Source organism: Planotetraspora kaengkrachanensis (assembly GCF_016862895.1).
Lineage (GTDB): Bacteria > Actinomycetota > Actinomycetes > Streptosporangiales > Streptosporangiaceae > Planotetraspora > Planotetraspora kaengkrachanensis.
Window position 1 is genome coordinate 226,684 of sequence record NZ_BONV01000003.1, and the last position, 56,708, is coordinate 283,391.

General features: G+C 70.9%; 53 protein-coding genes and 1 pseudogene (2 of these 54 only partly in view). 34 read left to right on the plus strand and 20 right to left on the minus strand.

The features are described 5' to 3' along the window. Positions 1–359, plus strand: the 3' portion of a protein-coding gene (locus Pka01_RS05675; protein WP_203881523.1) for an aromatic ring-hydroxylating oxygenase subunit alpha. 772 nt of this gene lie to the left of the window's left edge; the window shows 359 of its 1,131 coding nt (coding positions 773–1,131); its start codon lies off the left edge, out of view; it ends in the stop codon at positions 357–359. Between the two features lie 54 nt (positions 360–413). Here the strand turns inward: Pka01_RS05675 and Pka01_RS05680 are convergent, their stop codons facing one another. Next, positions 414–1,202: an IclR family transcriptional regulator gene (locus Pka01_RS05680; protein WP_203881524.1), complete on the minus strand. Its 789-nt coding sequence runs from the start codon at positions 1,200–1,202 to the stop codon at positions 414–416. 98 nt (positions 1,203–1,300) lie between these two features. On the opposite strand from Pka01_RS05680, the gene betA reads away from it, so the two are divergent. The 9 genes from betA (at position 1,301) to Pka01_RS05725 (ending at position 14,904) form a co-directional block, all read left to right on the plus strand. Continuing rightward, positions 1,301–2,935: a choline dehydrogenase gene (gene betA / locus Pka01_RS05685; RefSeq protein WP_203881525.1), complete on the plus strand. Its 1,635-nt coding sequence runs from the start codon at positions 1,301–1,303 to the stop codon at positions 2,933–2,935. After that, positions 2,932–4,407 (plus strand): aldehyde dehydrogenase family protein, encoded by a 1,476-nt coding sequence (locus tag Pka01_RS05690; protein WP_425571030.1) that lies wholly within the window; start codon positions 2,932–2,934, stop codon positions 4,405–4,407. Before betA ends, Pka01_RS05690 begins: the two co-directional genes overlap by 4 nt. A 255-nt stretch (positions 4,408–4,662) precedes the next feature. Continuing rightward, positions 4,663–6,042, plus strand: coding sequence for a dipeptidase (locus tag Pka01_RS05695; protein ID WP_203881526.1), 1,380 nt, complete (start codon positions 4,663–4,665; stop codon positions 6,040–6,042). Between the two features lie 292 nt (positions 6,043–6,334). Next, a complete protein-coding gene (locus Pka01_RS05700; protein WP_203881527.1) occupies positions 6,335–8,749 on the plus strand; it encodes a GcvT family protein in 2,415 nt (804 codons plus the stop codon). A 12-nt stretch (positions 8,750–8,761) separates the two neighbouring features. After that, entirely contained in the window at positions 8,762–10,075 is a 1,314-nt protein-coding gene (glyA, locus tag Pka01_RS05705; protein WP_203881528.1) for a serine hydroxymethyltransferase, read from the plus strand. After that, entirely contained in the window at positions 10,072–11,289 is a 1,218-nt protein-coding gene (locus tag Pka01_RS05710) for a sarcosine oxidase subunit beta family protein (protein WP_239114759.1), read from the plus strand. Before glyA ends, Pka01_RS05710 begins: the two co-directional genes overlap by 4 nt. A gap of 27 nt (positions 11,290–11,316) precedes the next feature. Continuing rightward, the gene (locus tag Pka01_RS05715; protein ID WP_203881529.1) at positions 11,317–11,574 is read left to right on the plus strand and encodes a sarcosine oxidase subunit delta; all 258 of its coding nucleotides are present in this window, start codon (positions 11,317–11,319) and stop codon (positions 11,572–11,574) included. After that, entirely contained in the window at positions 11,571–14,339 is a 2,769-nt protein-coding gene (locus Pka01_RS05720; RefSeq protein WP_373318099.1) for a 2Fe-2S iron-sulfur cluster-binding protein, read from the plus strand. The genes Pka01_RS05715 and Pka01_RS05720 overlap by 4 nt, the downstream gene beginning before the upstream one ends. Then, on the plus strand, positions 14,332–14,904 hold the full coding sequence (locus Pka01_RS05725) for a sarcosine oxidase subunit gamma (RefSeq protein WP_203881530.1): 573 nt from the start codon (positions 14,332–14,334) through the stop codon (positions 14,902–14,904). The genes Pka01_RS05720 and Pka01_RS05725 overlap by 8 nt, the downstream gene beginning before the upstream one ends. Here Pka01_RS05725 and Pka01_RS05730 read toward each other — a convergent pair. Together Pka01_RS05730 and Pka01_RS05735 are read right to left on the minus strand one after the other, a co-directional pair. Further along, entirely contained in the window at positions 14,891–15,322 is a 432-nt protein-coding gene (locus Pka01_RS05730) for an SRPBCC family protein (protein WP_203881531.1), read from the minus strand. The genes Pka01_RS05725 and Pka01_RS05730 overlap by 14 nt on opposite strands. Beyond that, a complete protein-coding gene (locus Pka01_RS05735) occupies positions 15,312–15,665 on the minus strand; it encodes an ArsR/SmtB family transcription factor (RefSeq protein ID WP_203881532.1) in 354 nt (117 codons plus the stop codon). The genes Pka01_RS05730 and Pka01_RS05735 overlap by 11 nt, the downstream gene beginning before the upstream one ends. Positions 15,666–15,783: 118 nt before the next feature. On the opposite strand from Pka01_RS05735, the gene Pka01_RS05740 reads away from it, so the two are divergent. Next, complete coding sequence (locus Pka01_RS05740) at positions 15,784–16,494, plus strand: Mut7-C RNAse domain-containing protein (RefSeq protein ID WP_203881533.1); 711 nt, start codon at positions 15,784–15,786, stop codon at positions 16,492–16,494. A 9-nt stretch (positions 16,495–16,503) separates the two neighbouring features. Here the strand turns inward: Pka01_RS05740 and Pka01_RS05745 are convergent, their stop codons facing one another. Beyond that, positions 16,504–17,517: a cytochrome d ubiquinol oxidase subunit II gene (locus tag Pka01_RS05745; protein ID WP_203881534.1), complete on the minus strand. Its 1,014-nt coding sequence runs from the start codon at positions 17,515–17,517 to the stop codon at positions 16,504–16,506. Beyond that, positions 17,517–18,863 carry a cytochrome ubiquinol oxidase subunit I gene (locus Pka01_RS05750; protein ID WP_203881535.1) on the minus strand — a complete coding sequence of 449 codons (1,347 nt, stop codon included), beginning with the start codon at positions 18,861–18,863 and terminating at the stop codon, positions 17,517–17,519. The genes Pka01_RS05745 and Pka01_RS05750 overlap by 1 nt, the downstream gene beginning before the upstream one ends. A 159-nt stretch (positions 18,864–19,022) precedes the next feature. Between Pka01_RS05750 and Pka01_RS05755 the strand changes: the two genes are divergently transcribed. From Pka01_RS05755 to Pka01_RS05770, 5 genes are all read left to right on the plus strand, one after another. Then, on the plus strand, positions 19,023–19,541 hold the full coding sequence (locus Pka01_RS05755) for a DUF6789 family protein (RefSeq protein WP_203881536.1): 519 nt from the start codon (positions 19,023–19,025) through the stop codon (positions 19,539–19,541). 51 nt (positions 19,542–19,592) lie between these two features. Beyond that, a complete protein-coding gene (locus tag Pka01_RS05760; protein WP_203881537.1) occupies positions 19,593–19,991 on the plus strand; it encodes an SRPBCC family protein in 399 nt (132 codons plus the stop codon). Between the two features lie 103 nt (positions 19,992–20,094). Beyond that, positions 20,095–20,217 (plus strand): hypothetical protein, encoded by a 123-nt coding sequence (locus Pka01_RS41160; RefSeq protein WP_275414431.1) that lies wholly within the window; start codon positions 20,095–20,097, stop codon positions 20,215–20,217. A gap of 68 nt (positions 20,218–20,285) precedes the next feature. After that, positions 20,286–20,825 carry a ClpX C4-type zinc finger protein gene (locus Pka01_RS05765; protein WP_203881538.1) on the plus strand — a complete coding sequence of 180 codons (540 nt, stop codon included), beginning with the start codon at positions 20,286–20,288 and terminating at the stop codon, positions 20,823–20,825. Between the two features lie 143 nt (positions 20,826–20,968). Further along, a complete protein-coding gene (locus tag Pka01_RS05770; protein ID WP_203881539.1) occupies positions 20,969–21,967 on the plus strand; it encodes an alpha/beta hydrolase in 999 nt (332 codons plus the stop codon). An 86-nt stretch (positions 21,968–22,053) separates the two neighbouring features. Here Pka01_RS05770 and egtD read toward each other — a convergent pair whose 3' ends face one another. The 4 genes from egtD to Pka01_RS05790 are packed head-to-tail and all read right to left on the minus strand — an operon-like array spanning position 22,054 to position 26,157. Then, on the minus strand, positions 22,054–23,013 hold the full coding sequence (egtD, locus tag Pka01_RS05775) for an L-histidine N(alpha)-methyltransferase (protein ID WP_203881540.1): 960 nt from the start codon (positions 23,011–23,013) through the stop codon (positions 22,054–22,056). Positions 23,014–23,023: 10 nt separating this feature from the next. Then, positions 23,024–23,731 carry an ergothioneine biosynthesis protein EgtC gene (gene egtC / locus Pka01_RS05780; protein WP_203881541.1) on the minus strand — a complete coding sequence of 236 codons (708 nt, stop codon included), beginning with the start codon at positions 23,729–23,731 and terminating at the stop codon, positions 23,024–23,026. Further along, a complete protein-coding gene (gene egtB / locus Pka01_RS05785) occupies positions 23,732–25,036 on the minus strand; it encodes an ergothioneine biosynthesis protein EgtB (RefSeq protein WP_239114760.1) in 1,305 nt (434 codons plus the stop codon). Beyond that, positions 25,033–26,157, minus strand: a complete 1,125-nt coding sequence (locus Pka01_RS05790; RefSeq protein ID WP_203881542.1) for a glutamate-cysteine ligase family protein — start codon at positions 26,155–26,157, stop codon at positions 25,033–25,035. Before Pka01_RS05790 ends, egtB begins: the two co-directional genes overlap by 4 nt. 224 nt (positions 26,158–26,381) lie before the next feature. Here Pka01_RS05790 and dapD point away from each other — a divergent pair, with 224 nt between their 5' ends. From dapD to Pka01_RS05815, 5 genes are all read left to right on the plus strand, one after another. Next, entirely contained in the window at positions 26,382–27,341 is a 960-nt protein-coding gene (dapD, locus tag Pka01_RS05795) for a 2,3,4,5-tetrahydropyridine-2,6-dicarboxylate N-succinyltransferase (protein ID WP_275414432.1), read from the plus strand. An 81-nt stretch (positions 27,342–27,422) separates the two neighbouring features. Further along, the gene (locus tag Pka01_RS05800; RefSeq protein WP_203881544.1) at positions 27,423–27,602 is read left to right on the plus strand and encodes a hypothetical protein; all 180 of its coding nucleotides are present in this window, start codon (positions 27,423–27,425) and stop codon (positions 27,600–27,602) included. A 110-nt stretch (positions 27,603–27,712) separates the two neighbouring features. Continuing rightward, entirely contained in the window at positions 27,713–28,084 is a 372-nt protein-coding gene (locus Pka01_RS05805; RefSeq protein ID WP_203881545.1) for an ArsR/SmtB family transcription factor, read from the plus strand. Beyond that, on the plus strand, positions 28,077–29,093 hold the full coding sequence (locus Pka01_RS05810; RefSeq protein ID WP_239114761.1) for a cation diffusion facilitator family transporter: 1,017 nt from the start codon (positions 28,077–28,079) through the stop codon (positions 29,091–29,093). Before Pka01_RS05805 ends, Pka01_RS05810 begins: the two co-directional genes overlap by 8 nt. A gap of 152 nt (positions 29,094–29,245) precedes the next feature. Beyond that, positions 29,246–30,223: a malate dehydrogenase gene (locus Pka01_RS05815; protein WP_203881546.1), complete on the plus strand. Its 978-nt coding sequence runs from the start codon at positions 29,246–29,248 to the stop codon at positions 30,221–30,223. A 93-nt stretch (positions 30,224–30,316) separates the two neighbouring features. On the opposite strand, the pseudogene Pka01_RS41535 reads toward Pka01_RS05815, so the two are convergent. The 5 genes and pseudogenes from Pka01_RS41535 to Pka01_RS05840 all read right to left on the minus strand — a co-directional run. Next, positions 30,317–30,889: pseudogene (locus Pka01_RS41535) on the minus strand (DUF998 domain-containing protein); the annotation flags it as partial. A gap of 72 nt (positions 30,890–30,961) precedes the next feature. Next, on the minus strand, positions 30,962–32,650 hold the full coding sequence (locus Pka01_RS05825) for an alpha-amylase family protein (protein ID WP_203881547.1): 1,689 nt from the start codon (positions 32,648–32,650) through the stop codon (positions 30,962–30,964). A 134-nt stretch (positions 32,651–32,784) separates the two neighbouring features. Beyond that, positions 32,785–32,988, minus strand: a complete 204-nt coding sequence (locus Pka01_RS05830; RefSeq protein WP_203881548.1) for a cold-shock protein — start codon at positions 32,986–32,988, stop codon at positions 32,785–32,787. 204 nt (positions 32,989–33,192) lie between these two features. Further along, a complete protein-coding gene (locus tag Pka01_RS05835) occupies positions 33,193–34,101 on the minus strand; it encodes a phosphotransferase enzyme family protein (RefSeq protein ID WP_203881549.1) in 909 nt (302 codons plus the stop codon). 7 nt (positions 34,102–34,108) lie between these two features. Continuing rightward, the gene (locus tag Pka01_RS05840; protein ID WP_203881550.1) at positions 34,109–35,551 is read right to left on the minus strand and encodes a helix-turn-helix domain-containing protein; all 1,443 of its coding nucleotides are present in this window, start codon (positions 35,549–35,551) and stop codon (positions 34,109–34,111) included. Between the two features lie 240 nt (positions 35,552–35,791). Between Pka01_RS05840 and Pka01_RS05845 the strand changes: the two genes are divergently transcribed. After that, positions 35,792–36,076 carry a hypothetical protein gene (locus Pka01_RS05845; protein ID WP_203881551.1) on the plus strand — a complete coding sequence of 95 codons (285 nt, stop codon included), beginning with the start codon at positions 35,792–35,794 and terminating at the stop codon, positions 36,074–36,076. A 13-nt stretch (positions 36,077–36,089) separates the two neighbouring features. On the opposite strand, the gene Pka01_RS05850 is transcribed toward Pka01_RS05845, so the two are convergent. Further along, a complete protein-coding gene (locus Pka01_RS05850; RefSeq protein WP_203881552.1) occupies positions 36,090–36,806 on the minus strand; it encodes a DUF427 domain-containing protein in 717 nt (238 codons plus the stop codon). 134 nt (positions 36,807–36,940) lie between these two features. On the opposite strand from Pka01_RS05850, the gene cysS reads away from it, so the two are divergent. After that, entirely contained in the window at positions 36,941–38,293 is a 1,353-nt protein-coding gene (gene cysS / locus Pka01_RS05855) for a cysteine--tRNA ligase (RefSeq protein ID WP_203881553.1), read from the plus strand. 54 nt (positions 38,294–38,347) lie between these two features. Further along, a complete protein-coding gene (locus Pka01_RS05860) occupies positions 38,348–39,274 on the plus strand; it encodes a nucleoside hydrolase (protein ID WP_203881554.1) in 927 nt (308 codons plus the stop codon). Positions 39,275–39,294: 20 nt separating this feature from the next. On the opposite strand, the gene Pka01_RS05865 is transcribed toward Pka01_RS05860, so the two are convergent. Next, positions 39,295–39,912, minus strand: coding sequence for a TetR/AcrR family transcriptional regulator (locus Pka01_RS05865; RefSeq protein WP_203881555.1), 618 nt, complete (start codon positions 39,910–39,912; stop codon positions 39,295–39,297). 157 nt (positions 39,913–40,069) lie between these two features. Between Pka01_RS05865 and Pka01_RS05870 the strand changes: the two genes are divergently transcribed. The 3 genes from Pka01_RS05870 (at position 40,070) to Pka01_RS05880 (ending at position 42,895) form a co-directional block, all read left to right on the plus strand. Beyond that, positions 40,070–41,617: a hypothetical protein gene (locus tag Pka01_RS05870; protein WP_203881556.1), complete on the plus strand. Its 1,548-nt coding sequence runs from the start codon at positions 40,070–40,072 to the stop codon at positions 41,615–41,617. Between the two features lie 10 nt (positions 41,618–41,627). Further along, positions 41,628–42,194 (plus strand): hypothetical protein, encoded by a 567-nt coding sequence (locus tag Pka01_RS05875; RefSeq protein ID WP_203881557.1) that lies wholly within the window; start codon positions 41,628–41,630, stop codon positions 42,192–42,194. A gap of 131 nt (positions 42,195–42,325) precedes the next feature. Beyond that, positions 42,326–42,895 carry a hypothetical protein gene (locus tag Pka01_RS05880; RefSeq protein ID WP_203881558.1) on the plus strand — a complete coding sequence of 190 codons (570 nt, stop codon included), beginning with the start codon at positions 42,326–42,328 and terminating at the stop codon, positions 42,893–42,895. Between the two features lie 642 nt (positions 42,896–43,537). On the opposite strand, the gene Pka01_RS05885 is transcribed toward Pka01_RS05880, so the two are convergent. Beyond that, positions 43,538–44,671, minus strand: a complete 1,134-nt coding sequence (locus tag Pka01_RS05885) for a glycosyltransferase family 4 protein (RefSeq protein ID WP_203881559.1) — start codon at positions 44,669–44,671, stop codon at positions 43,538–43,540. Positions 44,672–44,821: 150 nt separating this feature from the next. On the opposite strand from Pka01_RS05885, the gene Pka01_RS05890 reads away from it, so the two are divergent. The 3 genes from Pka01_RS05890 to Pka01_RS05900 all read left to right on the plus strand — a co-directional run bounded on the left by Pka01_RS05890 (position 44,822) and on the right by Pka01_RS05900 (position 50,288). Then, positions 44,822–45,619 (plus strand): PIG-L deacetylase family protein, encoded by a 798-nt coding sequence (locus Pka01_RS05890; protein WP_239114763.1) that lies wholly within the window; start codon positions 44,822–44,824, stop codon positions 45,617–45,619. Positions 45,620–45,704: 85 nt separating this feature from the next. Further along, positions 45,705–46,778 (plus strand): lysylphosphatidylglycerol synthase transmembrane domain-containing protein, encoded by a 1,074-nt coding sequence (locus Pka01_RS05895; RefSeq protein WP_203881560.1) that lies wholly within the window; start codon positions 45,705–45,707, stop codon positions 46,776–46,778. A 177-nt stretch (positions 46,779–46,955) separates the two neighbouring features. Next, positions 46,956–50,288 (plus strand): ATP-binding protein, encoded by a 3,333-nt coding sequence (locus Pka01_RS05900; protein WP_203881561.1) that lies wholly within the window; start codon positions 46,956–46,958, stop codon positions 50,286–50,288. A gap of 378 nt (positions 50,289–50,666) precedes the next feature. Here the strand turns inward: Pka01_RS05900 and Pka01_RS05905 are convergent, their stop codons facing one another. After that, on the minus strand, positions 50,667–51,296 hold the full coding sequence (locus Pka01_RS05905; protein WP_203881562.1) for a hypothetical protein: 630 nt from the start codon (positions 51,294–51,296) through the stop codon (positions 50,667–50,669). Between the two features lie 127 nt (positions 51,297–51,423). Between Pka01_RS05905 and Pka01_RS05910 the strand changes: the two genes are divergently transcribed. Both Pka01_RS05910 and Pka01_RS05915 read left to right on the plus strand, forming a co-directional pair. After that, on the plus strand, positions 51,424–51,921 hold the full coding sequence (locus tag Pka01_RS05910; RefSeq protein ID WP_203881563.1) for a DedA family protein: 498 nt from the start codon (positions 51,424–51,426) through the stop codon (positions 51,919–51,921). 66 nt (positions 51,922–51,987) lie between these two features. Beyond that, positions 51,988–52,917 (plus strand): D-alanyl-D-alanine carboxypeptidase family protein, encoded by a 930-nt coding sequence (locus Pka01_RS05915; protein WP_203881564.1) that lies wholly within the window; start codon positions 51,988–51,990, stop codon positions 52,915–52,917. Positions 52,918–52,988: 71 nt separating this feature from the next. On the opposite strand, the gene Pka01_RS05920 is transcribed toward Pka01_RS05915, so the two are convergent. Both Pka01_RS05920 and Pka01_RS05925 read right to left on the minus strand, forming a co-directional pair. After that, entirely contained in the window at positions 52,989–53,846 is an 858-nt protein-coding gene (locus Pka01_RS05920; protein ID WP_203881565.1) for a TrmH family RNA methyltransferase, read from the minus strand. Between the two features lie 35 nt (positions 53,847–53,881). Next, positions 53,882–54,379, minus strand: coding sequence for a hypothetical protein (locus Pka01_RS05925; RefSeq protein WP_203881566.1), 498 nt, complete (start codon positions 54,377–54,379; stop codon positions 53,882–53,884). A gap of 240 nt (positions 54,380–54,619) precedes the next feature. On the opposite strand from Pka01_RS05925, the gene Pka01_RS05930 reads away from it, so the two are divergent. Both Pka01_RS05930 and Pka01_RS05935 read left to right on the plus strand, forming a co-directional pair. Further along, positions 54,620–56,416: a substrate-binding domain-containing protein gene (locus Pka01_RS05930; RefSeq protein ID WP_203881567.1), complete on the plus strand. Its 1,797-nt coding sequence runs from the start codon at positions 54,620–54,622 to the stop codon at positions 56,414–56,416. Between the two features lie 212 nt (positions 56,417–56,628). Then, positions 56,629–56,708: the beginning of an RNA polymerase sigma factor gene (locus Pka01_RS05935; RefSeq protein ID WP_203881568.1), read on the plus strand. 1,480 nt of this gene lie beyond the right edge of the window; only the first 80 of its 1,560 coding nucleotides appear in the window; the start codon lies at positions 56,629–56,631; the stop codon falls past the right edge of the window.

Genomic DNA, 56,708 nt, shown 5'->3' on the forward strand with positions numbered 1-56,708 from the left:
GAGTGAGCGAGGACCAGGACCGCCGCTACTACGGGCTCACGGTCAAGCCGCTGATGTTCCTCAACCTCGTGCCCGACCACGTGATCCTGCACCGGATGTTCCCGCTCGCGGTGGACCGCACGGTGGTCGAGTGCGACTGGCTGTTCCGCAAGGACGTGGTCGACAGCGGCCGCGACCTCGACGCCTCCATCGAGCTCTTCCACCGGGTCAACGTGCAGGACTTCGAGGCGTGTGAGCGGACCCAGCTCGGGATGGGCTCGCGCGCGTACGCCAAGGGCGGGGTGCTCGTGCCGAGCGAGCACCACATCGGCGGCTTCCACGAGTGGGTGCTCGACCGCCTGGGCACCTCGCTCGCCTAGTCCGCACGACCCGGCAGGCGGTGGCGAGTGATCTCCTCGGAATCGCCGGACGGCTCAGCCGCCGTACCCCATTCGGCGGCTGATGTCGTCCGCCCCGGCGATGAGGATCGGCGCGAGTTCGTGCATCCGCTTCTCGCTGAAGCGGTAGGCGGGGCCCGAGGCGCTGACGGCGGCGAAGACCTCGCCGTCGTGGGAGCGGATGGGCGCCGCGATGGCGTTCAGCCCGATCTCGTACTCCTCCACGGTCACCGCGTACCCGCGTTCCCTGGCCTCGGCGAGCTCCGCGTTCAGTCCCTCGGCCGAGGTGATCGTCGCGGAGGTGTACCTCTCGAGGCCGGCGGCTCCAAGCAGTTCTTCTCGCTGCCGTTCGTCCAGGTGGGCGAGCAGGACCTTGCCGCTGGACGTGGCGTGCAGCGGGGTGAGCTGGCCGACCCAGTTGTGCGCGGTGACCGCGGCCGGGCCGCGGACCTGGTCGAGGTTGACCGCGTAGTGGGAACGCGCGACGGCCAGGTTCACCGTCTCGCCGATCTCGTCGGCGAGACGGCGGCACACCGGACGGCTCTGCTGGGTGAGGTCGAGCCTGGCCGCGACGCCGCCGGCGAGCCGGACGATCCCGAAGCTCAGCCGGTACTTGCCCCGGTCCTCGGCCTGCTCCACGAGACCCCGGGCCTCCAGCGCTCCGAGCAGGCGGAACGCCGTCGACTTGTGCACGTCGATCTCCAGGGCGATCTCGCTCACACCGGCCTCGCGCCGCCGGGAGAGGATCTCCAGGATGCTGATCGCGCGATCGACGGACTGGACGCCGCCGCCCTCGGCTCGTGCACTGGAAGATTCTTCGGCCATAGCCGGACTGTAGCGCGCGAGCCGGACCGGACGGTCCGGCTGTTGCGAATTACGCACCCCATTGCACAGACCAATATCATCCTGCCCGGGAGGCAGACATGTACGACTTCGTCATAGTCGGCGGTGGATCGGCCGGAAGCGCCTTAGCGAACCGGTTGTCGGCCGACCCGTCGAACCGGGTGCTCGTGCTGGAGGCCGGCAGACCGGACTACCTCTGGGACGTCTTCATCCACATGCCCGCGGCGCTGACGTTCCCGATCGGCAGCCGCTTCTACGACTGGAAGTACGAGTCCGAGCCCGAGCCGCACATGAACGGCCGGCGGATCTACCACGCCAGGGGCAAGGTGCTGGGCGGCTCCAGCAGCATCAACGGCATGATCTTCCAGCGCGGCAACCCCCTGGACTACGAGCGCTGGGGCGCCGACCCCGGCATGGAGACGTGGGACTTCGCGCACTGCCTGCCGTACTTCAAGCGCATGGAGAACTGCCTCGCCGCCGACCCCGACGACCCGATGCGCGGGCACGACGGCCCGCTGGTGCTCGAGCGCGGCCCGGTCGCCAACCCGCTGTTCTCGGCCTTCTTCGAGGCCGTCCAGGAGGCGGGCTATCCGCTGACCGACGACGTGAACGGCTACCGGCAGGAGGGCTTCGCCCGCTTCGACCGCAACCTCCGGCGAGGACGGCGCCTGTCCGCCGCCCGCGCGTACCTCCACCCGGTGAAGAACCGGCCCAACCTGGAGATCAAGACCCGGGCGTTCGTCACGAAGATCCTCTTCGAGGGGAAGCGGGCGGTCGGCGTCGAGTACAACGGCAAGACCGTCCGGGCCGGCGAGGTGATCCTCTGCGGCGGCGCGATCAACTCGCCCCAGCTGCTCCAGCTCTCCGGCGTCGGCAACGCCGCCGAGCTCAAGGCCCTCGGCGTCGACGTCGTCCATGACCTGCCCGGCGTCGGCGAGAACCTCCAGGACCACCTCGAGGTCTACATCCAGTACGGCTGCAAGCAGCCCGTCTCACTGCAGCCGGCGATGAAGCTGCACAAGCGGCCGTGGATCGGGGCGCAGTGGCTGTTCCTGCGCAAGGGCCCGGGGGCGAGCAACCACTTCGAGGCCGGCGGGTTCACCCGGAGCAACGACGACGTCGAATATCCGAACCTGATGTTCCACTTCCTGCCCGTCGCCGTCCGTTATGACGGCAGCTCTCCCGCGGGCGGTCACGGCTACCAGGTGCACATCGGGCCCATGTACTCCGACGCCCGCGGCTCCGTGAAGATCAAGAGCACGGACCCCCGGGAGCATCCCGCGCTCCGGTTCAACTACCTGTCCACCGACCAGGACCGGCGTGAGTGGGTCGAGGCCGTACGGGTGGCCCGCGACATCCTCAACCAGCCCGCGATGAATCCGTACAACGCCGGGGAGATCTCGCCCGGGCCCTCGGTGGAGACCGACCAGGAGATCCTGGACTGGGTGGCCAGGGACGGCGAGACCGCCCTGCACCCCTCGTGCACGGCGCGGATGGGCGTCGACGACCTCTCCGTGGTCGACCCGCTGACCATGAGGGTGCACGGCCTGGAGGGCCTGCGGGTGGTGGACGCCTCGGTCATGCCGTACGTGACGAACGGCAACATCTACGCCCCGGTGATGATGCTGGCGGAGAAGTCGGCCGACCTGATCCTCGGCGACACCCCCCTGCCGGCCGAGCCGGTCGAGTTCTACCGCCACCAGAAGGTGAAGTGAGCGCGTTGAAGGACCTCTACATCGGCGGAACCTGGCGCGAGCCGGTCGCGGGCGGCAGCCGCGAGATCCTGTCGCCGGCCGACGGCGGGCTCGTGACGACGGTCGCGGAGGCGACCCGGGCCGACACCGAGCTGGCGATCGCCGCGGCGCGGGCCGCGTTCGACGACGGCCCGTGGCCGCGGACGCCGGAGCGGGAGCGTGGAGCGCTGCTGCTGCGCGTGGCCGGCCTCCTGGAGCGCGACCGCAGGGAGATCGCCACGGCCGAGTCGCTCGACACCGGCAAGCGGCTGGTGGAGAGCGAGTACGACGTCGACGACGTGGTGAAGTGCTTCCGCTACTTCGGCGGCCTCGCCGGCACCGACGCGGGGCGAGTGATCGACACCGGCCGTGACGACGCGATCAGCCAGGTGGTGTACGAGCCGGTCGGCGTGTGCGGGCTCATCACCCCGTGGAACTACCCGCTGCTGCAGACCTCGTGGAAGGTCGCCCCCGCGCTGGTCGCGGGCAACACCTTCGTCCTGAAGCCGAGCGAGCTCACGCCGTCCACCGCGATCATGCTCATGCGGCTGCTCGAGGAGGCCGGATTGCCCGCGGGCGTGGCCAACCTCGTGCTCGGCGCGGGAGCCTCGGCGGGCGCGCCGCTGGCCGAACACCCCGACGTCGACCTGGTGTCGTTCACCGGCGGCCTGGCCACGGGGCGGACCGTCATGGCCTCCGCGGCCGCGACCGTGAAGAAGGTCGCCCTCGAGCTCGGCGGCAAGAACCCCAACATCGTCTTCGCCGACGCCGACTTCGAGGCGGCCGTCGACTTCGCGCTCACCGCCGTCTTCCTCCACTCGGGACAGGTCTGCTCGGCGGGCGCGCGGCTGCTCGTCGAGGACTCGCTGCACGACGCCTTCGTCGACGAGGTCGTACGGCGGGCCTCCCGCATCCGCCTCGGCGGGCCGTTCGACCCCGAGGCGGAGACGGGACCGCTGATCTCGGCCGCCCACCTGGCCAAGGTCGAGGCGTACGTCGCGGCCGGGATCGCCGAGGGCGCGGTGCTGCGGTGCGGAGGGGAACGTCTTCCCGGAAAGGGCCACTTCTACCCGCCGACCGTGCTGGACGAGTGCCACCGGGAGATGCGGGTGGTCCGGGAGGAGTCGTTCGGGCCGGTCCTGACGGTCGAGCGGTTCAGGGACGAGGACGAGGCGGTCCGGCTGGGCAACGACACCGACTACGGCCTGGCGGGCGCGGTGTGGACCCGGGACGCGGGCAAGGCCGCCCGGGTGGCCGGGCGGCTGCGCCACGGAACGGTGTGGATCAACGACTACCACCCGTACGTGCCGCAGGCGGAGTGGGGCGGGTTCAAGCAGTCCGGCGTGGGGCGTGAGCTGGGACCGACCGGTCTCAACGAATACCGCGAGCCCAAGCACATATGGCAGAACATCTCCCCCGCCCCCCAGAACTGGTTCACCCCCCCTTCCGCGTGATCGCCCCCCTTCCGCGTGATCATGCACACATTCGGCGAAGGGCTCTCTCACCTGCGACGACACCGCTCGTGATCATGCACAGGTTCGGCGGCATGCCCGCCGACCTGTGCGAACGCCGCGCGTGATCATGCACGAGTTCCACCCGCGGGCACGCCACGGAGCCGGCATGCGGGCATTCCGCCCGAAGGCCGGCTCCGAACCGAGGTGACCAGGGTCACGCAGCATCGGGTCCGGACATGGGCCAAGGTGGTGCCCATGTCTGCTTCTCGCCTCCGCGAAACGGTCGCCGCGCTGATGCCCCAGGCCCGCGGCGACCTGGCGGAACTCGTGTCATACCGTTCGATCGCCGATCCCCGGCTGTCCCTGGGGGACGAGTGCGCCGGCGCGGCCCGATGGATCGCCGACGCCCTCACCCGGGACGGCTTCAGCGACGTGGCCGTGCTCGACACGCCGGACGGCACCCAGTCGGTGTACGGCTTCCTTCCTGGACCCGCGGGCGCGCCGACCGTCCTGCTGTACGCCCACTACGACGTGCAGCCTCCGCTCGAGGAGTCCGCTTGGCTGTCGCCGCCGTTCGAGCTGACCGAACGGGACGGGCGGTGGTACGGCCGCGGCGCCGCCGACTGCAAGGGCGGCCTGATCATGCACCTCACCGCGCTTCGCGCCCTGCGCGACCACGGCGGCGTGCCGGTGAACGTGAAGATCATCGTGGAGGGGTCGGAGGAGCAGGGCACCGGAGGGCTCGAACGCCACGCCGAGGCGCACCCGGAACTGCTCGCCGCCGACGCCGTCCTCGTCGGCGACGCGGGGAACTTCCGCGCGGGGACTCCGACGGTCACCTCACAACTGCGGGGCATGACGATGGTGGAGGTCCTGGTCGAGACCCTCAAGGGCGACCTGCACTCCGGCCAGTTCGGCGGCGTCGCCCCCGACGCGCTCGCGGCGCTGATCCGGATGCTCGACTCGTTGTGGGACGGAACCGGCGCCACGGCGATCGAGGGCGTGGGAGCCGACGGCGTCTGGGAGGGCATGGAATACCCGGAGGAACTGTTCCGCGACGACGCCGGGATCCTCGACGGAGTGGGGTTCGTGGGCACCGGCACGGTCGCCGACAGACTCTGGGCCCGCCCGTCGGTGAACGTGATGGGGATCGACTGCCCGCCCGTCGTGGGAGGCACGCCGAGCCTGCACGCCTCCGCGAGGGCCAAGCTGGCTCTTCGCATCCCCTCGGGCGTCGACGTCGCGAAGGCCACCGCGGCGCTGACGTACCACCTCGAGTCCGCCGCCCCCTGGGGCGCCAGGGTCACCGTCACGCCGCGCGGCAACGGCGGGGCGTTCCGCGCCGACACCTCCTCCACCGCGTACAAGGCCATGGCCGCGGCCATGCTCTCGGCGTACGGCGAGGCGATGCAGATCGCCGGGAACGGGGGCGGCATCCCGTTGTGCAACACCCTCGCCCGGCTGTACCCGGAGGCGGAGATCCTGCTGATCGGCCTCAACGAGCCCGAGGCGCGCATTCACGCGGTCAACGAGAGCGTCTCCCCCGACGAGCTGGAGCGGCTCGCTCTGGCCGAAGCGCACTTCCTGCAGAACTACGCCGCCTCGGCGCCGGCTCAGGCCGCGCCTCGCCTCTGACGAGCCTCATCACCACTCTCCCCGGCGTCTCGCGGCGACAACGCGTACGCCGGGGGCGTGGCGATGGCTGCATGATCACGAACTATGTCTGCGCATGTCACGCACCATGATCGCGAACGTGTGCATGATCACGAAACTCGTTTGCGCAGGTGAGACCATGCGCGCCCGAACCTGTGCATGATCACACCCAAGGGGGGTCGCGGCTATGAGTTCTTGACAGGCATATGGGGTGAATAGGACTCTGTTGCGGGACGCGCATGATGTTTCGACATGCGCAACGACGGAGGTGTGTATGGCTGGCCCGCGCGTCGTCATCATCGGAGCCGGAGTCGTCGGGGCAGCCCTCGCCGAAGAGCTCTCCGCCAAGGGATGGACCGAGATCACGGTCGTCGACCAGGGCCCCGTACCGGCGACGGGCGGCTCGTCGTCCCACGCGCCCGGCCTGGTCTTCCAGACGAACTCCTCCAAGACCATGACCGAGATGGCCCGCTACACGGTGGAGAAGCTGAGCGCGCTCGGCTGCTTCCTCCAGGTGGGCGGGCTCGAGGTCGCCACCACGCCCGAGCGTCTCACCGAACTGCACCGCCGGCACGGCTGGGCCACCGCCTGGGGCCTCGAGGCGCACCTGCTCACCCCCGAGGAGTGCGTGGAACGCCACTCGCTCCTGTCGAAGGACCGGGTGCTGGGCGGGCTGTTCGTCCCCACCGACGGCCTCGCCAAGGCGGTACACGCGGTCGAGGTTCAGCTCGAGAAGGCGCGCGAGCGCGGCGTCCGCGTCCTGGAGCGGCACGAGGTCCTCGACGTCCGCAGCGAGGACGGCCGGGTGACCGGCGTCGTGACCGACCAGGGCGAGATCCCCGCCGACATCGTGGTCTGCTGCGCCGGCATCTGGGGTCCCAAGGTGGCCCGCATGGCCGGCATGACGCTCCCTCTCACGCCGCTCGCCCACCAGCTCGCCTGGACCGGCCCGGTCAAGGGGCTGGACGCGGCGCAGGAGGCGGTGCGCCCGATCCTGCGGCACCAGGACGCCGACCTCTACTACCGCGAACGGTTCGACCGGCTGGGCGTCGGCTACTACGGCCACCGCCCTCTGCCGATCACCTCCGAGCAGATCCTGCCGTTCGACGAGGCGGAGGTCATGCCCTCGGTGCTGACATTCACCGAGGACGACTTCGCCCCCGCCTGGGCCGAGACGCGGTCGCTGATGCCGGACACCCGCGACACCCAGGTCGAGGAGGGCATCAACGGACTGTTCTCCTTCACGACCGACAACATGCCGCTGCTCGGCGAGTCGCCCGAGGTCAAGGGCTTCTGGGTGGCCGAGGCCGTGTGGGTGACGCACTCGGCCGGCGTCGGCAGGGCCATGGCCGAGTGGCTGGCCGACGGCCACTGCTCGTCGTTCGACCTGCACGAGTGCGACGTCAACCGGTTCGAGCCCCACCAGCTCGCCCCCGACTACGTCCTCGCCCGCGACTGCCAGAACTACGTCGAGGTCTACGACATCATCCATCCGCTCGAGCCGCCGGCGAACCTCCGGCCGCTGCGGACCAGCCCCTTCTACCCGCGTGAGCGCGAACTGGGCGCGTACTTCCTCGAGGCGACCGGCTGGGAGCGCCCCCAGTGGTACGAGGCCAACGCCGGCCTGGTGGAGGGCAGGGACATTCCGCACCCCGGCGACTGGGCGTCCCGCCACTGGTCGCCGATCGTCGGCGCCGAGGCGCAGGCCTCCCGCGAGTCCGTCGCGATGTACGACATGTCGGCGCTCAAGCGCATCGAGGTCAGCGGGCCGGGGGCCACGGCCTTCCTCCAGCGGCTGTCGACCGGCGACGTGGACAAGTCCGTCGGCTCGGTGACGTACTGCCTGCTCCTGGACGAGGACGGCGGCATCCGCAGCGACGTCACCATCGCGCGGCTGGGGCGCGACCACTACCAGGTGGGCGCGAACGGCAACCTCGACCTGGACTGGTTCCACCGGCACGCCGACCCCTCCGTGGTGGTCCGCGACATCACGGCGGGCACCTGCTGCATCGGCATCTGGGGTCCCCGGGTCCGTGAGGTGGTCGCCCCGCTCGCCGGGCGCGACTTCTCCGCGGACGGCTTCCGCTACTTCCGCGGCAAGAAGGCCCACGTCGGGGCGGTTCCCGTCACGGCCCTGCGGCTGTCCTACGTCGGAGAGCTCGGCTGGGAGCTCTACACGACCGCCGACATGGGCGCCAAGCTCTGGGACACCCTGTGGGAGGCCGGGCAGGAGCACGGGATCATCGCGGGCGGCCGCGGCGCGTTCAACAGCCTCCGGCTGGAGAAGGGCTACCGGTCGTTCGGCACTGACATGACCTACGAGCACGACCCCTACGAGGCGGGCCTGGCGTTCGCCGTCAAGCCGGACAAGGGCGACTTCATCGGCCGCGAGGCCCTGCTCGAACGCCGCGAGGACGTACGGCGGCGCCTGACGTGCCTGACCGTCGACGGCCCCGAGGCCGTGGTCATGGGCAAGGAGCCGGTGTACGACGGCGACCGCTGCGTCGGCTACGTCACGAGCGCGGCCTACGGCTACACCATCGGCAAGGGGATCGCCTACGCCTGGCTTCCCACCGAGCTGACCACGCCCGGCCAGGTGGTGCACATCGGATACTTCGACCGGCGGGTCGCCGCGGTCGTCGCCGAGGAGCCCCTGTTCGACCCCGCCATGGAACGCCTCCGCGGCTGACGCGGTCACCGCATGAGCACCACCTCTGGAGGACCCGCCTTGAACCCATCCGAATCGCTGGTCGACACACCGCTCGCCGAGGCCGACCCCGAGGTCGCGGCGGCGATCGGCGCCGAGTTGCACCGCCAGCAGTCCACGCTCGAGATGATCGCCTCGGAGAACTTCGCCCCGGTGTCGGTCATGCGGGCGCAGGGATCCGTCCTGACCAACAAGTACGCCGAGGGCTACCCGGGCAGGCGCTACTACGGCGGCTGCGAGAACGTCGACGTCATCGAGACGCTGGCGATCGACCGGGTGAAGGCCCTGTTCGGTGCGGAGGCCGCGAACGTGCAGCCGCACTCGGGCGCGCAGGCGAACGCGGCGGCGATGGCGGCCCTGCTCGAACCCGGCGACACGATCCTCGGTCTGGACCTGGCGCACGGCGGCCACCTCACGCACGGCATGCGGATCAACTTCTCCGGCCGGCTCTACAACGTGGTCGCCTACCACGTGCGCGAGAGCGACAACCTCGTGGACATGGACGAGGTGGAGCGGCTGGCCAGGGAGCACCGGCCGAAGCTGATCATCGCGGGCTGGTCGGCCTATCCCCGTCACCTCGACTTCGCGACCTTCCGCAGGATCGCCGACGAGGTCGGGGCGTACCTCATGGTCGACATGGCCCACTTCGCCGGCCTGGTCGCCGCGGGGCTGCATCCCTCCCCCGTGCCGCACGCCCACGTCGTGACGACGACCACGCACAAGACGCTCGGCGGGCCGAGGGGCGGTGTGATCCTGTCCACCGGGGAACTCGCCAAGAAGATCAACTCGACGGTGTTCCCCGGCCAGCAGGGCGGCCCGCTCGAACACGTCATCGCGGCCAAGGCGGTCTCGTTCAAGATCGCGGCGGGCGACTGGTTCGCCGACCGGCAGCGGCGCACCCTCGAAGGGGCGCGCGTCCTGGCCGCCCGCCTCCTCGAGCCGGACGCCGCAGCGGCGGGTGTGCGGGTCCTGTCCGGAGGCACGGACGTCCACCTGGTGCTGGTCGACCTGCGCGCGTCCGAGCTGGACGGCCGGCAGGCCGAGGACCGGCTGCACGAGGCCGGCATCACCGTCAACCGCAACGCCGTGCCGTTCGACCCCCGGCCCCCGATGGTCACCTCCGGCCTGCGGATCGGCACCCCCGCGCTGGCGACGCGCGGTTTCCAGACCGCCGACTTCCAGGAGGTCTCCGACGTCGTCGCGGCGGCCCTGACCGGTGACGGCGACGAGGCGTCGATCGCCCACCTGCGCGGACGCGTCGAGGCCCTCGCCGCCAAGCACCCGCTCTACGCCGGAGAAGAATCGTGACCAAAGACTTCCCGGATCACCCCGACTGGTTGTGGAGCAGCCCGGAGCCCAGGCGCTCGTACGACGTGGTGATCGTGGGCGGCGGCGGCCACGGGCTGGCGACGGCCTACTACCTGGCCAAGAACCACGGGATCACCGACGTGGCGGTGCTGGAGCGCGGCTGGCTGGCCGGCGGCAACATGGCACGCAACACCACGATCATCAGGTCCAACTACCTGTGGGACGAGAGCGCCGGCATCTACGAGCACGCCCTCAAGCTGTGGGAGGGGCTCGAGGACGACCTCGGGTACCCGATCCTGTTCAGCCAGCGCGGCGTGCTCAACCTCGCGCACAGCCTGCAGGACGTCAGGGAAAGCGTGCGCCGGGTCCACGCCAACCGCCTCAACGGCGTCGACGCCGAATGGCTGACGCCTGAGGAGGTCAAGGAGGTCTGCCCGATCGTCGACGTCTCGCCCGACGTGCGCTATCCGGTGCTCGGCGCCACCTACCAGCCGCGGGCCGGCATCGCCAAGCACGACTACGTGGCCTGGGGCTTCGCCCGGGCCGCCGCGGCCATGGGCGTGCACCTGATCGAGAACTGCGAGGTCACCGGGGTCGAGGTGGCCGGCGGCCGGGTCCAGGCCGTCCAGACGACCAGGGGGAGGATCGCTGCGGGCACGGTCGCGTTGGCCGCCGCCGGCCACTCCTCCGTCGTCGCCGCGACCGCCGGAGTGGAGCTGCCGGTGCAGACCCATCCGCTCCAGGCGCTCGTGTCGGAACTGCTCGAGCCCGTGCACCCGACGGTGGTCATGTCGAACGCCGTGCACGTCTACGTCAGCCAGGCCCACAAGGGCGAGCTGGTCATGGGCGCGGGCATCGACCCGTACAACTCCTACCGCCGGCGCGGCGCGTTCCACATCATCGAACAGCAGATGTCGGCGGCGCTGGAGCTCTTCCCGATCTTCGCCCGGGCCCACGTCCTGCGCACCTGGGCGGGGATCGTCGACGTCACCCCTGACGCCTCCCCCGTGGTCGGCACGACGCCGGTGGACGGCCTGCTCGTCAACTGCGGCTGGGGAACCGGCGGCTTCAAGGCGACGCCCGGCGTGGGCTGGTGCTACGCGCACACGATCGCCCACGGCGAGCCGCACCCCCTCAACGCCCCCTTCTCGCTCGAACGGTTCACCACCGGCGCGCTCGTGGACGAGCACGGCGCGGCGGCCGTGGCCCACTGAAGGCCCACTGAAGGAGACCCAGACCCCATGCTGCTGATCCCCTGTCCGTGGTGCGGACCGCGCGACGAGGCGGAGTTCCACTACGGCGGGCAGGCGCACGTCGCCTATCCCGAGAACCCCGCGGCGCTGTCCGACGAGGAGTGGGCCCGCTACCTGTTCTTCCGCGACAACCCCGAGGGCCGGTTCGCCGAGCGGTGGAACCACACGGCGGGGTGCCGCCGCTGGTTCAACGCCGTGCGGAACACCGCCACCAACGAGATCGAGGCCCGCGAGGTGATCGCGTGACGTCCCGCCGGATGGCCGGGTGGCAGGGCGAGCCGGTCCGGTTCCGCTTCGACGGCCGGGATTACGAGGGGGTCCGCGGCGACACGCTGGCCTCCGCCCTGCTGGCCAACGGTGTGCGCACGGTGGCCGCGAGTCCCGCTCTGGGCCGCCCACGTGGGATCTACGCCGCCTGGACGGAGGAGCCCAACGCCCTCGTGCGGTACGGCGTGGAGCCGATGGCGCAGGCCACGACCCTCGACCTCACCGAGGGGCTCGACGCGACGAGCCTGCGGGGCCGGGGACGGCTGAGCGAGGAACCCGACACGAGCCGCTACGACGCGGTCCACGCGCACTGCGACGTCCTCGTCGTCGGCGCGGGTCCGGCCGGTCTGGCGGCGGCCGCCGCGGCGGCGGGCACCGGCGCCCGTGTGATCATCGCGGACGACCGGCCGGTCGCGGGCGGCAGCCTGCCCGACACCGCCGAGACGGTCGGCGGCGTGCCGGGAGACGAGTGGGCGGCCACGACGCTCGCGGAGCTCGGCGGCCGCCCCGACGTCCGGGTGCTGAGCCGCACCAGCGTGTTCGGCTACTACGACGACAACTACCTCGTCGCCGTCGAGCGGCGCGGCGCGGACGCCTACTCCCGCGAGCGCGTGTGGCGCATCAGGGCCCGCCAGGTCGTGCTGGCCACGGGAGCCCACGAACGGCCGATCGCCTTCGCCGGCAACGACCGGCCGGGCGTCATGCTGGCCGGGTCGGCCCGGGCGTACGCCAACCGCCACGGCGTCCTGCCCGGCGCGCGTGCGGTCGTGTTCACCACGAACGACAGCGCCTACGCCGCCGCCCGGGATCTCGCGGCGGCCGGTGTCGAGATCGCCGCCATCGTCGACACCCGCGACACCGCCGGCCACGCGCAGGACGGCACCGAGGTCCTCACCGGCCACGTGGTCACCGCGGTCGGCGGCGACGAGGGCGTCTCGTCCGTCACCGTTTCCGGTGCCGGTCACGTGGACCGGGAGATCGAAGCCGACCTGCTGCTCGTCTCGGGCGGCTGGAACCCCCTGGTCCATCTGTTCAGCCAGGCGGGCGGCGAGCTCCGCCACGACGACGCGACCGGCTCGTTCGTGCCCGGGCCCGTACGGCAGGCGGTCGAGGTGGCGGGCGCCGCGCGCGGGGTGTTCACCCTGGCCGGGTGCCTGGAGGACGGCGCCGCGGCCGGAGCGCGGGCGGCCGAGGCCGCCGGGTTCCGCATGGGGGACGCCTTCCGGATCCCCGAGACCCCCGCAGAGGAACCCGCCGAGCCGGCCGCCCACCTGTGGCTCGTGGAGGCCGCCGACTACGCCACGCACTTCGTGGATCTCCAGCGTGACGTCACCGTCGCCGACGTCATGAAGGCGACCGGAGCGGGACTGCGTTCGGTCGAGCACGTCAAGCGCTACACCACGGCGGGCACGGCGCACGACCAGGGCAAGTTGTCCGGCGTGCTCACCAGCGCGGTCGTCGGCCACGCTCTCGGCCTGCCGCTCGCCGATCTCGGCACCACCACGTTCCGCGCGCCGTACGTGCCGGTCGGCTTCTCCACGCTCGCCGGACGGGACAGGGGCGCGCTGCACGACCCGGTGCGGACCACGTCGCTGCACGAGTGGCACGTGGCCTACGGGGCTCCGTTCGAGAACGTCGGCCAGTGGAAGCGCCCCTGGTACTACCCGCGTGCGGGCGAGGACATGGAGGCCGCCGTCCTGCGTGAGTGCCATGCCGTACGGACGTCCGTGGGCGCGATGGACGCCTCCACCCTCGGCAAGATCGACGTGCAGGGCCCGGACGCGGCGGAGTTCCTCGACCGGCTCTACACGAACATGATGAGCACCCTCAAGGTGGGCGCGATCCGCTACGGCGTCATGTGCAGGCCCGACGGGATGGTCTTCGACGACGGCACCGTCATCCGCCTGGCCGACGACCGGTTCCTGGTGACGACGACCACGGGCAACGCGGCGGCCGTGCTCGACTGGATGGAGGAGTGGCTCCAGACGGAGTGGCCGCACCTGCGGGTCTACTGCACGTCGGTCACCGAGCACTGGGCGACCGTGGCCCTCGCGGGTCCCGGTTCCCGTGACGTGCTGGCCGGCCTGGCTCCCGGCCTCGCCGTCGACGCGGCGAGCTTCCCCTTCATGACCTGGCGGGACACCGAGGTGGCCGGGCTGGCCGCGCGGGTGTGCCGGATCAGCTTCTCCGGCGAGCTCGCCTACGAGATCAACGTCAACGCGTGGGACGGACTCGCCCTGTGGGAGGCGGTCATGGGCACGGGGACGGTCACGCCGTACGGCACCGAGACGATGCACGTGCTGCGGGCGGAGAAGGGCTACCCGATCGTCGGCCAGGACACCGACGGCACGGTCACCCCGGCCGACCTCGGCATGGACTGGGTCGTGTCGAAGAAGAAGCCCGACTTCATCGGGAAGCGCTCGTTCGCCAGGGCCGACACGAGCCGGCCGGACCGCAAGCACCTGGTCGGCCTGCTCCCCGCGGACCCCGGCCGGCTCCTCCCCGAGGGCGCCCACCTCGTGGAGACGGGCACGCTGCCCGAGCCGCCGGTCCCGACCCTCGGCCACGTGACGTCGAGCTACCGCAGCGCGGTGCTGGGCAGCACCTTCGCGCTCGCACTGGTCAGCGGTGGCCGTGACCGGATGGGCGAGGAACTGTACGTCCCGCTCGGCGACGAACTGGTCCCCGTCACCGTCACGTCCCACATCCTCTACGACCCCGAGGGAGCCCGCCGCGATGGCTGAGCGACTGAGCCCGCCGGCCCGGTTCACGCCGGTGTCGTCCGACGACCTGCGCATCGCGGAGGTGCCCTTCCTCACGCAGATCAACCTGCGCGTGGACCCGAAGAGCCGGGCGGCGGCCGACATCGGGCTCGCCCTGGGCGCGCCCCTGCCGACCGATCCCGGCACCTGCACGAGCGCTCAAGCCGACGTGCTCTGGATGGGGCCCGACGAGTGGCTGGTGGTCGGAGAGCGGGGAGACGACCCCGAAGGGACGATCCGGGCGGCGGCCGGGACGGCGCACGTGGGGATCACCGACGTGTCGGCCCAGCGCACGGTCATCTCCGTTGACGGCCCCCGCTCGCGCGACCTGCTCGCGCACGGCTGCGCGCTCGACCTGCACCCCCGGGTGTTCGGCCCGGGACGCTGTGCGCAGACGATGCTCGCCCGCGCGCTGGTCGTGCTCGCCGCGACGGGCGAGGAGGGGTTCCGCGTGTTCGTGCGGTCCTCGTTCGCGGGTTACCTCGCCGACTGGCTCCTGGACGCGGCCGGCGAGTACCTGCGGAAGGGGACGGTCACATCGCGCTGAGCGTCTTGAGAAGCGACGGGATCACCGTGGAGCGCCAGCCGCTGCCCATGTTCTTGAACGCGAAGGCCTGAGCCGGGTCGTCGAGGTCGAAACCCGCGTGTTCGACGAACAACCGGGTGCCCTGTCCCTCGGCGACCAGCCTCCAGGTGACCGTGGTGTCCAGCGCTCCGCCTCTCCAGCTGATGCGCAGCAGGCGTTCCTCTTCGACGTCGAGCACCTCGCACGAGATCACCCCGTCGAACTCGACCTGCGGTATCGGCCGGGTGGTGAAGGTGAAGCGGTGCCCCACCACGGGCTTCATGTCGCCCGCCATCAGCCACCGCTCCTGCAGCGCCGAATCGGTCAGGGCACGCCACACCTTGGTCGGCGGGTGCGGCAGGAACTCGTCGACCTCGATCGACGTCAGGTCAGCGCTCATGGTCGTCTCCATCCTCTTCATCCAGCAGTTCACGCAGCCCGGCGAGCCTTTCCCGCCAGAACCGCTCGTACGGCGAGAGCCAGCGCGACACTTCCATCAGCGGCTCCGCCTCCAGCCGGTAGAGCCGCCGCCGCCCGCTGCGCTCCTCGCTGACCAGCCCGGCGTCGCGCAGCACCCGGAGATGCTCGGAGACGCTCGGGCGGCTCATCTCGAAGTGCGAGGCGAGGTCGTTCACCGACCGCGGCCCGCCGAGCAGCAGCGCCGTCAGCTCGCGCCGCACCGGACTGGCGAGTGCTGCGAAGACGTCCGCGCCTCCCGCCGTCACCCGCTCGCTACCTGTCATGGCGACAACAATAGGTAGGAGATTCCCTACAAGTCAACCGTAGGAGATCTCCTACGCGTTATCGGCTTCCATCACCGTGGCCGAGCACCCGTCGCGGACGTCCCGGCATGATGGAGGCATGGTCCGCGGCGAACTCGACCTGCGCGTCGGGGCGGAACTGTGGCTGTTCCTCCCGCCCCGCCGCCGGGCCGTCGTCTGCCGCGTGCCCTACGACGGCACGTCGTCGCTCGGGCACGTGGTCGAGTCCGCGGGCATCCCGCTTCCGGAGGTCGGCACGCTCCTCGCCGCAGGACGGCCGGTCGCGCCGTCGTACCGTCCGGGCCCGGCCGACGCCGTGCGCGTGTTGGGGGTGGCGAGGCCACAGCCGATCCCGGCGCCCCGGTTCGTCCTCGACGTCCATCTCGGCACCCTCGCCAGACGGCTGCGCCTCGTCGGCGTCGACGTCGCCTACCGCAACGACCTCGGCGACGACGCGCTGATCGCGCAGGCCAACGCCGAGTCGAGGGTGCTGCTCACCAAGGACCGCGGCCTGCTTCGCCGCCGGGCCCTGTGGCTCGGCGCCTACGTCCGCGGCGCGCGCCCGGACGACCAGCTCCGTGACACGCTCGATCGTTTCGCGCCCCCGCTCGCCCCCTGGACCCGGTGCACGGCGTGCAACGGCCTGCTGTCCCCGGTCGCCAAGGGCGAGGTCGAGCACGTCTTGCCACCGGGGACCAGGCGCCGATACGACACGTTCGCCCGCTGCCTCGGCTGCGGGCACGTCTACTGGCACGGCGCGCACGGGAACCGGCTGCAGGCGATCGTGGAGGCCGCCTCGCGCGTCGTCTGAAAGACGGCCTCAGCCGGACGTGTCGGCGTCGTACGGCATGCGGCGCTGGAGGACGAACAGCCAGACGAGGGACGGCACCACGAGCAGCGCCCCCACTCCAGCCACCACGAGAACGGTCGTGGTCACCACGGGCGCCGCGGCGGCCTCCTGGTAGGTGAGGCCCGGCGGCAACATCGCCGGATACTGGGCCACCGGCCAGCCCCACATGACGGCCGCGACGGCGAGCACGGCCGCCACCCGTACGAGCAGGTGGCGCCGCAGCGCGAGCAGGACGATCGACGCGATCCCGAGCACGGCGCTGAGCACGACCAGGGGCAGCGCCCGGTGGATGAGACCGGAGAAGAGGCGGGGAGCGTCCCAGTGGAGCACGGCGATGCCGGCGAGCGCGCCGGCGCCGGTCACGACGGCGGCGAGCAGGGCACGCCGGCGGAACCCCTCCGCCAGCTGCGGCGTCCCGGAGCGCGCGGCGTCGTCGCACAGGTAGACCGCCGCGAGGTAGGCGCAGACCAGGACGGCGAGCACGCCCCCCAGCAGCGAGGTCGGGTTCAGCCAGCTCCCCACCACGTCACCGGCCGCGAGACCCGGCGGGACCCGGGCGGACGCGATCCCCCCGGCGACCGTTCCGAGGAAGAACGGCGTCAGCACGGACGAGAGGGCGAACGCCCCGCCGAACAGGCGCTGCTGCCACAACTCCGTGCTGGCCTTGCGGAAGGCGAAGGCGGCGCCCCTCGCGATGATCCCGAGCGCGGCCAGCGTGAGCGGGATGTAGAGCGTGGACATCACCGAGGCGAAGGCCAGGGGGAAGCCGGTCCACAACACCACGAGCACGAAGATCAACCAGACGTGGTTGGCCTCCCACACCGGGCCGATCGAGTGCTCGATGAGCCGCCGCTGCGGCATGCCGGCCCGGCTGCGCCCGGCGAGCAGGTCCCAGACGCCGCCGCCGAAGTCGGCTCCGCCGAGCAGCGCGTAGACGGTGAGCCCCGCCCACATGACGGCCAACAGGATCTGCGCCGAGTCCATCAGGGCTCCGTTTCCTGCGGGGCGACGTGCCCGGTGCGGGCCACGTGGCGCAGGACGTAGACGACCGCGACCGTGAGGAACGCGTAGACGACGGCGACCACGGCGAAGCCCACCCACAGGCCGGGGGCGGGGTTGACCGCCTCGAAGGTCCGCATCTTGCCGTACACGATCCAGGGCTGCCGCCCGACCTCGGTGACGACCCACCCCGTCTCGACCGCGATGACGGCGAGCACACCCGCGACGGAGGCGAGCCGCAGGAACCACGGCGAGGCGGGCAGGTCGCGCCGCCGCCACCAGCTCAGAGCCAGCCAGGCGGACAGGAGCAGCAGCACCATCCCGATGCCCACCATCGTGTCGAACGCCAGGTGGACGGGACTGATCGGCGGCCGGTCCGCGGGCGCGACCCGGTCCAGCCCCTGGACGACGGTCCCTGGCGTGAAGCCCACCAGCATCGACAGCCCGCTGGGGATCTCGAGCGCGTACCGGATCCTGCCGTCGATCACCAGCCCGCCGAGGTGCAGCGGCGCGTTCGGGCCGGTGGGGAACAGCGCCTCGGCGGCGGCGAGCTTGGTGGGCTGGTCGCCGGCGAGGAACCGCGCGGCGTAGTCGCCCGCGACGACCTGGACCGGCGAGAGCGCCGCCGCCAGCGTGAACGGCACCAGGAAGCCGAGCCGGTGGTAGCGGTCGCGGCGTCCCCGCAGCAAAGCCACCGCGTAGACCCCGGCGGTGCCGAATCCCGACACCATGAAGGCCGCGATGACCATGTGCAGGACCTGCGGGGGCATCGCCGGGTTGAACACCGCGGCCCAGGGCGCGACCCCGGCGACCTTGCCGTTCTCGAGGTCGAATCCGCGCGGCGCGTTCATCCACGCGTTGGCCGCCACGACGAAGACGGCCGACGACACGCCCGCGACGAGCACGGGGATCCCACTGAGCAGGTGTGCCCGGGGAGAGAGCCGGTCCCAGGCGTAGAGGTAGACGCCGAGGAAGATCGCCTCGACGAAGAACGCGATGCCCTCCATGGCGAACGGCAGGCCGATGACCTCGCCGTAGACACCCATCAGGCCCGGCCACAACAGGCCCATCTCGAAGCTCAGGATGGTGCCGGAGACCGCGCCCACCGCGAAGAGCACGCCCACGGCCGTGGCCCATCGCCGGGCGAGCCGCATGTAGACCGCGTCGCCGGTCCGATGGGCCCGCCATTCGGTGAACAACAGCAACGCCGGCATGCCCACGCCGAGGCAGGCGAAGACGATGTGCCAGCCCAGTGAGAGGGCCATCTGGGTTCGCGCCGCCACCAGATCGGCCGGGCTCGCCGGGCCCGCAAGGACGGCGAGCGGTGTCATGGCTGGTCCGTGCCCCCGCGGCGCCACCTGGCAAACCGCGTGCCGGGTATGGAAGCGATCAAGGCCGGCGAGTGCACCGGTGACGAGAGGTGAGGTGTTTACCCGAAGCGGGCCGGTTGCGGGGGAACGCGCCCGCGGGCCGGGGGAATAGGCCCCATCATGACGCGCAACCTGGTGAACGGCGCAGTCGGCGGCGCCCTCGCGACCGCTGTTTACAGCGCCGTGCTGATGGCGGGAGAGCAGGCGGGCCTGCTGGGCCATGCCCCTCCCAAGAGGGTCGTGCGCGTCGCCCTTCCCGGCAGCAGGCACCGCCCCAAGCCGGGCGAGGGGGCGCTCGCGACGATCGGCCACTACGCGTACGGCAGCGCCGCGGGGGCCGCGCTCGGCCTGCTGTTCCGCGGGCAGCGGGTCCCGCTTCCGGTCGGCGCGGCGTACGGCCTCGCGGTCTGGTACGCCAGCTTTCAGCACCTGATGCCCCGGCTGAAGATGTATCCGCCGATCTCCCGCGACTCCCCCGGGCGCCAGGCACTCCTGGCGCTTGGCCACATGGTGTACGGAACGTCCCTCGCGATCTCGATGAACCGGCTGAGGAGCGACAGGGCCATGGGCGCGCGGATCCTGCCGAGCGAGCACCCCGAGCGGTCGAAGTTCCTGACCCCGCCGGAACCGGTGTCCTGACCGATCTCCTCCGGCGAGGGAACGTCGGCCGTCTTCGGCATGATGGCGGGCATGGCTTCGCAATCCAGGCACATCAGTGAGCAGATCGACCGGCCCGCGGACGAGGTCTACGAGTACGCGTCGAATCCGGCGAACATCCCGGAGTGGGCGCCGGGGCTCGGCAGCGCGGTGGAGAACGTCGGCGGGCGGTGGTTCGTGGAGACCGGCGGGGGCCGCGTGGGCGTCGCCTTCGCGGAGCGCAACGCCTTCGGCGTCCTCGACCACGAGGTCACGATGCCCTCGGGCGAGGTAGTCCACAATCCGATGCGGGTGTTCCCCGACGGGGACGGCTGCGAGGTGGTGTTCACCGTCCGCCGTCTCCCCGGCATGAGCGACGAGGACTTCGCCCGCGACGCCGGCCTCGTCCAGGCCGACCTCACCCGGATGAAGCACATCCTCGAAGCCGGCTGAATCGAGCTTCCACCGACGGGTGCGGTCACGCCTGCCCACTTGCGTCAAGGAGCACTAGACGACAAACCTCGGCGGCCTGGGCACTCCGGAGGAGCGCACCCGGTTGCGCACGGCCCTGCACATGGTCCACGCAGGCCGGGCCCTGCCGGAAGAGGAGCAGACGATCGTCCGCGCCGCGATCGCCCGGGTCGGCGCGGCCGCCGCCTCCCCCGCCTCCCCCGCATGACACCCGGGCCCACCGGCAGGCGCCAGGATCCGTGCGCGGCTCCCGAGTGTCTAACTAACCTGGACGGCATGGCTCTCGACGAGGAATTGCTGCTCCGGGCACGTCAGGCCGGCACCCGGTGGACCGAGGCGCAGGACCATGCCGAACAGGCCAAGAACGCCTACCACCAGGCCGTCCGGCGCCTCCACCTGAGCGGGTCGTCGTTGCACGAGATCGCCGAGGCGCTCGACATCAGCCACCAGCGGGTCCACCAGATCATCGAGGCCACCGGCGGCACGGCCGGCTGGAGATCCCGCAGGAAGCCCGCCGACCCGGCGTGCGGCTTCTGCGGGGCCGGCAAGACGGAGGTCAACCGGCTCGTCGCGGGACCCGCCGTGTTCATCTGCGACGCCTGCGTCTCACTCGCCTGCCGGGTCGTCGACGACGCCGGGCGGCCGGACGCGCCGCGCGCCCATCTGGAACTCGTGGCCCTGCCGAGCGCGCTGTCGTGCTCCTTCTGCAACAAGCCCGCCACGGATGTCACTGCACTCGTGACCGGCGGAGGAGTCCGCATCTGCGACGGCTGCGCGCGGTTCGGCGAGGAGATCATCGCCGCGCAGGCGGGGTGACCCCGGCCGTACTCGACCCGGCGCAGTCGCCGGCTCCGGCCGCGTTGCAGCATGGATCCACCGCGTGGAACCGCCACGCGGAGATCGACGCACCAGATCGACGCACCAGATCGACGCACCAGATCGACGCACCAGGAGGTCCGATGACCGTTCCGCCCTCCCCGCCGTACGACGAGCGCCTGACTCCTCCCCCGTTCGATCCCGAACTGGCCGTCGCCCTGGCGACCATGGCGGACGGCGTCCCGCCCGCTCTGCTGCCGGAGATGATCCCCGACCTGCAGGGCGCCACCGCCCTGATGCGACCGTCGGACGACGACCTCCGCCGCGGGGGCGCCTTCGAGATCGAGGAGCGCACCGTGCCGGGGCCGGAGGGCGCGCCGGACGTCTCGCTGCTCATCTGCCGGCCCACCGGGGTCACGGGCCCGGTCCCCGCCGTGTACCACATCCACGGCGGCGGCATGATCATGGGAGACAACCGGACCGGGATCGAGCTCATCCTGGAGATGGCGCAGGAACTGCGGCTCGCCGTGGTCTCGGTGGAGTACCGCCTGGCGCCCCGGCATCCGCACCCGGCCCCGGTGGAGGACTGCTACGCCGGTCTGGTCTGGACGGCGGAGCACGCGGAGGAGATCGGCGTCGACCGGGACCGGATCGTCGTCGGCGGTGGAAGCGCGGGAGGCGGTCTGTCCGCGGCCGTCGTGCTGCTCGCCCGTGACCGCGGCGGCCCCACGCCGGCCGGGCAGCTGCTGGCCTGCCCGATGCTCGACGACCGCAACGACACCGTGTCCAGCCGGCAGATGGCCGGCCTGGGCGTGTGGGACAGGACGTCGAACGACACCGGATGGACGGCGTTGCTCGGGGAACGGCGAGGCGGCCCCGATGTCTCCCCCTATGCGGCGCCCGCCCGCGCGCAGGACCTGTCCCGGCTGCCGCCGGCCTTCATCGACGTGGGTTCCGCCGAGACGTTCCGGGACGAGGACGTCGCGTACGCCACCCGTATATGGCAGGCGGGCGGCCAGGCGGAGCTCCACGTGTGGCCGGGCGGATTCCACGGTTTCGACGCGATGGTGCCCCAGGCGGCGATCTCCCAGGCGGCCCGTGCCGCCCGGGTCGACTGGCTGCGCCGCTTGCTGGCGCGCTGACCACGAGCCGGCTGATCACGAGCCGGCTGATCACGCTCGGGCCGAACGCGCCGACCACGAGCAGGCCCCACACCGCGCCCTGGCCGTCAGCGACCGGCCAGGGTGAGGGCGAAGTCACCCGCGGGGTCGGTGTAGTAGCGCACGACGTCGAACCCCGCGGCGGCCAGTTCGCGCCGCACGTCCTCCTCGCGGAACTTGGCACTGATCTCGGTGCGCATCTCCTCGCCTGCCTCGAAGGCGAGGGAAAGCCCGAGGCGGCCCAGCCGTACGGACATGGCCCGCGTCGCCCTGAGGCGCATCTCGATCCAGGCGTTGTCCTCGTCGTACCGGGCGACGTGCTCGAACGCGTCCGGCTCGAAGTCGCCGTCCAGCTCACGGTTGATGACATGGAGCACGTTGCGGTTGAACGCGGCCGTCACCCCCCGCCCGTCGTCGTAGGCCGCGACCAGCCGCCGGACGTCCTTCACCAGGTCGGTGCCGAGCAGCAGGGTGTCGCCCGGCCTGAGGGTGGCGCGCAGTTCCTTGAGGAACAGCTCGCGGGCCGCAGGGGGCAGGTTCCCGATCGTCCCGCCGAGGAAGGCGACCATCCGCCGGCCCTCCCTCGGCAGCAGGGACAGGTGGTGCTCGAAGTCGGCCCGGACCGGCTGTACGGCGAGGCGGGGATAGCGGGTCGCGAGCCGCGCGGCGGCGGCCTCCAGGGTGACCGCGTCGACGTCCACGGGCATGTAGGTCCGCAACGTGCCCGAGGCGGACAGCGCGTCGAGCAGCAGGACGGTCTTCTCGCTGGTGCCGGATCCGAGCTCGACCAGCGTGTCCGCCCCGCTGTGCACGGCCATGCCGGGTGCGTGCCGGCGCAGGATCTCGAGCTCCCTGCGGGTCGGGTAGTACTCGGCGAGCCGGGTGATCCGCGAGAAGAGGTCGCTGCCGGTCGCGTCGTAGAACCACTTGGGCGGCAGCCACTTGGGCGAGGAGGTCAGCCCGGTGCGCACGTCGTTCTCCAGCGCCTGCCGCAGATAGTCTCCGTCGAGGTGGTCGATCAGCGCCATGTGTCGCTCCTCAGTGGATCGGTGTCACGAGCACGCCGTCGGGGGACGCGAGCAGGAGGTTGCGATCGGGTACGGCCTGCCATCCGGGGCGGTCGTCGAGCGGCTCGCTGGCGATGAGCACGCCCTGACCCAGATGGGCGAACAGAGTGTCACCCCAGGTCGTGGCGGCCAGCTCGGCTCCCCCGCTGACGAGGAAGTTGAGCCGGGCCCCGGGGTCGGCCTCCGCGACGGACCTGACGACCATGGGCAGCGCCTGGGCGACCGGCATCCCCTCACGGAGCCGCGTGAACACGGCGGAGGCGAGCCACGCCGAGTCGCACGCGCTCTCCGAGCCCGCCGCCATCAGGGCGACGGCCTCCCGCCGGACCCGGCCGTTGTGGCTGAGCAGCCAGACGCCGTCCGAGAACGGGGCGGTGGCCGACTCCTCGATGGGCATTCCCACGGTCGCGGACCGGACGGCCGCCATGAGACACGAGGAGCGCGCGACGTCGGCGATGCCGGGCAGGTTGGCGTCCGCCCAGATCGGGATCGACCTGCGGTAGCGGACCGGCTCGAGACGGGACGGGTCATACCATCCCACCCCGAATCCGTCGGCGTTGACGCTCCCGAACCGCTGCATCCGCGGCGCGTACGCCTGCGGGAGCAGCCCGTGCTCAGGCTCGAAGATCAGCGAGGCCAGGCTGCGCGGCGGCCCCAGCCAGGCCGCGTGGCGGCACATCTAGTCCTCCGAGCGGGCGCACCGGAACCCGGAGAAGATCTGCCTCCGGACCGGATAGTCCCAGTTGCGGAACGTGCTCCGGACGGCGGAGGGGTGGGTGGCCCAGGAGCCGCCGCGCAGCACCCGGTGCTCCTGGCCGAAGAAGACCTCGCTGTACTCCTTGTACGGGAAGCTCCGGAAGCCCGGGTAGGGCCCGAACCAGGAGTCGGTCCACTCCCAGACATCCCCGATGAGCTGCTCCACCCCGTACGGGCTCGCGCCCTGGGGGAAGGCGCCGATCGGAGCGGGACGCGCCGCCAGGTGGCCGAGGTTCGCCTGGTCGAGCGTGGGGTCGGCGTCGCCCCACGGATAGGTGCGCCCGCCGCAGGCCTTCTCCCACTCGGCCTCGGTCGGCAACCGCCTGCCCGCCCACCGGGCGTAGGCGTCGGCCTCGTACCAGGAGACGTGCTGGACCGGCTCGTCCGGGGGCACCGGCTCCTCCCGTCCGAACCTGGTGCGCCACCAGGCGTCGCCGTCCCTCGTCCAGAAGAGGGGGGCGCGGACGCCCTTCGTCTCCACCCACTCCCACCCCTTGGGCGTCCACCAGCGCGGATCGTCGTAGCCGCCCGCGGCGACGAACTCCGCGTAGGCGCCGTTGCTCACGGGGAACCGGTCGATCCAGTAGCCCGGCAGGTGCAGGCGGTGGGCGGGCCGCTCGTTGTCGTACGCCCAGGGTGCGGCGCCGGCCCCCATCGTGAAGATCCCGCCGGGGATGTGAACCTCGGGGGACGCGCCGAGGTTCGGGGAGCGGCGGGGCGGCAGGTCGCCCTCGCGGACCAGCCCCGGCTGCCTGGACAGCTGCAGGGTGGCGAGCATGGTCTCGTCATGCTGGTGCTCGTGCTGCACGACCAGCCCGAAGACGAACCCCCGCGCCCGCAGCGGGTCCGAGTCGTCGAGGTCGATCTTGTCCAGCACGTCGAGCACCCGACCTCGCACTCCGGCGATGTAGCTCCTGGCCTCGCCGGGCCCCAGGAGCGGCAGGCTGGGCCGGTCGCCGCGGGTGTGCGTGAAGGCGTCGTAAAGATCGTCGATCTCCGGCCGGAGCGGGGTGATCCCGCCGACCTCGCGCAGCACCCACAGTTCCTCGTAGTTGCCGACGTGGGCGAGGTCCCACACGAGAGGGGACATCAGAGGCGAGTGCTGGCTTACGAGCACGGCGTCGTCGATGTCGGTGTAGGCCAGGGAGCGGTCGCGCACGGCGGCCAGCTCGGCGGCGATCTTCTCTTTGAGGGTGGTCACGTCAGGGACCTTGATGGAATCGCTCACGCGTACATCTCCTCCATCAGATCGACGGCCGGCGAGCGACCGGGCTCGATGTGTCTGGCGACGAAGGCGCGGACCCTGGCCGTCAGCCAGGGCTCGGCTCCCAGCCGGGGAAGCGCCTCGGCCGCCGCGAGGAAACACGTAGCGGCGGCCGCGCGCAGAGCGGGGTCGGCGAGACCGAAGCGGGCCGCCTGCACCCAGTTGTCCCTCACCGGCGCGGCGGCTTCGAGCGCGACGGCGGCCGCGCGGTCGTCCATGAGCAGGGCGCTCACGACGGCGGCGCAGACCGGCCACTCGTCGGCTCCCTGGGCGTCGAGGTAGCGGATCTCGAGCCAGCCTCGTGGCCGTACGGGCGGGAAGAGGGTGGTCGCGTGGTAGGCGACGTCGGCCTCCTCAGGCGGCCGCCCGGCCACCACCTCGAAGTCGCGGAACACCGAACCGGCCGGCACGGGGCGGAAGCCGTCACCGTCCTTGATCATCATGAGGCCGGCGTTCAGCAGATAGCCGGCCCAGTCTCCGGCCGGGTCGCCGCCCGCCGCCGCCGAGGCGGTCCTGGTCGGGTCCAGGTTGAACCACACCGCCTGGCGGCCCGACATCCACCCGTCGGCGGGCGAGTTGGCGAACGCCGCGAGGAGGACCGGACCGAGTTCGTGCGCACGGGCCCAGCGCTCCGCGGGGTCGGCGCCTAAATCCACGTTGACCTGGATCGAGGCCGTCGAGCACATCATCGCGACCCCGTACGGCACGCCGAGGTAGGCCGCCATGGCGTCATAGCGCGGCTCGTGGAGCTGGCGGATCGGCTGCCGCAGGCGGTCGAGGCCCGACGCCCCCAGGGTCAGGCCCGCGCCGGCCAGCGCGAGCCGTACGGCGTCGACGTCGGCGACGAGATCGGCGACGGCCTGCGCGAGCGGAGCCGGCGGAGCCGAGAGTTCGAGCTGCCCGCCCGGTTCGAACGTGACCCGGCTGCCGCCCGGCAGCTGCGGGAGGGCGGCCGCCGTCCGGGCGATGGGGACGTGCCTGGCGGGGACCTTCGCGTCGAAGACGAGGAACTCCAGCTCGACGCCGACCCGGTCGGTGGTGGCGCCGCGGAAGCACTTCCGGGCGTACGCCTGCACGTCGGTCATTCGCCCCTCCATCGGCGTCCACGCGGATCGCACGACTCCGCGAATGGCGCAGAACCTTCCGGGGAACGAGTTCTCCCCAGAGCTCGTGCGAACTAACATGAAATGCCATAAAACCGGGGGATTTAGCGGGAAAATTTGAGCAGTTCGTCCGCCGTCCGTCCCCAGGCGGCTCCGCCCCCGGCTCTCACCTGGCGATGCCGGTAGCGTTGGGTGCCATGACAGCTATGGACCCCACAACCTCGGGCGCCCACGGAATCGGCGTCGCGACGATCGCGGCCGACGGCACCGTCCTCGACACGTGGTACCCCTCCCCCACACTGGGCGAGCCGCCCGTCAGCGGAACGGAGCGCCTCGCGGTGGCCGGTCTCGACGAGGACCTGGCCGCGCTCCTGGGGCCGGACCCCGCCCGCGGCGTCGAGGTCGTGGCGGTGCGCACCGGGATCGCCGACCTTTCCGCGCCTCCGGTCGACGCCCATGACGCGTACCTGCGGCTCCATCTGCTGTCCGCCCGCCTCGTGCGCCCCCACGGCCTCAACCTGGACGGGGTCTTCGGACTGTTGTCCAACGTCGTGTGGACCAACCACGGCCCGTGCGTGGTCGAGGGTTTCGAGGCCGTACGGCTCCGCCTGCGCGCCCGCGGCCCCGTGACCGTCTACGGGGTGGACAAGTTCCCCCGGATGGTCGACTACGTGCTGCCCGCGGGGGTCCGCATCGCCGACGCCGACCGCGTACGGCTCGGCGCGCATCTGGCGAGCGGCACCACCGTCATGCACGAGGGTTTCGTCAACTTCAACGCCGGCACCGTCGGCGCCTCGATGGTCGAGGGCAGGATCTCGGCCGGGGTCGTCGTCGGCGACGGCTCGGACGTCGGCGGCGGCGCCTCGATCATGGGCACCCTGTCCGGCGGCGGCAAGGAGATCATCTCGGTCGGCGAGCGGTGCCTCCTGGGCGCCAACTCGGGGATCGGCATCTCCCTCGGCGACGACTGCGTGGTCGAGGCCGGCCTCTACGTCACCGCGGGCACCAAGGTCACCCTGCCCGGCGGGGAGATCGTGAAGGGCAGGGAACTGTCCGGCAAGAGCGGGCTCCTGCTGCGCCGCAACTCCACGACCGGTGCGGTCGAGGCGGTCCACCGGGCAGGGACGGGCATCGAGCTGAACTCCGCGCTCCACGCCAACGACTGACCCCTGAGATGTCCCTGAGGCGCCCCTGAACTTGGCCTCCCGCCCTGTGATCGCGGGGCGGGGGGCGCTTACGGTGAAGACATGGGACGCATTCTCCTCATCGCAGCGGCGGTCATCGTCGGCTTCTTCCTGCTCGGTTCGATCATCGGCCTCATCTTCGGTGCGCTGAAGTGGCTACTGATCATCGGCGCCGTCGCGCTGATCGTGTCCGTCGTCGTCAAGCTGACCCGCTCCGGCGGAAGCCGCGACCACTACGCCTGACCCGATCATCGCGGGGGCCGGCCGTGGCGCCGCGGCCGGCCGGGCCCGACGGCGCTCGCAGTACGGGAGCCGCCGGGCCAATCACCCATTAGGCGCATACCATCGCTCATATGAGCACCTCTTCACACGCACGGGTGGTCGACGCCGACCGGGTGAGCGCCGTCATGGCGTCGCTCCCCCCTGAGCCGGCGATCGAGGGCCTGGCCCAGGTGTTCGGGCTCCTGTCCGACCCCGGGCGGCTCCGGCTGATGGCCGCGCTCCTCGAAGGCGGGGAGATGTGCGTCTGCGACCTCGCGGCGGCGTGCGGCCAGAGCGAGTCGGCCGTCTCCCACGCGCTGCGGCTGCTCAGGCTCAACCGCGTCGTGAAGGTACGGCGGTCGGGCCGGATGGCGTACTACCGGCTGGCCGACTCCCACGTCCGGATGCTCTTCGACCTCGGCCTTGCCCACGTGACCCACGACGAGGCCGGTTCCCGTGACTGACCAGCGGGCCGGCCAGGATCACGGCGTCTGGCTCGACCAGGAACCCGGCCACCGGGAACACGGGCACGGCCACGGGCACGGGCACGCCGTGCGCGCGGACGCCGACCGGCGGCCCCTCCTCGGCGCTCTGCTCCTGATCCTCGGCTTCATGGCGGCCGAGGTGGTGACCGGCCTGGTGGCCGGCTCCCTGGCGCTGCTCTCCGACGCCGGCCACATGCTGACCGACGCCGCCGCGATCGGGCTGGCGCTCGTCGCCATGAGGATCGCCGCCCGTCCCGCCAAGGGCGGCTTCACCTACGGGCTCAAGCGCGTGGAGATCATCAGCGCGCAGATCAACGGCATCACGCTGCTGCTGCTCACGGTGTTCTTCGTCGCGGAGGGCGTGCACCGGCTGGTGTCGCCGCCCGTGGTCGAGGGCCTGCTCGTGACCGTGACCGGTCTCGTGGGCATCGTCGTCAACGTGGTCGCGGCCTGGCTCATCAGCAAGGCCAACCGGTCGAGTCTCAACGTCGAGGGCGCCTTCCAGCACATACTCAGCGATCTCTACGCGTTCATCGCCACGGCGGTGGCGGGTCTCGTGGTCTGGCTCACCGGCTGGGCCCGTGCGGACGCCATCGCCGCACTGGTCGTGGCCGCCCTGATGGCCAAGGCGGGCTGGGGCCTGGTCCGCGACTCCGGCCGCGTCTTCCTCGAGGCCGCGCCCCCAGGCATGTCGCCCGACGAGGTCGGCGCGCGGATGGCGGCGACGGAGCACGTCGTCGAGGTGCACGACCTGCACATCTGGACGGTCACCTCGGGCTACGCGGCTCTGTCCGCGCACGTGCTCGTCGCCCCCGGCTCCGACTGCCATGCCGTACGGCAGGCCACCGAGGCCATGCTGCACGACACGTACGGCATCGAGCACACGACGCTCCAGGTGGACCACGCCTCTCCCGGACTCCTGATGATCGGCGAGGACGGCCCGCACTGCCGGGATCCGCACGGCCCCTCCCACCCCGGCGCCACATAACGCCGGAGCCGCTTGACGGGGGACTGGATCAGCTTCTGGAACCGCGGCCTCGACGGGCCCCGGCCCGGCGCGCTGAGGGCACCTCAGCACCGCCTGCGGGGCTCCGGGCGAGTAGCATCCGTGAGTCACACTTATCGCGAATGGGGATCGTCATGACCGTCAAAGTGACCGTCACCGGCGCGGCCGGCCAGATCGGTTACGCGCTGCTCTTCCGCATCGCCTCAGGCCAGCTCCTGGGCGCCGACACCCCGGTGACGCTGAGCCTGCTGGAGATCCCTCAGGCGGTCAAGGCCGCCGAGGGCACCGCGATGGAGCTCGACGACTGCGCGTTCCCGCTGCTGCGGGGCATCGAGATCTCCGACGACCCGGCCAAGGCCTTCGACGGCGCCAACATCGCGCTGCTCGTCGGCGCCCGGCCGCGCACGGCGGGCATGGAGCGGGGCGACCTCCTCCAGGCCAACGGCGGCATCTTCGGCCCCCAGGGCAAGGCGATCAACGACCACGCGGCCGACGACATCCGCGTCCTGGTCGTCGGCAACCCGGCCAACACCAACGCCCTCATCGCCCAGTCGGCGGCGCCCGACGTCCCCGCCGAGCGGTTCACCGCGATGACGCGCCTCGACCACAACCGGGCGCTCTCGCAGCTGTCCGCCAAGCTGCGCGTCCCGGTCTCCGAGATCAAGAAGATGACGATCTGGGGCAACCACTCCGCCACGCAGTACCCGGACCTCTTCCACGCCGAGGTCGGCGGCAAGATCGCCGCCGAGCAGGTCGACGAGGAGTGGCTGCGCGACACCTTCATCCCGACGGTGGCCAAGCGCGGTGCGGCGATCATCGAGGCCCGCGGCGCATCCTCCGCCGCGTCGGCCGCCAACGCCGCGATCGACCACGTCCACGACTGGGTGAACGGCACGCCCGAGGGCGACTGGACCTCGGCCGCCATCCCCTCCGACGGCTCGTACGGCGTGGCCGAGGGCATCATCTCCTCGTTCCCCGTCGTGTCGAGGAACGGCCGCTGGGAGATCGTCCAGGGTCTGGAGATCGACGCGTTCTCCCGGGGCCGCATCGACGCCTCGGTGCGCGAACTGGTCGAGGAGCGGGACGCCGTCAAGGAGCTCGGCCTGATCTGACCGCCGCCGCCCGGCCGCCACGCGGGCGGGCAGCAGCGCCATCGCGATCAGCCCGGTCACGTCGGAGAACACGGTGAGGCGCTGGGTCAGTCCCGCGGGGATCATCCCGAGGTCCTGGCCCAGCGTCTTGGCGACGTACGGCGCGAGCACCAGTGCGGCCAGCGCCAGCGTGACCACGCTGATCACCCGGATCAGGCGTGAGCCGGCGACCCGGGAGAGGATCAGTCCCGCGACCGGCACGCTGACGAAGGCGACGGCCGCCGCGTATCGGTGGATCCCCCCGGACATCGACAGGGACAACCCCGGCCTGTCCGTGGGGAATCCCGCCACCAGCAGCAGACAGCAACTCCACAGCCCGGTCAGCAACGCCGCCCGGCGGTCCAGCCGCGCCAGCCTGAGGGCCGTCAGAACCGAGCCGCACGCGAGCAGAACCAGCGAGGCGGGCAGCAGCCAGCCGTACGGCGCGAAGACGAACTGACTGATCACGTCGTGCAGGGGGTCGAGCCCTGACACGAGGTGCAGGAGCACCATGCCGAGGCTGCCCGCGCCGATCAGCGCGTGGGACGCGACCCGGGTGAGATCCGCCGGCGGCCCGGCGAACGCCCGGCCCCTTCCGCGTCGTGCGACGTCATACGGGTTTCCAGCGAAGGTAAAAGTGATCCCCATGGCTCATCACTGTGGCCGCGGGGAGGACGCCGGCCCATCGGAGATCCACCGGACCGGCCCCTGAGGCTCCCCCTAGGAAGAACCCGCGGAGTCGGCGGGGGCGGTCTCGGGGGTGGACACGCGGAACCAGCGGCATCCGTACCTGCCGAGGCGGAACCGCGCACGTCCCTCGCCGGAGATCTCCACGGTCCCGTCCACGAGGAGATCGGTGAGCACCTTGGACGAGTCGAGGCCGTCGAGGACGACCTCGGCCTCCGTCTCCCGCTCGCTGAAGTTGTGCACGGCGAGGACCGTCTCCCCCTCGGCGTCGGCCCGGTGGGCAAGCACCGAGCGGGCCCCGCAGTCGAGCACGGAGTATTCGCCCCAGGCGAGCTCGGGACAGTCCCGGTAGTGCCGGATGAGCCGGGTGATCCAGAGCAGCAGGGAGTCCGGGTCGCGCTCCTGGGCGCTGACGTTGACGCGTTCGGGGCCGTAGTCCCCCGAAGGCATGGCGTTGTGGATCTTCGAGGGGGCGGCCGTGCTGAAGCCGCCGTTGCGGTTGGGGGTCCACTGCATCGGCGTGCGGACGGCCTGCCGGCCCTCCAGAGCGAGGTTCTCCCCCATGCCGATCTCCTCCCCGTAGAACAGGACGGGGGTTCCGGGCAGGGAGAACAGCAGGCTGTAGACCATCTTGATCCGCTCGAGGTCGCCTCCGAGCATGGTGGGCAGGCGCCGGCGCAGGCCCCGGCCGTAGAGCTGCATGTCCTCGTCCGCGCCGAAGGCCGCGAAGACCTCCTGACGCTCGGAGTCGCTGAGCTTGTCCAGCGTCAGCTCGTCGTGGTTGCGCACGAAGGTCGCCCAGTGGGCGTCCCTGGGCGGCCGGGGACGCTCCCCGAGTGCCGCCGCGAGCGGCCCGGCGTCGCCGCGCGCCAGTGAGAGGTACATGTTCTGCATGCCGATGAAGTCGAAGCACATCGTGATCTGGTTGCCGAGCGCGTCGCCGAAATACTTCACCAGGTCGTCGTAGGGCAGGTTGACCTCGCCCAGCAGGGCGGCCCCGCCGTCCCTGCGGTTCAGGAAGGCCCGCAGGTCGGCGAAGAACTCGTGCGGGTCGGGGAGCCTGTCTCCGCCGGAGTCTGCGACCTGCTCCACCAGGAACGGCACGGCGTCGACGCGGAAGCCGGACAGGCCGAGTTCCATCCAGAATCCGAGGATCCGCGCGATCTCGTCACGCACCTCCGGGTTGGAGGTGTTGAGATCCGGCTGGAAGCGGTAGAACCGGTGGAAGTAATACTGGCCCGTCTTCTCGTCGAACTCCCACAGGCTGTTCTCCTTGTCGGGGAACACCACTCCCTCGGGGTCGTCGGGCTCGGGTTCGTCGGACCAGATGTACCAGTCGCGATACCGCGAGTCCCGGCCCGATCGGGCGTCCACGAACCACGGGTGCCGGTCGGAGGTGTGGTTCACGACGAGGTCGGCGATCACCCGGATGCCCCGGTCCCTGGCGACGCGCATGAACTCCACGAAGTCGCCGAGCGTGCCCAGTCGCGGGTCGACCGCGTAGAAATCGGTGATGTCGTAGCCGTCGTCACGGTCAGGGGTGGGGAAAAACGGCATCAGCCAGATGCACGTCACGCCCAGCCGGTCGAGATGGTCGATTCGTTGGACGGCCCCGCGGAAATCCCCGATACCGTCGCCGTTTCCGTCGGCATATGTCTCGACATCAAGACAGTAAACGACCGCGTTCTTCCACCACAGGTCCGATGTGACGCTCAGCCTCATGGAGATGGCGACTTCCCGGCAAAAAGCCGGTAAAACATCCGGAACCCGCGCCGCCCATGCGACGCGGGTCCGGATTTTTCGATATGCCGCGCTCATGAAGCGCGAGCCACGGCGTTTGGACTTCTCTTCTGAGCCTAGAGGGGCGTGACCTGCTCGGCCTGCGGACCCTTGGCCCCCTGAACGGTCACAAAACTGACGCGCTGGTTCTCGTCCAGGCTTCGGTAACCACTCGAGGTGATCGCCGAGTAGTGAACGAACACGTCAGGTGTACCGTCGTCAGGAGCGATGAACCCGAAGCCCTTTTCGGCGTTGAACCACTTGACGGTGCCTTCAGACAACTGCTTCTCCTTTACGGGAGCCTCACCATGTCACCAGGTCGGAGACACGGGGCTGCTCAGCGGACCTTACCCTGCATCCGCGTATGACGCTGGAAAAGCAAGCAAGCACGCCCGCTGCCGGGTGATTCCCCAGTAAACACGTTCTAGGAAATCACCGCCGCAACAACAACAGCCTATCCGGAGAGTACCCGGATCGCCGAATACCTATGCGGGCGATGCCATGTACCATCTCGCGTGGCCGTCACCCCGGGTCAACGAGTCGAGCCTGCGGGGAAGTTCCTGCCGGGAGAACGGGTCTCCAAGGGCGTTGCGAATGTGGATTCCCACCGCGTACATGTCCCGGACCTCCATCAGAGTGCCGTACCCGGGCCATTGCCGCAGGTCGGCGCCGTACGCCCGGGCGAACTCCTCGACGTCGGCGGCGGACAGCCCGAATCGGCGCTGCCCGTGGTAGGTGTGCACGAGGTCCCATTCGCGGGGGCCGACCGCGACCCCGTCCCAGTCGAGCAGCACGACGTTGCCGTCCTGGCAGCGCAGCAGGTTGTCGATCCACGCGTCGCCGTGCAGCAGGACGGGAGGGCCGGTCTCCAGGTCGCCCCAGCGCCCGGTGAGCTCCTCGATCCGGTCGCCGAGCCAGGCCCGCTGCCCCGCGGTCAGCACCTCCGCCCGGTGCTCGACGGCGTGACGCACCTCCGCGAGCGGGTCGGTGAGCCGGCGCAGCGGCATGGGGGGCACGGGCTCGCGGTGCAGGTTCCGCAGGACCCTGCCGAGTTCCTGGGTGGTGGGCCGGCCCTTGGACCGCACGTACCGCCAGAAGGTCACCACCCTGTCGTCGTACACGATCGGCTGGCCCGGGATCTCGTCCACCGGGCGCACGGTCGGGAAACCCCGGTCGGCGAGCCAGCGTGCGACCGCCAGCACCACGGGCAGCCGCGTCAGGGCGTCGGGGGCCGTGGCGATCCGCACGACCATGTCGCCGCGCAGCTTGAACACCGCGTTGCTGCGCAACCGCATGAGCTGGGCGCCCCGGGAGTCCACCCCCAGTTCGCCGCACACCTCACGCAGAAGGCCGAACGCCTCCTCGGCGAGCGAGAGGCGGCCTGCGGCCCTCATCGCCGCCTCACAGCACGCTGTCCAGGGCGAGCCGCGGTGAGGACTCGGACAGGACCCGCCGCAGGTGCCGTACGGACGGCAGAGTCGGGTCGATGTCGGCCAGCAGCGCCTTCGCGCGGGTGACGACGATCGAGGTGCGATGCTCGGCCGGCACCTGTCTCAACGCGTCGGCCGCGATCCTGCACGCCTCCTCGTGGTCCCCGTGCCTGGCCAGCTGGCTGGCCTGGTCGAGCTGGATGAGGGCCGGGTCGATCGTGTGGAAGCCGGAGGAGGACCCGTCGAGGCCGTCGAAGTCCTCGGCGTCGCCCAGTTCGATCAGCGTCCCGGTCCGGTAGAACTTCATGCGCTTCTCGGTGAAGACGAAGGCCAGGTCGTCCTGGCTCATGCCGCGCATCCTGGCGAAGATCTGCTCGGCCTCGGCCAGGGCGAGCCTGGCCGCCTTGCTCTCCCCCATCCGGGCGAGCGCCCGGGCCTCGGCGGCCGCGGCGAGCGCGGCGGGAGAGCTCGGGGCGGACCCCGCGAGCATCCGGGCCTCCCTGGCCAGCCGGACGGTCTCGTTGAGATCGCCGTAGTAGTAGAGCAGCATCGTCTGCTGCGCGCGGACGAGGGCGCGCAACCTCAGGTCCCCCACGTCGTCGGAGGCCGCGCGGGCTGTGCCGTACCAGGAGTGGGCCTGGCGGGTGTCGCCCAGCTTCATCAGCGCGTCCGCCGACAGCAGGGCGAGCATCGTCGTGGCGGTCAGCAGGCGGCGCTGGACCGAGGACGGCTGGCGGGCGGCGCTCAGCTTCCTGACGTCGGAGATCTCCAGCATGACGCGGCACAACATGGGCATCGGGGGCGTGGTCATGTACTCGCGGCGGTAGCGCAGCACCTGCTCGTCGAGCCTGTCGAGCTGGTCCTCGGTCACCGACCCGGCGGCCAGCGTCCTGTCGAGGTCGTGCCGGGTGCCCTCGACCTCGGCGAAGAACCGGCCGTTGGGCGTGCCGAGGAGCATGGCCTGGTGGAACATCGCCCGCCGCTCGGCGTCGTCGCCGGTCTCGTCCGGATGGACGGTCTCTTCGGCCGCGCCGGGACCGACGACGACGACCTTCTGCCCGCCCTGGTCCTCGCAGTAGTCGCCCGCGAGGCCGAGCCGTACGGCGTTGGCCCGGTACAGCCGGGCCAGCAGGTCGATGGTCTGGGGACGGGGTCGCGCCCGGTTGTTCTCCCAGGCGTTCAGCAGGTCGATGCTGGCGCGGGGCAGCCCGAGGGACTGCCGCTCGCAGAGGAACTCCAGCTCCTCGATCGCCTGCCTGGCCGACCACCCGCGGCCGAGGCGGTGCGCCTTGAGCAGGCTCACCCCGCAACATCCGTGGATCGCCTGGACGGTCTGCCAGAGCGTCCACTGGCGGCCTTCCGCCTGCTCACGCCAGCGCCGGGCGCATGCGGGTGAATGCTCTCCACGGGCCATGTGCGCTGCCCTCCGCGGTTGGAGTGTCGCCCTGCACGAATGTTTCCCAAATGTAAAGCGAGGTGCACCCGAGCCTTCGCACCGTTACCCGTTCGTGGCCGCGGACTCGAGGATGTTCCACGGAATGTCGATGAATTCCCTGGTTATTGCACGGTTTCGCGGAACGGCGCGGATTGCCCGGTGGTCCGGTCGGGTTCAGGCTTCCAGGTGAAAGGTGCCGACATCCTCCGGAGACCGACCATGACGCCAGATCGCAGTGAGGCGATGGACCATTTGGAGCGGCTCGCCGCCCAGCTGGAGGCCCATTCGTTCCAGGTACGCCTGACGGCGCCGGCCGGGCTGTATCCCCGGCTGCGCGTGGTCAACCCGATGGTCCCCGCCATGGCCGAGGACGTGCTCGCGTCCAACGCCAACGACGGCGAGTGGTGGTACTGGCTGTCGTGGGCCGGTCGCATCGGGCACGCCTCCGACGTCGTCACCGCAGCCGAGCGCATCGCGAGCGTGCTGCACGTCATCCGCCGCTGAGCCGCCTGGCCGGTCACCGCTGCTCGAGGACGCCGTCCACGTAGATGTCCAGCTTCTCGTTGTAGAACGAGACGAGGCCGGCGATCTTCTGACTCTCGGGCAGTGGCGTCCGATACGACCAGACGAGGTCCTTGTCCGCACCGATCGACCAGTACTCGGCGGTGCCCTTGTACGGGCAGTGGGTCGCCGTGTCGGACCGGGTCAGCAGGTCGAGCCGCACATCGGTCTTCGGCAGGTAGTAGCGCGGCCGTAACCCCGTCTCGAACAGGATCCGCGCGCGCCTCGAGTCGGCGACCGTGACCCCGCCCACCTCCACCCGGATGTGCCGTGAGCTCGGGAGGATGTCCACCCGCGTGTACGGATCACGGGCGTGGAAGAAGACCTCCTCGTCCTCCTCGAACCAGCTGTCCATGGAATCCCAGTCGAGCCGGACGTGCCCGCGGATCTCCTTCAGCGGGGCGTCGTCCCCGTAGAGGAGGGCCGCGTCCCTCCGCTCCCCCACGTCGTGGAGGAGGCCGTCACCCCGGCTGGGAGAGTGCCTGGTCCCGCCGGTCGCCTTGAGCGAGTCCGTGTCGACGTCGCCGGCCGGGAAGTAGTAGGTCGGGTAGTGCGGGCTCTCCCAGACCAGGAGGGCGTGGGTGCTGTCGGCCACCGGCCGGCCGTCCACGAAGGCCCGCACGCGCTTGGCCGTCGTCTCGACGCGGACGCGGCCTCGATTCGTCGTCTCCATGTCAACGCGAACCACAAGGCTCCGTCCGCTTATTCCCCCTTCCGCACGTCTCACAATGCGTATTCCGCGTTGTGCGCCGCGTGCCCGCGCAGCGCTATCGACAGCGAGCGGATTAGTCGCTTACCCTCGGATGGGTGGGTCTTCGCCTTTACGACACGAGTCGTCGCATGGTCCGCGATTTCACTCCTCGAATTCCCGGAATGGTGTCGATTTACCTGTGCGGCCCCACCGTGGTCGTTCCCCCGCATGTCGGGCAGATCAGGTCACAGGTGAGTTTTGACATTCTTCACCGCTGGTTGAAAACCACCGGCCACAAAGTACTGCTATGCCGGAACGTCACGGACATCGAAGACAAGATAATCAGCAGGTCCCTTTCCGAGGGGACGCCGTGGTGGCGGATCACCGGTCCCGTCTACCGCTCCTTCGCCCGCGCCTACACCACGCTCGGCTGCCTTCCGCCCAGCGTGGAGCCCCGGGCCACCGGCCACATCCCCGAGATGATCGAGATGATCGAGCAACTCGTCGCCACCGGCCACGCCTACGAGTCGGAAGGCGACGTCTATTTCTCGGTCGACTCCTATCCCCATTACGGGTCGCTCTCGCGGCAGCAGGCGCAGCACATGCGCGGGTCCGAGGAAAACGAACGGGGAAAACGGGACCCCCGTGATTTCGCCCTGTGGAAACGCGCCAGACCGGGCGAGCCCTTCTGGTCGGCGCCCTGGGGAGAAGGACGGCCCGGATGGCATCTGGAATGTTCGGCCATGGCCCGGAGATATCTGGGCGGAGAATTCGACATCCACGGCGGCGGAGCCAATCTGATATTTCCCCACCATGAGAACGAAATGGCCCAGTCGCACGCGGCGGGAGACGCGTTCGCGCGTTTCTGGCTGCACAACGGGCCGGTCACCCACCGCGGCGAGAAAATCCGCAAGCACGTGCGCAACCCGCTCGCCGTCCGGGCCGTCCTGGATCACATTCGGCCGGTGGAACTCCGCTATTACCTGGCCGTCGCCCACTATCGCTCACCGGTCGAATTCTCTGTCGGGGCGGTCGAGGAGGCGGCCACGGCCTACCGCAGGATCGAGCGGTTCGTGCTCCGCGTCGGTTCGGCCGTCGGCTCGCTTCCGCCGCAGTTCAGCGCGGCCATGGACAGCGACCTGAACGTGTCGCAGGCGCTGGCCGTCGTCCACTCGGCGGTCGGAGCGGGCAACGCCGCACTCGCCGCGGGAGACCGCGAGGGGGCCGCGGAGAAATGCCGTTCCGTGCGGGCGATGCTGAATGTCCTCGGGCTCGACCCGATGAACGAGATCTGGTCGTCGCAATCGCGCCTGCAGGATGTCGCGGAAGCCGTACTCGCCGTGGTGGCGAATCTCGCCGCGTCGAGCGCCCGCCAGGGAGATCACGAGCGTGCCCGGATCATGGAGCGTCAGATGGAGATCGCCTTGAGAAAGCGCCGCAGAATCAAGCACCCCACGCTTATCAGATAGATCAACGGGCGGCCGGAGAGGAGTCTCCGCCGGCCTCCGGTCTACGCTGCCCGGGTGAAGAGGATCCTGATCGACTGCGACCCGGGCATAGACGACGCGCTGGCCATCACCCTCGCCCATGGCAGCTCCCAGGTGGAGATCATCGGGATCACCACGGTCGGAGGCAACGTCTCCCTGGCGAAGACGACGGAGAACGCGCTGCGACTGCGCGAGTTCCTCGGATTTCCCGAGGTTCCCGTCGTCCCAGGCAGCGCGGGCGCCCTGTTACGGCCCAGGATCGACGCGGCGGAGGTGCACGGGGACTCGGGCCTCGGGCAGGTGCGGCTGCCTGCGCCGACGCTTCCCCCCGCGGACGGCCACGCGGTCGACTTCATCATCGACACGCTGGCGTCCGCCCCCGGAGAGATCTCGCTCGTCGCCATCGGCCCGCTGACCAACGTGGCGCTGGCCGTCCGCAAGGAGCCCAGGATCGTGGACTGGGCGCGCGAGTTCGTCATCCTCGGCGGCTCCTACACCCGGGGCAACTACAGCCCGGCGGCCGAGTTCAACATCGTCGCCGATCCCGAGGCCGCGGCCATCGTGTTCGCCGCGGGCTGGACCGTCACCATGATCGGCCTCGACGTCAGCCGCACCGCGCTCGCGACCACCGCCGTCGTGGACCGGATGCGGCAGATGGGACGGCTGGGCGCCGACCTGCTCGTCCCGTGCGCCGAGTTCTACGGGATGGTCACGGCGGACGACGGGCCCGCCATCCACGACGCCTGCGCGATCGCCTACCTCATCGACCCGACCCTGATCGAGATCCAGCAGGCCGTGGTCGAGGTCGAGACCGCCGGGCGGTTCACCTCGGGGATGACCGTGGTGGACTTCCATCTGCGCGACAGGGCCCCCAACGCGCTCGTCGGCACCGCGATCGACACCCGCCGCTTCTGGGATCTCATGCTCGGCGCCTACGAGCGGATCGCCGCGACCATGGCGTGAGCCGTCCAGCCAGGTCCGCCCTATCCGGGCAGCAGGGCGTGCGCCAACTGGTCGGCGGCCCACCCCTCCCATTCCGCCGCCGTCCACCCGCACTCACGGGTCAGCACGAGGAACAGTTCCGGCGACAACAAGGCGACGGCGACGTCGACCGCCCGGCGCTCGCTCAGGCCGTGCCGTACGGCGTGCAGGCCGGTGAGGACGGCGATGAACGCCCCGTGGGCGGCACGGCGCCGGGCGCTGTCGTCCGCCCACTGGGCCGCCATGTCGGGATCGCCCGGCGCGGCGTCGCGAACCACCGTGAGGACGGGGGCCACCCGGTCGAGGACGGCGCCGCTCTCCCGCACCCAGAGACGTATCGCCGTGGCGGGATCCGCCGGCTCCCTGAGCGCGGCGAACGAGGGGCGGTCGAGCAGTGGCCCCGGTTCGCCGTCACCGGCAGAGGCGGCGTCGACGACGCGTCTGAGCAGCCTGCTCTTGCTTCCGTAGTGGAAGTAGACCGTCTGGACGGAGACGCCCGCCGCGTCGGCCACGGCCTGGAAGGTGGTCCCGGCGTACCCGTTCTCGATGAACAGCGCGTGCGCCGCTTCGACAATCTTGTTCTTCGTCTGTTCGGAGCGCTGTCCCTTGCCTCCGGTCATCTGTTTAGAGTACGGCTCTAGAGTCTCACTCTAAAGAGCATCGGCTGCCACGCTGCTCCCCTCGACGGAGGTGTCCGATGGCCGTGTCAGGCGGCTTCCATCACGTCAACGACCCCGGCGGCATCGAGGTCCCCTTCTCCACGCGGCGGAACCGCACGTGAAACCGTTCCGATCGCTCCGCGGCGGCGTCTGCGGAGCGCTGACCGTTCTGTGCCTCGTGCTGGTCGCCGCGTGCGGCGCCGGCTCGGGCACGCCTCAGGCCGACGACGACCTCACCTACGGTTACGCACCCCGGACCGACTCGTCGGTCGAGTACCAGCCGGACGTCGTGATCGTGAAGGGCGGCGGCACCGTCATCCGCTCGGTCAGCGGGGACGGCTTCACCTACACGATCGACCGAGACGCCGACGGAGCCGGGGACTTACGGCCAGGCAAGATCATGTTCGTCACGGGCGAGGCCGCCGGCCGCGTCGTCCGGGTGGAACGTTCGAACGACGGCCTCGCGGTGACGCTCGCCCCCGTCGAGCTGACCGACATCGTGCGCAACGGCACCTTCGCGGTCGACCAGCCGCTCGACGTCGAGGCGCAACAGTTCCAGGCGCTGCCCGACCTCCTGGGAGAGGTCGACCCGGACACGGCGGGCGCCGACTCGATCTCCGTGCCCGAGGGCGGCGCCTCGTCCGGAGGGACCGCCGCGCCGCCCGCCCCCCTGCCGGGGCGGCCGGAGAGCGGCCCCCGCGTGGTGTCCGCCTTCGCGCCCGCAGCCTCGTCCGGCACGGTGGCCGTCGCGGCTCCAGCCCTCCAGCTGGTCGCCCGCGACCGCCGCGCCCCGAGCCCGGGGCCGCAGAAGCAGCCGGCCAAGGTGGGCCCCTGGGAGCTCCAGGCGGCCAAGAGCCCGACCCAGCTCACGCTCCACGCCGACCACGCCGCGACCGCCAAGAAGGGCCTGAAGGTCGGCCTGGACGTCGCCCTGAAGTTCAACGACCTGCGGGTCAGGTCCAGCATGACCGTCGCCAACGGCACCATCCTCAAGCCCCAGCTGCGGTTGCTCGGGATCACGGGCATCGCCATCTCGGTGCACGCGGGGGCGGGCGGCGGATACACCGACAACAAGAAGGCGCGCATCGAACTGCCGGTCGAGCTCAAGCAGCCGATCCTCATCGGCGGACTCCCCGCGACCGTCAAGCAGACGTTCAAGCTCCTCGTCGAGACGGCGTTCTCCGCGAAGAACGCCACGATCTCCGCAGGCGGCGAGTGGGGGCTCAGCGGCCCTCTCGGGCTCGACGGCGGGACCGTCCTGACGCCCACGTTCTCGGTGCGCAAGAGCATCATGGACTCCCTGCGCGGCGTCTCCATCGGCGTCGAGGGCATCGTCGTGGCCGCGGAGTTCCGATTCGGCATCATGGTCGGCCTCCCCGTCGCCGGGGCCGGGCCATACGTGGGCGTCGTGGCCTCCCTCGGGCTGACCAACGGGTCGGCGGCCGGCCGCGTCGGCCTGCCTCTCGCCGGGCCGGCCGTGAAGTGCAAGGGGACGACGCTCGTGCTCACGGTGCGCGGAGGGGCGGGCATCAGCCTCTCCGCCCCGCTCTCCAAGGCGATCGAGAAGGCCCTGAAGGTCAAGGTCCCGACGGAGAAGGACGTCAAGAAGAAGGACATCGTCAACCGGACCGTCACCCAACCCGACGTTCCACTCTGCAAGAGCTGAGGTCGACTTCATGAACAGCCGATCAGTGCGTGCCCGCCTGTTCCGGTGGGCCACCGCGCTGTCCCTCACCACCGGCGCCCTGGCCACCGCGGCCTGCGGCGCGTCCGCGGCGAGCCCCGCGCCCACTGCCACGGTGACGGTCACCGTGACCGAGGAGCCGGCCGCCGCCCCCTCGACACCGGACGCGGCGGCTGCTCCCGCGGGAGCCGTCAACGCGTGCGAGCTCGTGACGCACGAGGAAGCGGAGAAGCTGGCCGGCACCCCGCTGAACGACGGGATCGCGGGCGACCCGAGCACGCCGTCCTGCACCTACACCGGACCCACGACCGGGCCGACGGCGCAGGTCGAGGTGTACGCCGGCGACGGCGCCAAGAAGATCCTCGACATCGACCGCAGCCTGAAGCACAAGTTCACCGAGGTGCCCGGCGTCGGCGACGAGGCGCACTACGAAGACAACATGATCTTTTTCCTGAAGTCGGGCACTTGGGTGGGGATCCGGCTCGTTCTTCTCACCGACCCGGCGGCGAACAAGAAGCCGATGGAGGAACTCGCCGCCAAGGCCGCCGCGCGGCTGTGAGCGGCTCCTGGGGCACTGGCCCCGGCGGGCCCGTCTCCCCGCCGTCGCGGCCGACCGCACGGCGGCCCCGCCGTGCGCACCCCCCGCCCACCCAGGGCGTTTCACCAGATGAAAAGGATGGTGTCGCAGCCATGCGGCATTCTGTGAGCAAGATGGTCATCGCCGTCGTCGCTGGAGCGTTCCTTGCCGGTTGCGGATCGACGGGCGACACGTCAGGCGACGGCGGCGGGTCCGGCGGCGGGGCCACGAAGGGAGCGGCCACCGCGGCGGCCAAGCCGTCCGGCGGCTGCCCGCTCACGGCGGAGAGCCTCTCGAAGACCACGTCACTCACGTGGGAGTTGCGGGAGACGGAGGAGAACCACCCGCTGGAGACCGCCGAGTCCATCAAGGCGACCGTCTGCCTGTTCACCGCCGCGGACGCCCCGCAGCAGGGCTCGGACCCGCTGGCCCTGCGGGCCGACGTCGTGACCGGAGGTGACGTGGCCACGGTCCGGCAGGCGTTCACCGACTCGTGCTCCGGGTTCGGCGGGAAGGAGCGCGAGTCCGGCAAGGGCGTCGTGTGCGAGCGGAACAAGGTGGTCGTGGAGGGCCTGGTCGAGGGTGGCGGCCGCCTGGTGAACGTCTACCTGGTGAACGCCGACACCCCCACCGCCACCAAGCTCACCCCGGTCTTCGACCAGATCCTCGCGTCCGTGAGCTGACCTCGGCGGCCGAGGGCCGGTGAGTACGGACTAATCAGCCATCGGTAGATGAGTTGAAACATTTCCACTGATTGGCTGAAACATAGGTTCTCTACGCTCCCGATATGGCGGGCATATTCGACTCTCACGCCTTGGCCGGCGCACGAGATGCCCGAGCGGCCGGGCCTCCCCCGGCCCGCCATGCCAGGCTCCGTCCGCGGCCCCGAGACCGCCGGGCCGCAGACGGCACGCCCGCACGCTGGGGATGCTCCCCGGCGACGCGTACGGCGGCCGCCAGGTGTTCCACAACGACGTGGCGCCCTGGCGGCCGCCGTTTCGTCTTCCCACGGCACCTTCGGGCGGCAGGCACCCCGGGCGCACGCCGGCAACGGCGTCTCCCGCGATCTCGGGGTGGCCTGAGGCCGTGCGGAGGTTTTGCGAGCGCCCGCGCCGTACAAGAACAAGAAGTGACGCGGAAATGGCCTGGCGAGGATAAACCCGATGATTTCGTGGGAATCATGACACCAAGAGTTGGAGAGGAGGGCAGCCCCCGATGAAGAAGTTGCAGATCATTCCCCGGCCCCGGCCACCGAAGCACCCCGAGCCCGTCGACCTGCGCACCCCTTCGGGCAAGGTCCTCCCTTTTTGAGAGGCCCCGGCTTCTCAGAAGGGTCCGGACGTACCGGGGAGGCCCCGGCTCGCTGAGGAGGTCTCAGCCGCGAGTTCGTAGCAGCGGCCGAAACCCTCCAGAACCGCGGGCCAGGAGGACTTCACCGGTTCGGTCGCCCGGTTGTGACCGGCGATGGCATGGCGCAGCTCGCTGTCACGGGCCAGCGTCGCCACAGATGTGACCAGCTCGTCGAAGGTGCGCCCCAGCAGGCCCTCCTTGCCGGGACGGACGAAGTCCGCCACACCGCTCTGCATCCGGGCCACCACGGGGATCCCCGCCGAGCGGGCCTCGAGGGCCGCCAGCCCGAACGACTCCCTTGGCGCCGGGGCGACGAAGACGTCGGCCGAGGCGAGCAGGTCCTTGATCTGATCCCTGCTGAACCGGCCGGGAAGCGCCACCCAGTCCATCCCCCTGGTGCGCAGGTGTCGCTCCATCCGTCCCCGCGCGGGCCCGTCTCCCACGATGGTCGCCCGCATCGCGATCTCCTCCGGCACGCGGGCGCGCGCCGCCTCCAGCAGCTTGAGCAGCCGTACCGGCTGCTTGCGCGGAGCCAGCCGCCCCACCGCCACCACGTGGACCGCCTCCCCCCGTGCCGGCTCGCCGGTGGGGCGCCACGCCGAGACGTCGAGCCCGTTCGACACCACGAGAACGGGCACGTTCGGCCCGGCCACCGCCCTGATCGGACGGGCCGCCGCCTCGCTCACCGCGGTGGCGACCAGACCCCAGCGACGCCACTGGAACAGGCTCTGCAACGCCCGGTAGGCACCGCGCGTCACGGGATCCCACATGCTGTGGACGGTCACGACGACCGGCAGGCCCGCGCGTACGGCGGCGCGCACGCCCATCCAGGCGAACGGCGAGGCCGCCCCCGCGTGGACGTGGACCACGTCGGGCCGCTCCGCGGTCATCCTCCGGATCAGGTGCGTGGTGCCGCGGGGATGCACGGGCAGGTCGAAGGGCAGGCGGGCCACCACGCGGTGAACGCCCGGCAGGCCGTCCCCCGGCGTCGCCGTCGCCACCTCGACGTCGTGCCCGGCCTCGCGCTGCACTCTGACGAGGTCGGCGACCTGGACCTCGATTCCCCCGAGCCGTGGGAGGTAGCAGTCACTGACGTGAAGGATCCTCACCGGGCCAGCGTGACAGAGCGCGCGTCGCCCATCAAACCGTCGCAGCGCCCCGGGAGGGTGGGCCGTGAACGTGAACCGGCACGTGGGATCATGGGGCAGGGACCGGGACAACATTTCGTGGAGCACGATGACAACGTTCGGCGGAACGGGATGAAAACGGCGGTGTTCTTCCACGCCCATCCGGATGACGAGGCCCTGCTGACCGCGGGGACCATGGCGATGCTGGCGGACGAGGGGCACCGGGTGGTGCTCGTCGTCGCGACCGCTGGAGAACGCGGCCTCGCGGAGCTCCCCCACGGCGAGGAGCTCGGCAAGGCCCGGATGGACGAGCTGCGCAGCTCGGCGGCCGTGCTCGGCTGCGCGCGGGTGGTGCAGCTGGGGTACGGCGACTCGGGCCTGGCCATCGACGGCGGCATGGCCGACGACCGGGCGGACAACGCGTTCATCGACGTCGACATCGAGGAGGCGGCGCAGCGCCTCGCGGCGATCCTCAAGGAGGAGACGGCCGACCTTGTGACGATCTACGACCCCTCCGGGGGCTACGGGCACCCGGACCACGTCCAGGTGTACCGGGTCGGCAGCCGGGCGGCCGAGATCGCCGGGACGCCGATCGTGCTCGAGGCGACGGTGAACCGGGACTGGCTCGTCAAGGGGGTGCGGCTCGCCGCCCGCTTCTATCCGGCACTCGACGTGAGGAGCTTCGAAAGGGCCTACTCCGCCGGGGAGACCATCACCCACCGGGTGAACGTCCGCAGGCACACCAGGGCCAAGCGGACGGCCATGGCCGCGCACGCCACCCAGGCCAGCGGCGGGGACGGCGACCGGACGCTCGGCGCCATGCTCAGGATCCCCGCGCCGATCTACCGATACGTGTTCGGCACCGAGTGGTTCGTTCAGCGGGGGTTGCCCCCGGGGACCCGTCTCAGGCATCCCTTCGGCAACCCCTAGGGGGCCCATCCTCCGCCAGGAGGATTCCGGTCAACCGATCTCCCGGCACACTTGAGGCGACCAAGGACGACTGGGGGCATCTCGAGTGAACAACAAGTGGCTGCGTGTCGCGCTGTCGGCGCTGTCCCTTGCGCTGGCCGTCGTGCTCGTGGTCTATCTGCCGTGGATCGTGCACACGCTGACCGGCGCCAAGGTCAGCTGGCACGACATCGGGCGTGAGTTCGGCAGGCTGAGCTGGCACACGATCCTGCTGATGACCGTGTTGTGGCTGGGGAGCCTGTGGGCCTACACCTTCGTGATGACCTCGGCGCTGCCCGGCCTCACCCACCTCCAGGCCCTGACACTCAACGGGGCGGGCAGCGCGGTCAGCAACCTGCTCCCGTTCGGCGGCGCGGCGGGGGTCGCGCTCACGTTCGGCATGACGCGCGGCTGGGGGTTCGCCAACCGGCCCATCGTGGTCTACACGCTGGTCACCGGCATCTGGAACACCTTGTTCAGGTTCCTGCTGCCCGCCATCGGCATCGTCGGACTGCTGATCGCCGGCAAGGCCGCCAACCCGACCATCGCGAACGCCGGGTGGGTGGGTGCCGTGTCGATCGTCGCCCTCGTCGCGATCGTGGCGGCGGCCCTCTACTGGGATCGCGCCGCGGCGGTCCTCGGCCGAGTGCTCGACGGCCTCCTCCGGATCGTCCCCCGCCGGTTCCAGCCGGCCGAGCACGCCGCCTCCGGCGCGATCGACCGGCTCCGCCGGGACATCGCGGAGATCGTCCACCGCAAGTGGGCGGGGTTGTCGCTGGGCATGGTCGCCTTCCTCGGCCTCCAGTGCCTGATCATGGCCTGCTGCCTCGTGGCCACCGGGTCCTACCCCGGGCCTGCCGAGACGGTCGCCGTGTTCGCGCTGAGCCGGGTGCTGACCTCCGTCGTGGTCACGCCGAGCGGCGCGGGGATCATGGAGGGCGGCGTGGCGACCCTGCTGATCGGCGCCTTCGGGCAGCCCGCGACCGGCGCGACCGCGGCCGCCATCCTGTTCGGCTTCTGGACCTACACGATCGAGATCCCGTGGGGCGCGCTCGCGCTCGGCGCGTGGTCGCTCCTGCGCAGGCGTGAGAACGCGTCGGCGGACGACCGGCCGACGCTGGCGAGCACGCAGACGACCTGACCCTCCCGCGCGGGCGACGATGCCGGATCCGGAAAGACCTTGTGCCCTCTTCGCGGGCGCGCATACCGTTACGGCTGACATGTGTGGGCAAGGGGCAGCGGACGTGTACGACGCAGGGCGATCGCCTGGGCGCGGCCCGTTCGCCGTTCGCGCGGCCCGGCGCGGGACGACCATCCGATGAGCCCGGTCACGTTCCGGGTCCTCGGCCCGGTCGAGGCGGGCGACGACGCCGGCCACATCGACCTCGGCGGCCTGCGACAGCGTGCGGTCCTCGCCCGCCTGCTCGTCGCCCGGGGCCAGGTCGTCCCCGTGGACACGCTGCTCTTCGACCTGTGGGACGACGACGCCCCCAAGGGAGCGCAGTCGGGACTGCAGGTCTACATCTCGCGCCTGCGCCGCGTGCTTGAGCCGAACCGCCCGCGCGGCGGGCCGAACCGACTGCTGGTGACGGTGGCCTCCGGGTACGCCCTGCGCGCGGCGGCCGAGCAGGTCGACGCGCTGCGCTTCGAGGCGGTCGTCCGCTCGGCCGGGGAGTGGCTGGAGGACGACCCCGCCTCGGCCAGGGCCAGGCTCGATTCCGCCCTGGCGCTGTGGCAGGGCACGCCGTACTCCGGTTTCGCCGACCAGCCGTGGGCGGAAGCGGAGGTCGCCCGGCTGAGCGAGCTGCGGCTCGTGGCCCGCGAACGGCACGCGGACGCGGGGCTGCGGATGGGCCTGCACGCCGAGACCGTGCCCGACCTCGAGGCGATGACCACCGAGCACGCCCTGCGCGAGGAGGGCTGGCGGCTGCTGGCGCTCGGGCTCTACCGGTGCGGACGGCAGGGTGACGCGCTGGCCGCGATCCGCAGGGCCCGCGGGATCCTGTCGGACGAGCTCGGCATCGACCCCGGCCCGGCGCTGCGGAAGCTGGAGTCCGGCATCCTGTCGCAGGATCCCGCGCTCGACCTCGCCGTCCCCGCGACCCGCCGGACCACGGAGGTCGCCGGGAGCTGGCCGCCGCGGTCGTTCGAGGCGGTGGATCTGCCGCCGCTGGAGGCCGAGCCCTTCGTCGGCCGTGACGGCGAGCTGGCCGCGCTGCGGGCCGCGGCGCCACGTGCCGCGGCCGGCCGGTTCACGGTCGCCGTCGTCAACGGGGACCCCGGCGCGGGCAAGACCACGCTGGTGCGCCAGTTGTCCGGCCTGCTGGAGGAGGGGAACTGGATCACGGCCGGCGGCGGCTGCCCGGACAGCAGCGCGACACCCCCCGGCTGGGCGTGGGTCGAGGTGCTGCGCGGGCTCGTCGCACGGCGGGGTGCCGGCGAGTACGCCGCCCTGCTGGCGCCGCTGCTCGACGACGCCGCGCCGGACACGGGCGACGACGAGGCGTCCGGCGGATTCCGCCTGCACCGGGCGGTCGGCGGCTACCTGTCCGCGGTCGCCCGCGATGCGCCGCTGCTGATCGTCCTTGAGGACCTGCACTGGGCCGACGACCAGACGCTTGCGCTGCTGCGCGCGCTGCCGAGCCTGCTTGCCGCCAGCCGGGTGCTGATGATCGTGACCTGCCGCGACGGCGAGCTGAACGACCAGCAGCAGGACGTGCTCGCGGCGCTGGCCAGGCTCGGCCCCGTGCGGGTGGGCCTCGACGGGCTCGACGACGCGTCGGTGGCCGAACTGGTCAGGGCGACCTGTGTGCGCGACGTCGACGACGACGTCGTCTCCACGATCGTCGGACGGGCCGGCGGCAACCCCTTCTTCGTCAAGGAGACGGTCCGCCTGTTCGAGGCCGAGGCCGACATCTCCGAGGTGCCCTCCGGGGTCCGCGACATCCTGCGCAGGAGGATCGCCCGGCTGCCCGAGCGGGCGCAGCAGGTGCTGCTCCAGGCGGCGGTGATCGGACGCGACGTCGACGTGGACGTGCTGGTCGACGTGTCGGGCGACGAGGACGCGGTGGTGGACGCCGTCGAGGCCGCCCTGCTCGCCGGGCTCGTCACCGAGCCGGGTGCCGGCCTGCTCCGCTTCGACCACGACCTCGTCAGGGACACCCTCTACTCCGACGCCTCGCGGCTGCGCAGATCACGGCTGCACGCGGCGGTGGCGTCCGTGATCGAGCGGCGCAACCCGGGCGACGTGGCCGCGCTGGCCCACCATTACGACGCCGCGGGCACCGCGGACACCGCCGCCAAGGCCGGGTGGTACGCCGGGCTCGCCGCGGAGCAGGCCGAGCGTCGTTTCGCGCATCGCGAGGCGGCGTCGTTGTGGCAGCAGGCCGTCGCCGCACTCGACCGCGCCCACGGCGGGAACGGCCCCGTCAGGGAGCGGTTGGAGCTTCAGCTCAGGCACATCAGGGCGCTGGCCCTGTGCGGCGACATGACCGCCGCGCGCGGCCTGCGGCGGGAGGCCATGAACGTCGCCCTCCCGCTCGGCGACATGGAGCTGACGGCGCGGATCGCGGCCGCCCTCGCCGTGCCGCACAAGGGCATCGCCCGCGATTTCACCAGGACCGCCTGGGAGATCGTCGACGTCACCGAGAAGGCCCTCGTCGAACTGCCCGAGGGCGAGCAGTCGTTGCGGGCCAGCCTGCTGGCCACGCTGGCGCTCGAACTCGAGGGCTCCGCCACCCAGCGGGGCTACCAGGCGTCGCTGGAGGCGGAGGAACTGGCCCGGTCGAGCGGTGACCCGGCCCTGCTCGCGGTGGCGCTCAGCGGCAGGCTGCGCCAGTCCTACACGATGACCCAGGTCGACGAGCGGGAGACGATCGGCCGCGAACTCCTCCGGGTCGGCGTGGAGTCGGGACAGATCGCGGTCCGGGCGCTGGCCCACCTCGTGCTGCTCGAGTGCGCCTCGGCCCGCGGCGACTTCGCCGAGGCAGACGATCACCTGGCGGAGGCGGAGTCGCTCGGCCGCCGGTACGATCTGCCGGCTCCGGCCGCCGTCGGCGCCTGGTACGCGGGGCAGCGTCTGATGATCACAGGCGACTACGCCGAAGCCGAGCGCGCCTACCGCAACGCGGCCAGGCTGACGGCTCGGGCGGGCATGCTGGAGGGCCGGCAGGACCTGCCGCTGATCGCGACCTTCTGCCTGCACCTGGTCGACGGCCGTGCCGCCGAGATGGCCGAACCGCTGGCCGAGGCGCACCAGCGTGGCGCCAAATGGACGCTCGACGCCTACGCCGTGGCACTCGCGTCCGCGGGCCACCGGAGGGATGCGCAGGTGATCGCCGCCGGGCGGGAGCCGGTGCGCACGGACTTCCTCTACGAACTCGCCCTCATCTGGCGGGCGCTCGCCGGGATGCTGCTCGACGACGCCGACCGGATGAAGGAGGCCTACGAGAAGCTCGTGCCGTTCCGCGACCGCATCGCCGGGGCGGGAACCGGGGTGGTCGCCCTCTGGCCGGTGTCCCGGACCCTCGGCGATCTCGCCGTACGGCTCGGCCTGCCCGCCCGCGAGCACTACGAGACGGCGCTGGGGGTGGCGGAACGGGTCGGCGTGCCCCGCTGGATCGGCGAGGCCCGCCAGTCACTCGCCACCTGATCTCGTGATCATGCACAAGTTCGGCGAAGGAGCCGTCGACGTGCACCAACCCCGGTCCGTGATCATGCACGGATTCGGGCACTTGTCGAATGACCTGGCCAAACGTGGGCGTGATCATGCACGCTTTCGGAGATCGGGCCGTCGACCTCGGCCGATAACGACCGTGATCATGCAGCGGCGGGCTCGTTGCATGATCACGCAGTGCGTACGCCCTGGTGGTGGGGTGATTCCCCGAATCCGCGCGTGATCACGAAATCGGGATCCGCAGGTCAGGGGCCTTTCGCCGAATTCATGCATGATCACGGCGGGGGGGTTGGGCTTGCTGGTGGGCCCTTCGCAGAATCTGAGCATGATCACCAAAAAGCTGTGATCACACGGTCAGCAGGTGACCTGGAACGCCGCGCTCTCGTAGGTGCGCGAGCCGACGTCGAGCCGCACGCGGTAACGGCCGGGATTCCCGCCGATCCGGGGGCGCCACTCGACGGCGCGCGGGCCTCCGGTGAAACCGCTCCTGCTGGCGAAGTACGGCTGCCACCCGCGGGTCGAGGAGTTCCAGCGCACGACCTGCCACGCGTACGAGACGCCGGAGCCCGCGGGGTCGATCATCGTCCGCACCCGGTACGTCCGCTCGCAGTCCGCGCCGCCGGGCATCGCGGTCACCACCACCCTGCCGGGCGCGGGAGCCACCTGCTGCGCCGTATCCGCCGTTGTATCCGCCGCCACGTCGGTCTGCGTCAGGTCCGGCGTCCCGGTCTCGTCGGCGCGGGTCGTCAGGGTCATCACGCGGGTGGGCCGGTCCGCGAAGGCCCCTGTCGTGGACGATCCCGTCGACGTGGCCGCGGAGCCCGAGGGAGTCATCGACGAGAGCGCCGGGACTCCTGCGGGTTCCGCCTGGGACGCCTGCGCCCCCACGTAGGCGCCGGCCACCGCCATGGTGGCGACCAGCAGCTTCGCCATGTTCGCGGCGCCGCTCACCACGATCGGCATCGCACTGCTTCGCGGACTCATCGGCCTACCCCTTCCTGCCGTCCCCAGATTCGGATGGACCGGTTGACCTGCGCTTGACGGCGGCTTGCAGGCAGGGCCGAACCCGGCGGTAAGGTAAGCCTGACCTCAGAAAGGGCGGTGGTGGCGGGTGCGGATCCCCGACCCCCTGGGGGCCTCGGTACTCGGCCTGCCCCTGTGGCTCGTCGTCGCGGTCGGCGCGGTCGCGTTGTTCGGCGCGTTCCAGGCCTACTACTGGATCGGCCATCGGCTCGGTGAGGCCCTCTACCGGTCGCGCATGGGCAGGAAGATCGGGCAGCAGCGCATCGAACGGGTCGAGGGCTTCGTGCGCAGGTGGGGCGCGCTCGCGGTCTACGCGTGCTTCTGGATTCCCGGCCTGCGCCACACGCTGCCCTGGGTCGCGGGGGCGCTCCGCGTCGACTACCGCTGGTATCTGGTGGCCAGCGCGCTCGGCTGCCTGACCTGGGTGCCCGTGACGACGTTCGGGCTCTACTCGCTCATCTGGTCCTGGGTGCGGCTGGCGGCCGCGTCTCCGGTTCTGGCCGTAACGGTGCTCGCCGTGGCCGCCGCGGCAGCGGCCGGCCTCGCCACCTGGAGACGGCGCAGAAGAATGTCAACGACACCCTGACCATTCAGTCCATAACGTCTTTAAATAGCAATCTTTCCCGATTCCCGCTCATGCGATCATGTGCGGATGCGTATCAAAGTCATCGGCGTATTGACGGCCGCCATTCTCGCCACGGGATCGGTGGGCACGGCCGCGGCCGCGGCGACCGTGCCCGTGAGCACCACCGCGGCGAGCATTTCCATCGCCGTCCCCGCGACGGCGGTTACAACGACGACCGTCGCCACGGTCGCCGCGCCCCCCGCGATCACCGCCAAGAGGGCGTACGTGGTCGACGTCACCACGGGCAAGGCCCTGATGGGCAAGTCGTCGACCACCCGCGTACAGGTCGCCAGCGTGACCAAGCTCATGACCGCATATGTCGTGCTGAAGCGGGCCAAGCTGAACGACGTCGTCACGGTCAGCAAGGCCGACATCCAATGGGCCGCGTCCCACGGCGCGACCGGGGGCGGCTTCAGGGCGGGTGAGCGGCTCTTCGTCCGCGACCTGCTGTACGCCCTGATGCTCCCCTCCGCGGCCGACGCGGCGAACGCGCTGGCCGTCAAGTACGGCCCGGGCAAGGCGAAGTTCGTCGCCAGGATGAACGCCGCCGCCAAGTCGCTCGGGTTGAAGGACACCCGCTACGCCAACGCGGACGGCCTGACCTCCACCAAGTCGTACTCCACGGCACGCGACCAGGCGAAGCTGGCGCAGATCGTGCTGAAGACGCCCACCCTGTCCACGATCGTCAAGGCCAAGAAGTACACGACTCCGGCGACGAAGATCCACCGCAAGCACACGTGGACCAACACGAACAAGCTGCTCAGTGAAGGCGCGGTCGGGCTGAAGACCGGTTACACGGCGAAGGCCGGCTACTGCCTCGCGTTCGCTCAGGTGAAGAGCGGTCACTTGATCGTCGGCACCGTCCTGGGCGACAAGTCCGACGCGGCCCGCTTCACCTCGGCGCGCAAGCTGCTCAAATGGGCCGGCGCGCAGGTGGCGGCGGCCGCGAAGGCATAGCCCAGAAGACCCGTATGGCGGCCGCCCGGGAACGGGGGACGTTCCCGGGCGGCCGTGGGGTCGCCGTGGGGTCAGCGGACCAGGCTGTGACAGGCGATGGCGGCGGCGGCCACGACGTTCAGCGAGTCGACCCCGAGGTCCATCGCCGTCTCGCTCATGGGGATCCGCACGGGGTGGTCGGCCTCGTGCAGCCAATGGGAGGACAGCCCGTCGCCCTCCGAGCCGAGCATGAGCGCGACGCGGTCGCCGAGCACCACGTCGTCCATCGGCACGGCCGCCCGGTCGGGTGTCAGGGCCAGCAACTGGAATCCCTCCGCGCGGATCTCCGCCAACCCGTCGTGCCAGTCCTCCATCCGGGCGTACGGGATGGCGAACACCGCGCCCATCGACACCTTGACCGACCTCCGGTAGAGCGGGTCGGCACAGCGAGGTGACAGGACCAGGGCGTCGACGCCCAGGGCGGCGGCGCAGCGGAAGATGGCCCCGACGTTGCCGTGATCGACCAGGTCCTCCAGCACGACGATCCGGCGGGGCCTCCCGCGCGAGCCTTCCCTCGGCGTCCCCCCTGCGGCGACGCGGCCGGAGATGCGGCCGGAGATGACGTCGGAGACCGACGGCGGCGTCAGGCGCTCCATCGACGCGAGCGCGCCGCGGTGGACCTGGAAGCCGGTGATCCCCTCCATGACCTCGTCGGAGACCAGGTAGACGGTGACGCCCTCGATCACGTCCGCGAGATGGCCGAGCCATTTCGCGGTCGTCAGCACCGAGCGCACCGGATGCCCGGCGGCCACGGCCCGCCTGATGACCTTCTCGCCCTCGGCGAGGAACAGTCCCCGCTCGCCCTCGAGGCTCTTGCGCAGGTCGACGTCGCGCAGGCGCGTGTAGTCCGCCAGACGGGGATCGGCTGCGTCTTCGACCGGGATGACCACGCGCCAAGGGTACGGCGTGCCCGCCGCCGGCCGGGTCAGGGCAGCCGGACGGCCCCGGCCATCGTCGCATCGGCGCCGGTCACATCGGCGCCCGTGGCATCGTCGGCCGTCACGTCGGGGTTCGCCGTCACGACGATCAGCTTGGTCAGCATGCCGGTGCCCTCACCCGCCGAACACGTGATCGCGACGGGGCTGACCGCGGTGGCCGTGCAGGACGGGCGCGGCGCCCGGAACGGGCGGTCCCGTTGCCACTGGAGGGTCACGACGGCGAGATCGAGGCCGAGCGAGCGGAACGCCCGCGCCAGGGCGGGGCCGGCGCCTGGATCGGTCCAGGCTCGGCCGGTCCGTCCGGTCATCACGATCTCCCGCAGGCAGGTGAGCTCGCGCAGCCGCCGCCGGACCTCGGCGGGACAGCCGGGTTCGGCGAACTCGATCAGGACGAGATCCGCGGGCCACTCTCGACGCGTCGCGAGGGACGCCGCGACCGACGTCTCGCCGAGTTCGCCGACCTCGCCGTCCATGACCGCCGCCACCCGCGCCCCCTAGCCCTCTGCGCCTCACGATACATCGCGTTTGCCCCAGGTCAAGATGTATCGCAAGTTACTTTACATGCTGAGTCTTTACCATGACTTTTCGTAATCGGTGCACCAAGACTGGCGTTTTGCCAGAGTTGGCGCAACCAGTATCGTTCCGTAAGCATTCAGGTGAATCTCCCTAAATGGTGGCGCGGAGTCGCGTACCGTCGGGAGCCAATCGACTCCGAAGAGGGCACCATGGGCGGACGTCACCGCACTGACGAACTCGATGGCGGCTTCGACTCATACAACGATCCGCCACCACGCCGGCGTGCCAGCCGGGGCAGGGTGTTCGTGCCCCTGGCGGGTGCCGTCGCGTTGGCCGTCCTCCTCGGTGTGGCCGCGTACGTCATCGTGAACAAGGACGCCGGTTGCAGCTCCGGCGCAGACAAGATCGCGCTTTCGGTCGCGGCCTCCCCGGACATCCAGCCGGCGATGGAGAAGATCGCGAAGTCCTCGGCCCCGTCGGTCGACGGGAAGTGCGTGGAGGTCACCGTCACGGCGGCCAAGGCGGCCGACGTCGCCAACGCGATGGCGGGCACCGGGGCGACCGGCGCCAAGCTGAACCCTGCCGTGTGGATCCCCGACTCCAGCCTCTGGCTCGCCGGGCTCGCCAAGTCGGGCGGCCCCGCCGTGAAGCCGTCGGGCAACGCCGCCGACTCCCCCGTCGTGCTGACGGCGTCGAAGGCCGGGGCGTCGAAGCTCAAGTCGGCCTTCAGTCCGGCCAGCTGGACGGGCCTGATGAGCGCGGCCAACGCCGCGAACCCTGACGGGCTCGCCAAGAAGGTCCGCGTGCTCGCGCTCGACCCGACGCAGAACGCGGCCGGACTCGGCGCGCTGCTCGCCGGAGCGAACGTGCTGAAGTCCGCGGGCGGCGACGAGGACGTCCTCGTCGGCGTGCTCCGGCAGTTGTCCGAGTCCACGGTGCCGTCGTCGGACAGCATGTTCGCCACCCTGACGAAGGCGGCGGCCCGCATCCCCGTCGGCATCTCCACCGAGCAGGCCGTCTGGGCGTTCAACACCAACAAGACCCCGAGCAACCCCGCCGTGGCGCTGTACCCGGCGGAGGGCACGGTCAGCCTGGACTACCCGATCATCATCACGACCAAGGACGCCGAGCTGCGCAAGGCCGCCCAGGCGTTCGCCGCGAAGGTCACCTCGGCTGACGGCCGCGAGACCGTGCAGTCCTTCGGCTTCCGCACGCCGGACGGCAAGGGCGGCGCCCAGCTCACGGCCGACCACGGCGTGAACGCGAAGAAGCCGACGACGCTGCCGCTCCCCAACGCCGCCACCATCACCCAGCTCGCCCAGGCGTGGCAGCAGATCAAGCTCGGGACCAAGATCCTCGCGCTGATCGACATCTCGGGCACGATGGCTCTGCCGGCCGACAAGTCCGGCACCACCCGCATGCAGGCCATCTCGAACGTCGGCATCGAGGGCCTGAAGCTCTTCCCCGACAAGGCCGAGCTCGGCATCTGGGCCTTCTCCGACAACCTGCGCGGCAAGGGCGTCGACTGGAAGCAGGTCGTGTCGATCGGCCCGCTCGCCCAGCAGAGCAACGGGGTCACCCGGCGCACCCTCATCGAGCAGGCCCTGCGGGCCTCCCAGGCGATCCCGACCGGCAACACCGGCCTCAACGACACCCTCTGGGCGGCCTACCAGAAGATGTCCAAGGACTACGAGCCTGACAAGGTCAACACGATCCTGCTCTTCACCGACGGCGTCGGGAACGACGACCCCAACGGCGGCATCTCCAACAGCGAGATCCTGCAGAAGCTCAAGCAGGCCTACGACCCGAAGAAGCCGGTCAGCATCCTGATCATCTCGTTCAACACCAAGGAGGACGAGAACCGCAAGCAGATGAACTCGATCGCGAAGGCCACCGGCGGAACGGCGTACTTCCCGCAGACCGTGCTCGAGATCCGCAACATCTTCCTGAAGGGCATCGCCCGCCGCCTCTGCGCGCCGAATTGCGGGGACCCCGGAGGGAAGTAGCGCGAACGCGCAGAGGCTTCTTCACTGAACGCCGGGTCCCATGAGGACCCGGCGTTCACTTTTGCCGCAAGGCTCGCTCTGGGCACAGTTTTCGCAGGTCATGCCCGCTAAGCATGGCTTACGGATCAGTAAACGAGGGTCCCTCCGGCGGCGTCATTCTCGTGTGGGGACTGGCTCGCATCTGGTTTCCGTCTCGCGGGGAGGAACAACTGTTGCCCGGATGGCCGGACGTCGGCCGTACCGACGATCATCGACTGCTGGAGGCGCTCCGGCGCGGGGACGCGCACGCGCC

Bases quoted from the DNA above. Each gene is read 5' to 3' on its own strand.
- Pka01_RS05680 (WP_203881524.1), bottom strand. From the start codon at position 1,202: ATGGCCGAAGAATCTTCCAGTGCACGAGCCGAGGGCGGCGGCGTCCAG.
- betA (WP_203881525.1), top strand. From the start codon at position 1,301: ATGTACGACTTCGTCATAGTCGGCGGTGGATCGGCCGGAAGCGCCTTA.
- Pka01_RS05695 (WP_203881526.1), top strand. From the start codon at position 4,663: ATGTCTGCTTCTCGCCTCCGCGAAACGGTCGCCGCGCTGATGCCCCAG.
- Pka01_RS05700 (WP_203881527.1), top strand. From the start codon at position 6,335: ATGGCTGGCCCGCGCGTCGTCATCATCGGAGCCGGAGTCGTCGGGGCA.
- glyA (WP_203881528.1), top strand. From the start codon at position 8,762: ATGAGCACCACCTCTGGAGGACCCGCCTTGAACCCATCCGAATCGCTG.
- Pka01_RS05715 (WP_203881529.1), top strand. From the start codon at position 11,317: ATGCTGCTGATCCCCTGTCCGTGGTGCGGACCGCGCGACGAGGCGGAG.
- Pka01_RS05725 (WP_203881530.1), top strand. From the start codon at position 14,332: ATGGCTGAGCGACTGAGCCCGCCGGCCCGGTTCACGCCGGTGTCGTCC.
- Pka01_RS05730 (WP_203881531.1), bottom strand. From the start codon at position 15,322: ATGAGCGCTGACCTGACGTCGATCGAGGTCGACGAGTTCCTGCCGCAC.
- Pka01_RS05735 (WP_203881532.1), bottom strand. From the start codon at position 15,665: ATGACAGGTAGCGAGCGGGTGACGGCGGGAGGCGCGGACGTCTTCGCA.
- Pka01_RS05740 (WP_203881533.1), top strand. From the start codon at position 15,784: ATGGTCCGCGGCGAACTCGACCTGCGCGTCGGGGCGGAACTGTGGCTG.
- Pka01_RS05745 (WP_203881534.1), bottom strand. From the start codon at position 17,517: ATGGACTCGGCGCAGATCCTGTTGGCCGTCATGTGGGCGGGGCTCACC.
- Pka01_RS05750 (WP_203881535.1), bottom strand. From the start codon at position 18,863: ATGACACCGCTCGCCGTCCTTGCGGGCCCGGCGAGCCCGGCCGATCTG.
- Pka01_RS05755 (WP_203881536.1), top strand. From the start codon at position 19,023: ATGACGCGCAACCTGGTGAACGGCGCAGTCGGCGGCGCCCTCGCGACC.
- Pka01_RS05760 (WP_203881537.1), top strand. From the start codon at position 19,593: ATGGCTTCGCAATCCAGGCACATCAGTGAGCAGATCGACCGGCCCGCG.
- Pka01_RS05765 (WP_203881538.1), top strand. From the start codon at position 20,286: ATGGCTCTCGACGAGGAATTGCTGCTCCGGGCACGTCAGGCCGGCACC.
- Pka01_RS05770 (WP_203881539.1), top strand. From the start codon at position 20,969: ATGACCGTTCCGCCCTCCCCGCCGTACGACGAGCGCCTGACTCCTCCC.
- egtD (WP_203881540.1), bottom strand. From the start codon at position 23,013: ATGGCGCTGATCGACCACCTCGACGGAGACTATCTGCGGCAGGCGCTG.
- egtC (WP_203881541.1), bottom strand. From the start codon at position 23,731: ATGTGCCGCCACGCGGCCTGGCTGGGGCCGCCGCGCAGCCTGGCCTCG.
- Pka01_RS05790 (WP_203881542.1), bottom strand. From the start codon at position 26,157: ATGACCGACGTGCAGGCGTACGCCCGGAAGTGCTTCCGCGGCGCCACC.
- dapD (WP_275414432.1), top strand. From the start codon at position 26,382: ATGGACCCCACAACCTCGGGCGCCCACGGAATCGGCGTCGCGACGATC.
- Pka01_RS05800 (WP_203881544.1), top strand. From the start codon at position 27,423: ATGGGACGCATTCTCCTCATCGCAGCGGCGGTCATCGTCGGCTTCTTC.
- Pka01_RS05805 (WP_203881545.1), top strand. From the start codon at position 27,713: ATGAGCACCTCTTCACACGCACGGGTGGTCGACGCCGACCGGGTGAGC.
- Pka01_RS05815 (WP_203881546.1), top strand. From the start codon at position 29,246: ATGACCGTCAAAGTGACCGTCACCGGCGCGGCCGGCCAGATCGGTTAC.
- Pka01_RS05825 (WP_203881547.1), bottom strand. From the start codon at position 32,650: ATGAGGCTGAGCGTCACATCGGACCTGTGGTGGAAGAACGCGGTCGTT.
- Pka01_RS05835 (WP_203881549.1), bottom strand. From the start codon at position 34,101: ATGAGGGCCGCAGGCCGCCTCTCGCTCGCCGAGGAGGCGTTCGGCCTT.
- Pka01_RS05840 (WP_203881550.1), bottom strand. From the start codon at position 35,551: ATGGCCCGTGGAGAGCATTCACCCGCATGCGCCCGGCGCTGGCGTGAG.
- Pka01_RS05845 (WP_203881551.1), top strand. From the start codon at position 35,792: ATGACGCCAGATCGCAGTGAGGCGATGGACCATTTGGAGCGGCTCGCC.
- Pka01_RS05850 (WP_203881552.1), bottom strand. From the start codon at position 36,806: ATGGAGACGACGAATCGAGGCCGCGTCCGCGTCGAGACGACGGCCAAG.
- Pka01_RS05865 (WP_203881555.1), bottom strand. From the start codon at position 39,912: ATGACCGGAGGCAAGGGACAGCGCTCCGAACAGACGAAGAACAAGATT.
- Pka01_RS05875 (WP_203881557.1), top strand. From the start codon at position 41,628: ATGAACAGCCGATCAGTGCGTGCCCGCCTGTTCCGGTGGGCCACCGCG.
- Pka01_RS05880 (WP_203881558.1), top strand. From the start codon at position 42,326: ATGCGGCATTCTGTGAGCAAGATGGTCATCGCCGTCGTCGCTGGAGCG.
- Pka01_RS05890 (WP_239114763.1), top strand. From the start codon at position 44,822: ATGAAAACGGCGGTGTTCTTCCACGCCCATCCGGATGACGAGGCCCTG.
- Pka01_RS05900 (WP_203881561.1), top strand. From the start codon at position 46,956: ATGAGCCCGGTCACGTTCCGGGTCCTCGGCCCGGTCGAGGCGGGCGAC.
- Pka01_RS05905 (WP_203881562.1), bottom strand. From the start codon at position 51,296: ATGAGTCCGCGAAGCAGTGCGATGCCGATCGTGGTGAGCGGCGCCGCG.
- Pka01_RS05915 (WP_203881564.1), top strand. From the start codon at position 51,988: ATGCGTATCAAAGTCATCGGCGTATTGACGGCCGCCATTCTCGCCACG.
- Pka01_RS05930 (WP_203881567.1), top strand. From the start codon at position 54,620: ATGGGCGGACGTCACCGCACTGACGAACTCGATGGCGGCTTCGACTCA.